The following is a 57,671-nucleotide window of genomic DNA, read 5'->3' as shown; positions in this document are numbered from 1 at the left end:
ACACTATCAAACGTGCGCGTGGCTGATAGGTGCGCGCTGCCATGAGCCACTTTGCCTATGCTTTGGTTATGGCTTGTTTCTGATGGCTTATTCTCTGTATGATGGGCTGACTCTGCTTTGGACGTCGCATCAACATCATCCTTTATACCCGCACTTATATCCGAATCATGCTCAGTATCAGTCCGAGTATCAGCATCTGCAGACGTTGCGCCTTGCTGCCCTCTGATATAGCTATTGACTGCGCCATGAATGTTTAGCGTACGTACCGCAGCGCTGGCATCGGCGGTGGCTGTATTGTCAACTGTGCTCTGTGTCACCTCAACGTCTGCGGCGCGGCGGTCGTCCTCATAGCTGCTACGATCATAATCGCGCTCAGAGCCTCGCTGATCGAGCTGTCTAAACTGCTCGCGATGTAGCTCTGAGATATCACGGCTGATAGCGTTGATTTGCTCTTTGGTCGGGCGCGCAAGATAACCATAAATCAGCCATAGCAATAGATGCAGGAGCAGCATGCCAATGACAAACGGCCACTGCATGGCGATAATCTCGCCCTTGCTGATATCTTTTAGCGTCAGCGCCACACTACCGATGACCGCATCGCCTTTGGTAGCGATTTGACGGATGGTATCGCCCTGCTGCATCGGTGCGTTGCCTACTGGTACCAAGATATCATCGTTGTTGTCTTTGATCAAAATACGCGTCACGTCCTGCTCACTGGTGTAGCGATTGGCGATGACACTGAGGCTGACACGGTCTTTGTTTTCTAGCGACAGCCTCGCTTCATCTATCAGTTGTGCGACCATCTGTTCGCCTTTTAACGCACGACTTTTGCTCAACTGCTGATCAGTACTGATGACCAATAGCAGTGTCTGCAAACAAAAACTAACCAGAAGAATAATGGCAAACAACCCTTGCCGCGGCGCTAAATACGTCATGATATGGTAAACTTTTTTGGATAAATGAAATTAAAAAACGAGACTGTCGCTCATTTTTTGGCTAATTTTAAAAAATCGTCGGTCTTGTTTAGTGTGCTTGCTATCATACTTACACACAGCTGTGCTTACATACCGCTATCGCTCTTATCATACAGACCAAGCGGGCGCGCTTATCATAGCTACTATAGCACCATAATAAGCCTTATAGCGTTAGCAGTTTTAGAAATTTATGTGGGCAACGCAGCCGTTTTTTGCAGACCATAATACTTTGCGCGCCATCTATAGGCGCTGACCTGTAAAACTGTTATTATTCCTAATCTTATATGAGCATACAAGGGACAATTGAGTCATGCCAAAAAATACCTCTTATTCGTTACCAAAAGACAGCAAAGCATGGCAACAAGCCGTGGATTCTGTTGCATCGCTACTACCCAACAATACGAATTTGCAAGATTTTGACGCATTGCAGTCCCTTCCTGTTTTTGCCCTTATCGTCGTCCTACCAACTCACGTATCAGCGCTGGACATTCATCAGTATGTACAGTCTTGGGTCGATGAGCAGCCCAACTGGCATTTGGTCACCGTAGCAGAAGACGCCGATGCCAGCTTTGTCAATATCACGGTGTCTGATACCGAGCCTACAGCAGGTGATGCGCAGCGCTTGCCATTTACCCCCGTGCAGGTCTATCGCTATTTGTTGGTGCCTGTGACCGACACCTTGATGCACCCTGCCAAAAAGACGGCAGCCGCCCACATCATCGACGATCAGCTTACCACCCGCTTACGTCACGACTTGACCAAAGCCTATAACAATACAAGCCGTACAGACAGCGGCGAGCAGCTAGATGTGGTCGATTGTCATATCCTGTCCATCGGTCATATGCTGCGCACGCATAAGCTTGCCTGCTTTGATATGGACTCGACGTTGATCGAACAAGAAGTCATCGTCGAGCTGGCCAAAACCGCTGGTATCGGCGAAAAAGTCGAAGCCATCACCGAGGCGGCTATGCGCGGAGAGATCGATTTTGATGAGTCTTTTGCCCAGCGCGTGGCGCTACTCAAAGGCATCTCAACCGATGTCCTCGATGATATCTGCCGCCGTTTGACCTTATCGACAGGCGCGCGCACCACGATCAGTGCACTCAAAGCACTGGGCTATCATACGGTGCTGGTATCAGGGGGCTTTACCTATTTTGCCAACTATATCGCCGAGCAGTTAGGTATCGATGAAGTACACGCCAACGCCTTAGATATCGATGAAGGTGAAGTGACCGGTCATGTGCAGCTGCCTATCGTCAATGGTGCCAAAAAAGCCGCCATCGCCGAGCAGACTGCCGAGCGCTTAGGTATTGATATGTCACAAGTAGTCTGTGTCGGTGACGGTGCTAATGACTTACCGATGATGGCCATTGCTGATTTGGGCGTCGCTTACCGCGCCAAACCCATCGTTCAAGCGCGTGCCGACGCTGCCATCAATGTCACAGGACTTGAGGGCGCGCTTTATGCTTTGGGTTATCCAGCGCTCGCCCCGACCAAGTAACGGCAAAACACACTATAGCCAGTCCCCTATAATACTGGCCGGCAAGATACTATGTACTACTGGGTACCACGTGCTACTGGTATTTATTTTGTGCAGCATCTATCGGCGTAGGCACAGCACGTAAGGAACATAAACACCAGTCGTGCTGTGCCTGTCCTAAAGTAGAGTAGCTATACGCTCAAAAAAGCTAGGTTGATACCTTGTCATCGACCTAGCTTTTATGTTTATCTCGTTGCATTTTTTCTTTATTAGCTTTGTTGCACTATTAGCTTTGTTTCACTCGATATTTTACCCCATCACGTATTTTTGTATAAAGGATGCACCCATGACGGCACCTCAATCACCGCGGCCAAGCAAGTCGTCAGCAGCGGATAACCAGCCAAAATCGCTAGCAGCCACTTATATCAAGGGCATGGCGATGGGTGCCGCTGATATTGTCCCTGGCGTCTCTGGCGGCACCATTGCTTTGATTGCCGGCATCTATGAGCGCCTGATCAATGCGCTTGGCAGTATTGGCCCCAGCTTGTGGCAGGTGTTTCGCGCAGAGGGCGGTTTACGAGGTTTGCTTGCGGTCTGGCGACAAGTCGATGCCACGTTTTTGTTGTTTTTGTTGCTGGGTATTGCCAGTAGTTTTGCCACGTTAGCAGGTATGATCAAGCACCTCTTAGACCATCAACCGCTACTGATTTGGTCGTTCTTTTTTGGTCTGGTCGTCGCCACGGTATTTTTATTACTGACAGAGATTAAACGCTGGAATATCGGCCGCATGCTACTGTTTTTGGTAGGGATTATCAGTGCTGTGGTGATTAGCAGCCTACCAATCATGACCACCACACCAAGCTTGCCTTATTTGTTTTTTGCCGGGGCAGTGGCTATTTGTGCGATGATATTGCCTGGGGTATCAGGGTCTTTTATTTTGCTGTTATTGGGTGCTTATGACGCTGTATTAGAAGCGGTCGATACCATGAACCTTAGCATTCTTTTGACCGTAATCGCTGGTATGGCAACAGGGCTGTTGTTATTCACGCGGGCGCTCAAATGGTTACTAGCGCACTATTACCAAGCCACGCTCGCCCTACTGACCGGCTTTATCGCCGGCTCCTTGGTCAAAGTATGGCCATGGAAGGTCGATGCGTTGGGGACGCTCGACAGCGACGCCATTTATAACGTCATGCCATGGCAGTATCCGGCAGGCGCGCAGTGGGCGACCACGATAGGGCTAATGCTGCTTGGCGCTGTATTGGTATCTTTGCTCTCGTGGTGGGGTAATCGCCATGCTTAAGGCCGTTTATCGGCTTTGTGATTGGTGCCTAGCATTCTAAAAAACCAAACGTCAACGGTTGTCGCAAAGTCGCCTCTACCCTCTTTAGCTTTACTCAGCAAGCTTTCATAATAGTCGCATTGTTATAAGAAATTCACCTTATCAATAGCGAGATGAATGATGTTAATGACTGTTTTTTCCTTTATCGGTATAGATAGCTTGAGTGGTACGGCACTGTTTGCGTATGGGCTACTGGCAGGTTTGGTGCTGGCGTTGGCGTTTTCATCACAGCGCTGGCTGCTATGGTATCTGTTTGGCGGTATGGCCTATTGGCTAGCAGTCGAGGCCATCCAAAGCCTATTGATCAGTCGCCCGGCCCTGCTAGCGCTATCAGAATGGCACAGCTATGTCATCGCCATGGGTATCAGCTGGTTGCCGCTGGCAGGCTGGGTGCTGTATCGAGCCATACGCTACGATGATGTCAGTCAGTCAGTACAGCAGCAGCGCGAATTGCAAGCCGCGCGCTATATAGAGCATACGCCAGTGTATGACGACGATTATCAGCCGCGTTTTCATTGATGATGGCTAATGTTACAAGATACTAAACGCTCTCTACTTAACTACTAAAGAATTGATGGTATTTGATGGTTTATACTCTAACTATATATTTGCCGAAAAAATTCATATAAAGTACGCTATATTTTTTGTCTTATTCTTTAGGAGTTTTATGATGTTTACGCTACCTGTATTAGATATCAAGTCTGACCCGTTAGATGTATTGCTGGCAGTGATTGGCTATCGCCTCTCTATGTTGGCCGATAGTGATAATGAAGACGTACAAAAGCTGCTTGCGGATCGTGATGTGACCATCGAGCTTGCCAGCACTGAGTCTGGTATTGCACGTTATTATCGCTTTGATAATGGTCAGTTTAGTCAGCAAAGTGGCCATGCAACAGAAGCCGATTTGACCATTACTTTTAAAGACTCGATGACGGGCGTAAAGCTGCTAACCAAAGGCGATTTGCCAAGCTTTATGACGGCGGTACAAGAAGGCAACTTAAGTATCGAGGGTGACTACAGCTTGATGATGTGGTTCAATAAACTTGCCAAGCACATCGTGCCCGCCATCCCAGAAGAATACAAACCTTATATTCAAAAGGCCAAGCCTTACGCTTATAAAGCGCAGCAGTTTGCCAATCATTGGATCGGCGTTGCCAAGCACAAACTGGGTAAGTAATCACCTATTTGCTAAAGTGTCCTTTATAGCTCTATAAAGGCTAGACTTATAAAGTCGTTGTCATTGGTGTTTTGATGGTATCGATTGCCGGTACGCTTTGGCAGCATTCTGACTTTCTAAAAAGGTTGCGGTATACTATATCGTAGCCTTTTTTATCATATAAAATCACAACCTACCCTCTTCATCGTATTATAAAAGGATTTACCTTATGGCAGGATTGCTTAATATCTCAGAGCCCAGCAGCCAGCAAAACGCGAAAAACAACGGCTTGGAGCCTGACTTTTTGACCGACATAAAGACCGAAGCGACGGCGCAGCCTACCTCTCATAGCAGCTATAGCCGTGATGATATCGCGCGGTTGTTTGATTTGCCATTGATGGACTTGCTGATGCAAGCACAGACTGTGCATCGTCAGCATTTTACAGCCAACGAAGTACAGATTAGTACCTTACTATCTATCAAAACTGGCAACTGCCCTGAAGATTGTGGCTACTGCTCACAATCAGGCCACCACCGCGACACCACCAAACTGCAGGCAGAAAAACGTATCGAAGTCGATAAGGTCATCGCCGCCGCCAGGCGCGCCAAAGCCACGGGTTCGTCGCGCTTTTGTATGGGTGCGGCTTGGAAACACCCAAGCGCCAAAGACATGCCGTATGTGGTCGAGCTGATCAAAGAAGTCAAAGCATTGGGGCTTGAGACCTGCATGACCCTAGGTATGCTAGATGACCAACAGGCCGCGCAGCTGGCTGATGCAGGGCTTGATTATTACAATCACAACCTAGATACCTCGCGGCGCTACTACGAGCAAGTGGTCAGCACCCGCAGTTATGACGAGCGCCTAGACACTCTCGCTCATGTTCGTAACTCTGGTATCAATGTCTGTAGCGGCAATATCGTGGGGATGGGCGAGAGCCGTGATGACCGTATCGACTGGGTACATGAGCTGCTAAAAATGCCCAAAGCGCCTGAATCTATTCCGGTCAATCTATTGGTGCCCATTCAAGGCACACCGATCGGTGATAAAGTCTTAGCAGAAGGCCAGCTCTCTGTGCTGGAGTGGATACGTACCATTGCGGTGACGCGTATCTGTTGTCCGACCAGCTACGTGCGCTTATCTGCTGGCCGCGAGAGCCTCTCTGATGCCGAGCAAGCTTTGGCCTTTATGGCAGGTGCCAACTCGTTTTTTTATGGTGACAAACTATTGACCACAGGTAACGCCAGTCAATCGAGTGACAATAGACTGATGCGTGAGCTCGGCCTCACTGCTCAGTTTGCCGCCCCTCGTGCGCCAAAGCAGGTGCCTGTGCTGGATGCGATGAGTGGTCATCAATCACAGGTCGTGTTAGCGCAGTAGTCCTTTGTATGCCATTGATTGATAGCTGCGTTGGTAGTCATGTTGGTAGTTGCGCTACTAATGAGCAATATGTGCTAAGCTTGCCGACATGATGGAGCCTACCCGACCAAACAGTAAGAGAGAGGATAATGGCAGATTATTTTAATTGGATCAAAGCGGCGCATATTATTTCTATGGTTTGCTGGTTTGCTGCGATATTTTATTTACCGCGCTTGTTCGTCTATCATGCGATGAGTGAGGACAGTATCAGCCACGAGCGTTTTGCTATCATGGAGCGCAAGCTGTATCGCGGCATCATGACGCCATCAATGATAGCGACATGGGTTTTTGGCTTATGGATGTTAGGACTGGGCTGGGAGGTGTACAAAACCCAAGGCTGGCTACATGCCAAGCTACTGCTGGTAGTACTGCTCTCAGCCTACCACGGTGCTTGCGGTTTTTATCGAAAAAAGCTGATCGATAATCCACATTACAAAACCCATAAGTTTTGGCGCTGGTTTAATGAGATACCTGTTTTTGCCTTGATATTTATCGTGATTTTGGTGGTAGTCAAACCGTTTTAAGGACTGCGACACGAGCTAGATTGATCAAACCAAAACGCCCGTCATCTCTTTAGATAACGGGCGTTTTTTGTAAAGCATGTAAGGTTGCTGTGCCTACGCCGCTTGCTGCTGTGCAAAACTCATCTTCGTCTCGCTGTAGTGTTTTTATCCTGAACCTATTTATCACGCTTAAACACTTGGGCGCATGATTTGATAGACATTGCTCAAATCATACACGCGGTAACGCGCAGGCTCTCGGCGGTTTTCGCCTGCATAGCTGAGAATCAGTGCTTGCTTGGCACGCTCATCGACCCAGCCGACAAACAAGCCGCTATGCTCGACGCCATTGTAGCCGTGATTGATATAATACAGCCAGTCACCTGCTTCTATTTGACTGCTATGAGCATAAGGCCCTTGGCGGTATGTGCCTTTGTGCACCGTATCGCGCGTCACCCCTGCTCGCTTAAACACCGCATCTAAATAATCCCAGCAGCCGCCTTGAATGATTGTACGCTCATTGAGCGCCATTTTACGCGCTGTACTAATGACTTCACGCGCCGCCATACTGCTTTGGCGTTCTGCGCTACTCAGTATCGGTAAATATTCACTATCGACATTGTCATAGCTACCAGACAAAAACGCTGGCAGCACAGATGGCGCTTGATAGGCGCGCTCAGGATAGCGATATGCTGTGCGCCTCACTGGTGCAGTAACTGCCGTGTCAGCGCGATAGCTATCGGCGCGCTGAATGCGAGAGCGCGTACTGATCTTAGCAGAAGGGACGGCTGAATATGATGGGGTATAACGGGCGCTCAGATCTGACTGCGCTGATTTTTGCGCGATAAGCGCACTCATACTATCGGCATGAGAGGATGTCATGCCACCTACAAGTAGCAATAACACGCTACATGACGCTGTAATCGGGAACGATACAGACAGTGACATAGACAATGACAAACGCGACATGACTGACTCCTTGTCAAAGGTACCATTGACAACAAAAAAGTAAAATACCAGTTTTCAGTCTTACTTATAAACCATTTGGGCATAAATCTGCAAGCACTATAGTTCAGTCACTATAAACACAATACCGTGTAACTGGTATGAGCGTATCGATTTTATTTCGAACTGACTATAGCACCGCTTAGAGAAAGGAAATAAGGCCTAAAAAAGGTAGATAGAAAAACTAAAAGGGAGGCGGGTTGTCATTCATCTTAATATTGACATGGCGTTTGCCAAATGTCTGGCCTTGTAATATCGCTTGGGCGGCTTTGGCCTCTTGTACACTCTCAAAGCCGCTGATCTGGCACTTACAGCTACCATCGACATCCGTAATCTGTAGCTGCTCACCCATCAGTGTGACATTATCACTAGTGATCAGGGTAATGTGTTGACGCTTGCTTTGATGGTCATGCACCAGCTCACCACTACGCACCCACAGCATACCGCTACTGATATTTTTGCTCAAAGCTTGTTTTTGCTGCTGGCGTTTTTTATTAAAAATAAAACTACCAACGATGAGCAAAGCCAGCGCACCAATAGCAAGGCGCTCAGGCAACAAACTCATGGCCATCGCGACCGCCACGGCACCCACGAGCAAGGCGGTGCCAAACCAAAACATACCATTGTCAGCCGCTGGCGCTTGATTTTGTAAGGTGATTTTGGCGCCGTCATCAGTCAGCTTGAGCATGTATCGTTACCTATTGCCGAGTATTTACTGCAAAATTAATGCGTTGTTAGAGGACGATAAGACCAAAAAAACGTCGCTTACCAGCCCAGCGCCGTCTGCTGCATGGTAATGAGCTCTGCAATGCCTTTTTCGGCCAGCGCTAGCATATCGTCTGCTTGGGCACGAGTAAACGGCTTTTCTTCGGCAGTGCCTTGTAGCTCAATGAACTCGCCTTTTTGGGTCATGACGACGTTTAGATCGGTATCACAGCTAGCGTCTTCTTCGTAGTTGAGGTCCAAATACGCTTTGCCATCTTTCATACCCACAGAGACCGCCGCCACTAGGCCAATCAATGGATCGGCTTTGAGCTTTTTGGTTTTTTGTAGGCTCTCTAACGCATCGATAAGCGCGATGGCCGCTCCTGTGATACTGGCGGTACGCGTACCACCATCAGCTTGGAGTACATCACAATCAAGATAAATGGTGCTTTCACCAAGCTTGCTAAGATCAATCATAGCACGCAAGCTACGACCGATGAGACGCTGAATCTCTTGCGTACGACCTGACTGCTTACCGCGCGCCGCTTCGCGTTGGTTACGGGTGTTGGTCGCGCGTGGCAACATACCGTATTCGGCCGTGATCCACCCTTTACCCTTACCCTTTAGCCAGCGCGGTACACCAGACTCAACACTAGCGGTACACAGGACTTTGGTATCGCCAAAGCTGACTAACACTGAGCCTTCAGCATGCTTGGTATAATGGCGCTCAAAGCTGATCGAGCGAAGTTGGTCAAGCTCACGATTGTCAATACGCATAAAAATTCCTAGTACTTGTTTTAAAGCAGTGTTGTAAAATAAGTGTTGTCAATAAAAGTTGCACGCGCAAAGCGGCATGAACCACAAACTCTCAGCCAGTCAATGTCTGAGCCGATGCCCGTATGACGATATCCTAACGTGGCAGCGGCGCAATAGCAAGATTCACTCCAGCCATTACGCCGCTGCAAAAAAGACGCTGGTGTTATTCTAGACCTTCCATCTTACGCAATTCTTTACGCAAAATCTTACCGACGTTTGACTTTGGTAATTCATCGACAAACTGTATATGACGCGGACGCTTATAGCCTGTCAGTTGTTTTTTACCAAAATCAAGCAACTCTTGCTCGGTGACCTCGCCTTTTTTGACCACAAACAGCTTAGGCTCTTCGCCGCGCTGCTCATTTGGCACACCAATAGCGCCGCACTCTACCACAGCTGGATGCTCGCTCATGGCTTCTTCGATTTCATTTGGATAGACATTAAACCCTGACACCAAAATCATGTCTTTTTTGCGATCAACGATTTTGATAAAGCCTTTTTCGTCCATGATACCGATGTCGCCTGTTTTTAGGTATCCATTGCTGGTAAAGGTCTTGGCGGTTTCTTTTGGACGGTTTTGATAGCCGATCATCACCTGTGGGCCTTTGACGCAAATCTCGCCGCGATCGCCTAATGCCACTTCGTTTTCGTCCTCATCGATGAGTATCACATCGGTGCTCGAAGCTGGAATACCAATCTTGCCAGTAAACTCAGAGATGGTCATTGGGTTAAAGGCCACCACAGGCGAGGTCTCAGACAGACCATAGCCTTCAACGATAGGCAATCCTGTGATTTTATGCCACTCTTTTGCCACGCTTGGCAACACCGACATCCCGCCGCCGATAGAGGCTTTTAGATTAGAAAAGTCCAAATCGGCAAAGCTTTCTTTGTGTACCAAACCATTAAACAAGGTATTGACCGCTGGGATAAACGAGGGCTTGTATTTGCCCATCTCTTTAATCAAACCATCCAAATCGCGTGGGTTTGGAATCAGCAGCCCTGCATAGCCTTGATACATGCCGTACATACCGCAGACCATAAAGGAGAAGACATGATACAGCGGTAGTGCTGTCAAGATGACATCATTGGCATCGACATCATCATCAAAGGCACTATTCATCAAGGCGCTGATCTGTAGCATATTGGCGACTAGGTTGCCGTGAGAGAGCATGGCACCCTTGGCCACGCCTGTGGTGCCGCCGGTATACTGGAGCAGCGCCACATCGCTGAGGTTCATATCTGGACGCTGGTACTTGCTGGCTGATACAGCGTTTAGCGCCTGTTTAAAGCTCACACTGTCTGGCAAGCTATAGGCTGGAATCATTTTTTTGACATGGCGAGCCACAAGATTGACCACCGCGCCTTTGAGCGTGCCCAGCATATCGCCGATTTTGCACAAGATCACATGCTCGACCTGACCTTTGTCTTCGGCATCTTGATAAGTCTTAGCAAAGTTTTCGACGATAAACAGCGCTTTGGCACCGCTATCATGCAGCTGATGCGATAGTTCGCGGCTGGTATAGAGGGGATTGACATTGACCAGCACCATCCCTGCGCGAATGATACCCAAGGCCACGACAGGATACTGCAAGATATTGGGCATCATCACCCCAACCTTATCACCCTTGACCAGTCCTAGTGACTGCAAGTAGCTGGCGATTTGGCGACTGTACAAATCCAATTGCTTAAAGCTAATAGAAGCACCCATGCAGATATAAGCAGGCTTTTGCCCATAACGCCTAAAATTACGCTCAAATACATCAAGTAAAGAGGTATTGTCCTCTGGCATATCGATAGTTGCTGCGATGCCATAACGCTCATAAGCACTCAACCACGGACTGTCGCTGTCTATCGTCGGCATATCGGGAAAGGCATTGTCTTGATATGCCTGCCTAGCGGTATGGCCCGTGGCAGCTTGATCCTCTGTCGTCTCTTTATTGATACTGTCGGTCATAATTTTCCCTAAATGTTGCCGTTAAAAACATAAAATAATCAAAAGCGCGTCATCATTTCTCGCCCTTTAGCGATGCATTGATTAAAAGCAATACATCGATTAAAAGCAGTGCATCGATTCAATGAAAGACATGCCCCAATAAAGCACCCTTATCTATCGCAGCAAATCTGTGGCTACAAAAGCTTATGAATAAAAAAACAAGGCAACACCATTGGGTTTATCATTCATAAGCTTTGCAAGTCACAAAGCCATACCACGTCATCGATAAGTGGCACCATGCCTTAGCCACACGCTAAGGTATACCTTACTGTCATTATGATGGTTTTGCCAAACCGCTCAAGCCAAACCAACAGATATATACAAAAATAGGTCGGTGGGCACTATAGCAGTTTTATGCAAAATTCTCTATCTATGGCGATGATGTTGTACAGACAAAAATAGCAGAAAAGACAAAAAATGATAAAGCAGCAATCAGCGGCCTTATCATTTTTGTGTACGATGACATCTCGAGCAAAACCCACTCAGACTATAAAGTCATAGCCCTAGTGAGTCATGAATAGCTGATCAGCTCGGCTTAAGCAAGAGCCTAACCGTGGTTTTTTTCTTCAAGCTCTCGCAAGTCTTTGCGTAAGATTTTACCCACGTTTGACTTTGGTAGCTCGTCGATAAACTCCACATAACGCGGACGCTTATAACCCGTTAGATTCTCTTTGCCATACGCGATGACTTCTTCTTCTGTCAAGCTGTCATCACTACGTACCACATAAATCTTTGGCACCTCGCCGCTTTTTTCATCATCGATACCGATGACACCGCACTCTAAGATTTTTGGATGGCCTGACATGACGTCTTCTACTTCGTTTGGATAAACGTTGAAGCCTGACACCAAGATCATGTCTTTTTTGCGATCGACAATCTTAAAGTAGCCTTCTTCATCCATCACACCGATGTCACCGGTACGGAAATAACCATCCGCCGTCATCACCTTGCTCGTGGCATCATCGCGTTTCCAGTATCCTTTCATCACCTGCGGCCCGCGCACACTAATCTCTCCGCGCTCACCAATCTCAACCTCATTACCCGCCTCATCCAAGATGGCCATATCCGTGGCTGGCATTGGCAGACCGATGTTGCCTGAGAACTCGCCTGTCCCTTGTGGGTTTGCTGAGGCAACGGGCGAGGTCTCTGATAGACCATAGCCCTGTACAATGATATTGCCCGTGATTTGCTGCCATTTTGCCGCTGTATCCTTTAGCACAGCCATACCGCCGCCCATCGACATCTCAAGCTTGCTATGATCGAGCGCTTTGAACACCTCACTATTGGCAAGCGCATTAAATAAGGTATTTACCGCTGGGAAAAACGCAGGTGGATAATCTTTGTAGGCTTTGATTAAGCTTGCGCCATCGCGTGGGTTGGGTACCAATAGTCCAATACAGCCGCGATAGAGGCCGTACATACCACAAACGGTAAATGAGAAAATATGATATAGCGGCAGTGCCGTCATAATCACTGGCTGCTCATTCATTTTTTCAAACTTATCAAAAGCATCGCCTAAGTACGTGTCACACTGAATCAAGTTGGCAACCAAATTGCCATGCGTGAGCATAGCGCCTTTGGCCACGCCTGTGGTGCCACCGGTATACTGTAGTACCGCGACATCATCCAAACCGATGTCATTGGGGCGCTGATAGCTGGCCGCCGAAAAGCGATTAAGCGCTTTTTTGAATTTGACGCTACCATTGATATGATAGGCTGGCACCATTTTTTTGACATGGCGCACCACCGTATTGACGATGAAGCCTTTCAGCGGGCTCATCAAGTCGCCCATCGATGTCACCAACACATGATCGACCATCTCCTTGCCGATATCTTCATAGGTTTTGGCAAAGTTTTCTAATAAAATCAGCGCCTTGGCATCAGAATCTTCTAATTGATGGGCAAGCTCTTTGGTGGTATAAAGTGGGTTGACGTTGACCAGCGTCAGACCTGCCCGCAGCACGCCCAAGACAGCAACGGGCAGCTGCAGGATGTTTGGCATCATTACCGCGACTTTATCGCCTTTTTTTAGGCCGAGGGACTGTAGATAGGCGGCGACCTGCTTACTATAACGGTCTAATTCTTCGTACGAGAGTTTGACATCCATACAGACAAACGCGGTTTTGCCAGCGTGATTGATGAAGTTTTGCTCAAGTATCTCGATCAACGAGGTGTCGGCGGGCGGCATATCGATATCGTACTGCATGCCAAGCTTTTCGTAAGTTTTGACCCATACTTTGTCGTTACGACGAATCAAGTTACCGTGATTTTCCATAATCTTTTCTCTCCTAGTAATAGTACGCTACCGTCCACTCATACAAATCACAGCGTGACAAACACACAAAGTCTCAAAGCACTGGCAGACCATGGTGATGGCTGTCAGGCATCGACCTTGCTGTATGGTGACAAGCAAACCCTATAGCGGTAAATAGCCCTTTGTTCATTAACATACACACTTTATAAAGACTACTCAATACAAAAGATTGCTACTTGCGTTCGCAAAGCTACTTGACGCTCATTAATACCATTATTATCAAACAGTTAAGTAATAAATGACTCGCCATTTCATAGATTTTCATTTTCCTATTTATTACTGGACAATTTTCTAATTTTATACCAAACAACCCTCACTGATGCGGTTATTGCTAAAGCGTGGCGAAAACGCTGGCTTTTATGGCAGGTGAAGCGAGTTGTATTATTTTACCTTGCTTGACTGCTTGACTGCTTGCCTGAATAGGCACGTCACACCTTGTCGTCTATTCTGAGTTATCTCTTTTTAATTTTGCTGATATCCTTTACGATAGCACTATCTTATTTTGGCGCTGATGCGCATTATTCATACCTATTAAAACTGATAAGTGAACCTTACTTTATGTCCGATGTTATTGACCATACCGCCCCTGCCGCCCCTTCTCATGAGCCGATGGACACCCGCTCGGTAGCGGAGTTCACCGAGCAGGCTTATCTCAACTACGCCATGTACGTCATCATGGATCGGGCGCTACCAAATATCGCCGATGGTCTAAAGCCCGTCCAGCGCCGTATCGTCTATGCTATGAGTGAGCTTGGCCTAAAATCCTCTGCTAAAGCCAAAAAGTCGGCTCGTACCGTTGGTGATGTACTCGGTAAGTACCACCCACATGGCGACAGTGCTTGTTATGAGGCCATGGTACTGATGGCGCAGCCGTTTAGCTATCGCTATCCGCTCATCACCGGTCAAGGCAACTGGGGCAGCCCTGATGATCCCAAATCCTTTGCCGCCATGCGCTATACCGAGGCCAAAATGTCTGCCTATGCCAACACCTTGCTGGCAGAGCTCGGCCAAGGCACGGTCGATTGGCAAGATAACTTTGATGGTACCTTACAAGAGCCTGTCACCTTGCCTGCGCGCTTGCCCAATATCTTGTTAAACGGCACGACAGGGATCGCCGTCGGTATGGCCACCGACATCCCGCCGCACAACCTAAATGAAGTGGTACGCGCCGCCATTCGCTTACTAAAAAATCCTGAACTATCAGTAAAGCAACTCACCCAGTCGATACCTGCGCCTGATTTGCCCACGCCAGCTGAGATCATCACCAGCAAAAAAGACTTGCAGGCGATGTACGAAAGCGGCCGCGGCAGCTACAAAATGCGCGCGACCTACCATATCGACCCCAAAGAAAAAAACCTCGTCATCATCGATGCGCTGCCCTATCAAGTCTCAGGCAACAAAGTGCAAGAACAAATCGCCAAACTCATGCTGGACAAAAAACTGCCATGGGTGACCGACATACATGACGAGTCTGACCACGAAAACGCCTGCCGTATCGTGCTTGAGCTGCGCTCTACCCGCGTCGATGTCGAGCGCGTGATGAGTCACCTGTTTGCCAGTACTGACCTTGAGAGTAATTATCGCGTCAATATGAATATGATTGGCCTAAACGGTAAACCGCAGGTCAAAAACCTCAAAGAAATCCTTGAAGAGTGGCTGATCTGTCGTCGCTCGGTGGTCACGCGGCGCTTGCAGTATCGCCTCGATAAAATCGATAAACGCTTACACATCTTGGCAGGGTTGCTGATCGCTTATCTACATATCGATGAGGTCATTCGTATCATCCGCGAGGAAGACGAGCCAAAGTCAGCATTGATGGAGGGTTATGATCTAACCGACATCCAAGCCAATGCCATCTTGGACATACGCTTGCGTCAGCTGGCAAGGCTCGAAGAGATTGAGCTGCGCCGCGAGCAAGATGCACTAGACGCTGAGCGCGCCACCATTCAAGAGTACTTGGACAATCCAGACAGCCTGACCAATCTGATGATTGAAGAGCTGAACGCCGATATGAAAGAACACGGCAACGAGCGCATGTCACCACTAGCAGAGCGCGAAGAAGCACAGGCGCTAAAAGAGTCGGATCTGGTACCAAGTGAGCCTATCACCGCGATACTCTCAAAAGCAGGCTGGATTCGCGCTGCGAAAGGTCATGACGTCGATGCCGCTGGCATGAGCTATCGCTCAGGAGACAGCTATCAAGCGCACGCACGCGGTAAGTCCAACGAGAGAATCTACGTACTCGATAGCACAGGGCGTAGCTATAGTGTCGACGCGCATAGCCTAGCCTCAGCGCGTGGTCAAGGCGATCCGCTGACCAGCGTACTCAAGCCGCCAGCAGGTGCCAGCTTTGAGCAGCTAATAACTGGTCGCGACGATCAGCGTATCATCCTCGCCAGCTCTAACGGCTATGGCTTTATCAACACGCTTGGTAACCTCGATAGCAATCAAAAAGCCGGTAAAAAAATCATCAATCTAGCGGCCGATAGTCGTCTGCTTCCTGTCGCTCGTATCGACGCGCCAGCAGAAGTGGCGACCCATGCTGATGGTGAAAACAGCAACGAAAACGTGGCACCTGACCATGTCGCTGTGGTGACCAATGCCGGATATCTACTGATATTTGCCCTCGATGATTTGCCCGAGCAAGCACGTGGTAAAGGTAATAAGCTGATTAAACTAAAAGACGGTGAAGAAGTGCTTGCTATCACGCCGCTAAGCTTGCAAGACAGCCTAGTCATCACCGCAGGCAAACGTCATGTGACGCTAAAGCCCAATGATTTGGCCAACTATACAGGCACTCGTGGTAATCGCGGCGGTCAGTTGCCAAGGGGCTTTCAGAATGTGAATTCGGTTACGGTTGGGTAATCATGGCGATACTTTGTGCTCTAGGCTCTAATAGGCACAGCCCTCCATACTGTTAATAAAAAGCCGTCTATATACAAGGTGAAGACGGCTTTTTTATGCACGCTAAAACAAATGGTCAGTATAGTGAAAAGACACTACTCGGCTAAAACTTGCTAAAGTTGCTATCTCCAAACACTGCTGTCAAGAAGCTTTCAATCTGAGTGCTTGTCATCAGGTAGGGGTTATAGTCAGAACCTGCTGAGAAGCTTTTTAGAGCATAATCTTCATCTTCAGCGTTTGAGGTGAGATGCTTGACTAAAAACCCATTCCATTGACGCGACTCTATTTCATAGATATTCACAATATTAGGGGAAATGACTGAATGTTTATCAAGTATTTTTTCTAAGGCTGTATTGATAGCAGGCCTTGTCCCCTGAAAGCTTTGCACAAAATAACCTTCGCTAATGACCAAAGCTGAAACTATATGATTATCTTCAAAATATCTTCGCCAATACTCAAGTGCACGAGTCAGCTCCACGCCCGAATCTAGGCCGATGTTTTTGGCGACGTATGTCATGTTAATAAGAATATGCTCGCCATTTCTCTTTTTACTTTCTGAGGTATCGTTTGTCGTCATCGGTATAAGAAACCTTATTCATTTGAAATGCTTATCTAAACTAAAACACACTTTATTATAATATATAATAAAATATTTTTTTAGGTTTTCACCGCCTTTTTTACTTGTTATGATTTTTTAGAGTTATAGATAGCATTTCATCTTTAGCCCTGCCGCAACCCCAAAATAGGAATAACCAAGTCTTCCTCATCACTCAGATGCTGCGAGAGTAAATTGGTTACGTCCACCAAGGTTTGATGCAATTGCTCTGCCAGCGCTTTATCCTCAACCTCAGTTCTCGCCAGCGTATCGTTTTGCAGCTGCAGCTTATCAAGTAGCGCATCCAAGCGCACATGGTCGCACCCCAATATCTCAAACCCTGCCTGTAGCTGCGGGTACATCCGAATAAATTCAGGGAAAAACCCCTCGTCCTCAACGCCATGATGCTGATGCAGTTTTAGGATATGCATATTGATACGCTTAAGCATCTGCGAGCGATATTTTGCCCAGTCGTACTCGCCAGTTTGATAACCCTCACTTATCTGTGTCAAGATACGCTGGCGTTTTCGTATGTTAGTATGTACCTTTAGCCAGCCCGATGTCTTATAGGCATAATCTGCGCCAAACCATTGATCGGGCGGCAGCTTGTTATACAGAAATAACCAGTCCGTCTCTAAGCGGCTATCGGGATGACGCGGTGATGGAGCAAACAAATCATCGTCTAATACTTGTGGGCTAGCCTTATTGTCGCTTGTGATAGAAAGAGTCATCAAGGTATCCTTAGGTCGTAGCCTTGGCTGATGGCTGGCGCTGATCATGCTCACTCAAACGTATCACCAAGCACTTATATATTTGCTATTTTATTAAAAATAACTGCACTTACAATAGATAATATTTAGATTTTATATAGGCCGTGCCCCACTCTGACCCATTAACTCAAAAGACTTACACGGTTGTTTTTTAAACATAAAGGATGCTCATGTTTATAGTAGATAAGGCTGCGACAGCCAGTATGCCTCACAAGCTGCCCATGCCAAAAGTGATATTTTTTGATATCGACGATACGCTAAGCCGCAACGGTATTATTGCAGCGCACAACAAGGCTACCCTTGAGGCGCTTGCCCAAACCGACATTAAACTGGTGATTTCTACAGGGCGCTCTAAAGCGATATTGCCTGCTGATATTTTGGCCTTGCTCGAGGCAGAGGTTTTAGACGCCATTATCTGTATGAACGGACAGTACAGCTTTGATAATCAAGGCTTAATCAGTCACTATCCGTTGTCTGCTAAGCAGGCGGACAAAATCGTGCAGTTATGCAAAACAAGCGAGCTCATTCATAAGTTTGACTCAGCGACTCATATCGCTTGGTCGGGGGAAAATGAGCGTCTGCGCGAATTCAATGCCAAAACCCCCAACTCCATCGTTGACCCCCTCTATTACCTATCAAACCCTGTTTATCAGTGCTCGGTGTTTTTTAATAATCAATTCGATAAAATGCAGGATATCGACTTTGCGCGGGACGATTTAAAGCTGGTGCATTGGCATCAAATTGGCGCGGATATTTTGCCAGCCAACGCCTCAAAAGCCCGTGGCATCCTAGACGTTTGTGACTATTACGGCGTAAATGCCAGTGAATGTATGGCGTTCGGCGATGGTATGAATGATTTGGAGATGTTTGATTTGGTCGGCTATGCGGTCGCGATGGGCGATGCCCAGCCTGCGCTGATCGAGCGCGCAGATTTTGTCACAGGTACCATTGAAGAACATGGTATTCAAAAGGTGCTTGAGCAATTTAAGGTGGCGTCATAAATAGAATAGTCTTAAGCAAAACCCTTCAAAACTCTTTTCTTTATCGCCCAAAAAAACCCTTGCCAGTCGCTGACAAGGGTTTTTATTTTGCGAATAACAACTACTGAGCAGGATAATAGGTCTCTGCGCCAGGGCCGACTGGCAGACCCAGCACAAACACCCAGACAGAAAACAATATCGTCCAACCGATCAGAAAAGCCATGGAGTACGGCAGCATCATCGCCATCAAGGTTCCCACCCCAGTGTCTTTTTTGTAGCGCATTGCTACTGCCAAGATAAGACCAAAATAGCTCATCATCGGCGTGATGATATTGGTGGTCGAGTCGCCAATACGGTAGGCCGCCTGAATCATCTCTGGTGCATAACCTGTAAGCATGAGCATCGGCACAAAGATCGGCGCAGTCACCGCCCACTGAGCAGACGCCGAACCGAGCATCAGATTGACCAGACCACAAATGATGATAAAGCCTACCAGCAGTAAAGGACCTGTCATACCAACATCACTTAAGAAGGTCGCGCCAGACACCGCCATCACCGAACCAAGGTTTGACCACTTAAAAAACGCGGTAAACTGCGCGGCAAAAAACACCAATACAATATAAATACTCAAGGAGCTCATGGCGTTACTCATGGCATCGACCACGTCTTGATTGCTCTTGATGCTACCGGTAATCTTACCGTAGATATAGCCTGGTAGGGCAAAGAATACAAAGATAAAGACCACGATGCCTTTCAAAAATGGTGAGCCTGACACCAGACCCGTCTCCGCATTACGCAAGATGCCATCTGCAGGCACTACTGTCCACGCCAGCAATAAGCAAAATATGAGCATACTGATACCTGCCCATAGTAGCCCCTTTTTCTCAATTGACGATACTTTTTCGATTTGCGTTTCTAGTACAGAGGCATCGTCAGCGTCGTTAGGATTGTATTTACCTAGGCTTGGCTCAACGATTTTTTCGGTGACAAAATAACCCAGGCCACTGATCAAAAAGGTACTGGCGATCATAAAGTACCAGTTGGCCTCTGCACCGACGGTGTAGGTAGGATCGATGATACGCGCCGCTTCTTGGGTAATCCCTGATAATAAAGGATCTACCGTACCAAGCAATAAGTTAGCACTATAGCCGCCTGACACCCCAGCAAACGCCGCAGCCAGACCGGCTAGCGGATGCCTACCAAGTGAGTGAAAGATAACTGCCGCCAGTGGTATCAATACCACATAACCAAGCTCGGCGGCGGTGTTTGACATGATGCCAGCGAACACAATGGTAAAGGTCACCATTTTTTTGGGCGCATTCATGACCAGACCACGCAGGGCAGCTGATATCATACCAGAGTGCTCAGCAATACCGACACCGAGCAAGGCCACCAGCACCGTACCAAGCGGCACAAAGCCGGTAAAGTTGGTGACTAAATTTTCAACAATGCGTGCCAAACCCTCGCCGTTCAATAGATTAACGACCTCGATCATGCCATCGGCACTACGTCCGCTGGTGCCCTCAGGGCGCGGATCTATCACCGACACCCCAAAATAAGACATCACAGCTGAGAGTACCAACAGCAGCACAGACATCCAAACAAACAAAATGACCGGATGCGGCAGTAGATTACCGAGCCACTCAACCCCTTGCAAAAATCGCTGCATACGAGAACTTTTCGCTGCGGTATCAAAGTTATTGTTTGGTGGACTGCCATTTGGTGAATTACTTCCTTGCATAGCCGCTGCTCCATTTAGGACTTAAATAAATTAATAGGTTTCAAACATATGAAAACATTGATAAAAGATAGCGATTGAAACATAGTTGGGAAACAGAAACAAATACTTTTTGCTCATAAAACCAAATGTTTGCAATTTTGGACAATCTATAAATGACAAGGAGCCTATATACAGTGCGTTCAATATAAAAACGCTACAGTGGGGCTGGGATAAACTTTACGCAGTCTTTGTCGGCGCAGGCACAGCACGCAAGGATAATTTATACCAGTAGCGCTATAACATTTTTAAATTGAATCTAGGGCGTGTTGAACATTCGACCATGGCACTGACAGCGACTATTTTTTAGGCGATTCGATGTTAAAAATAATAAGTTTAGTCATTCTAAGCGCTTATTTTTAACGATGAAGCGGCAAAAAAGAGTCCTGTCCCTGCGGGCTGATGCTAAAATTGCCCCATACTGCGTTACAAATCTCGCTAAGACATCTGCATTATCGTCGCTTTGTGCCTTGTCTGGAACAATTTTAGCGATCAGCAGTGCCTATTTGCGAATGTTCAACACGCCCTACTATATTCACCAGTACAATCATCAATACAAGTAAACCAAAAACAAAAAAGCGAGAGATTAGAATATCTCTAATCTCTCGCTTTTGCAGCGGTGCAGCAGTACTGTTATTAACGCGTGCGCGCTAGCAGACCATAAATCCAGCCGCCTATTTTATAAAGCCCAATCACCAGTAAAATCAGCACCAGCGCCGCCAGCACATAAGCCAACCAATTCGGCACGCTGCTCAGCCAACCAATGGTAAAGGCCATCCCCATGTAGGTTTCTACCGGCCAATTGACGATAGGCGTCGGTGAGCCTGAGTTAAACATCGCCATAAAAACGATGATACCAATGATGGCAGCAATCACGCCGGCACGGTTACGGTTATTCATGCTTTCTCCTAATCTTACACATATATTTGGTTTTTTAATGACTTGCTCAGTAACATATCCTGAAACGACAGCATCACCTTAATTGTTTTGTTGTACTTTTTATGGTGACGGTAGGCGCGGTCAAAATCTCTTTGTGCCGACCCTTTAAATCAGTAACACTAATGGTCATAATAGTATCAATCACCGTATGCAGCGTTTAGTGCTTTGTATACGCCCGTTTTTATGCCGTTTTATTGATTTGACTTTATTATTTAGGAGAGATATTTTGACACACGTATCATCATCCCAAGCGCCTGCCCGCTCTGTGGCCGGTATCGGTCGCCTATTGCCTACGGCCGTGACAAAGACTGCGCCAAAAGCCTTGCTTGCTATGGCAGTCGGCTTGGTACTTGCCAGCTGTAGTAGCTCTGACAATGCAGCAGCGGATGGCAGTGCTGGCGCAAGCAATGAGACGCTTAATCTGTATAACTGGTCAGAGTATATGCCTCAAGAGATTCTCGATGGTTTTGAAGAAGAGACCGGTATCGCCGTCAATTACACCACTTTTGACTCCAACGAAGCGATGTACGCCAAGCTCAAGCTACTCGATGACTCTAGCCAATACGACTTGGCGATTCCATCGACGTACTATGTCGAAAAAATGGCCAAAGAAGGATTGTTGCAAGAGCTCGATAAATCAAAATTAAGCAACTTTAACAACCTTGATACGTCGTTTACCAATACCAAGGTCGATCCAGACAATAAGTACTCGATTCCTTATATGTGGGGCAGTACAGGTCTTGCCATCAATGGTGATAGCGTCGACCCTGCGACCGTCAATAGTTGGAATGATCTGTGGGACCCGAAATACAAAGGTCAAGTGATGCTGACCAATGACGTGCGCGAAGTCTTTGGTATGGCACTACTAACCCTCGGCTACTCAGGCAACAGCAGCAATCCTGAGGAAATAAAAGCCGCTTATGACAAGCTCACCACATTAATGCCAAATGTCAAAACCTTTAACTCAGATGCCACGCGTATGCCCTATATCGAAGGGGAGACGACGCTTGGTATGACGTGGAATGGCGAAGCGGTCATGGCCAATGATGAAGGCTTGACCAGCTTGGTTTATAAATACCCATCTGAGGGTGCGATACTGTGGATGGATAACTTTGTCATTCCCAAAAATGCCAAGCAAGTGGATGCCGCGCATAAGTTTATCGACTACCTGCTTCGCCCCGAAAACGCCAAAATCATCAGCGAAGAGATTGGCTATGCGTCACCTAACATAGCCGCGCGTGAGCTGATGGATGAAAGCATTCGCAACAACCCAACGATTTATCCATCAAAAGAAGTACTGGCAAAAGCAGAATTCCAAGAAGATGTGGGCGATGAAGCCTTGCAAATGTATCAGCAATACTGGGATAAGCTAAAAACAGGCCGTTAATAGCCATGACGTAATTGCTTAATCCTAGTAGTTCAAAAATAAAAACGCTGATCTAAGATCAGCGTTTTTTATATTATAAATGTAGATCTGTCTCGCCGCCCTGTTCCTTTATACGGCGCTGCTCACGACGCTGATAGCCCAAACCAGACGCCGCAAACCACTGCGGTTTAGTCGTTTGTAACAAGTCGCTCAACTGTTGCAACTGGGTTTGCAAGGTTTGGGTCAACCAAAAGTATCCCTGCCACTCAAACGCTAAACGCTGTACGCTTGGATACTCTGAGACGGCAATACGCGTAATGGGACGAAACACTTCATCACTGGGACTACGTAGCACCGCAGCCATATGCTGCATCGCTTGCGTCAACTCATGCTGATAATGAACCAACAAAACATGGTTTTCCTCATCAATTTCAATATTTGCCAAGCGTGGCGCAGCACTTAATAACAAATCAATGGTGCCAATGATATTGCGATGGGTACGTTGAATGGTCTCCAGCGTCTCTTTTTCGATCCCTGACTCACTTGCGGTCGCAGCGATATGTGGACGCACGGCCAGTAGGCGCTTATTGATCTGTTGTAATGTGGTGACCAACGCTCTATCAACAGGTATTTCTTCAACTGAAAAAGCCACTGGATTTGATTTATGCGTCGTGTTGCCCGCCGCTCCGTCCGCTGCATCAATATGATGGCCAACGCTTGCATATAAGCTGCTACAAGCATCAAGATTGCTACTCAATAGAAATCGCCACATCAGCGTTGATTTTAGCGGCAAAATGAGTGTGACTGCGACCGCCACGCCTGTCCCTAGCAAGATATTGAGCGCACGGTAAATGCCGTCTTGACCAATACTACTATTGCCTAGATCGGAGACAATCATTAACATCGTAATACCCGTCAGCAGCCCTGTGTAGCCAAGCTTACGAACGGCCAGATAGCCAATAATGCCGCTTAATATACCGATAAGTGCATAATCGATCCATAGCCATGCCCCTGCATTTTGATTGAACCACAACACCCCTAATGCTGTGCCAATACCTAGTAGCGTGCCCAGCACACGCTCTTTGGCTTTGGTATAGATAGCGCCTTGATACTGTAACAATCCTAAAATAATAAAAACCGTAATGGTGGTCCACTCACTATGCGGCAGGTTTGTGACTTTATTGACTAATAGCGCCAGTATGACAGCCACTCCCAGACGACAAGCATGTAACACATCTGCACGTTGATAACGAATGTAAGGCTCGATGAATGGAGCAGTAACACGCTGGTAAAAAGTTGATTTCACGCAAGGCTACTCTTTTTAGTGAATAAACGAGTTTTAGTGAATAAATGAGGTAAACGATAAAGCATATAGGGTACGCACAAACATGCTAGCAGTCGAGCTTTTATTTACCAAGCATCACTCAAAAAAAACGCCTTTTGTCTGATAAAAGACAAAAGACGTTTACATCACAAACCACTAATAAATCGTGGAATCTAAATCGAGGTAATTATACTTCTAAAAAGTCTAAGATACCTTCCGCCGCTTCGCGACCTTCCCAAATAGCCGTGACAACTAAGTCCGAGCCGCGCACCATATCGCCACCTGCAAAGATTTTGGGATTGCTGGTTTGAAATTTAAATGTCTGCTGCTCGAGCGCTAGCACGCGGCCCGAGCTATCCATACTCACTTCCTGACTCTCAAACCAGTCGGCAGGGCTAGGACGAAAACCAAAGGCCATAATCACCGCATCACACTCAATGATCTCTTCTGAATTTGGAATCGGCTCAGGACGACGACGGCCACGATTGTCTGGCGCGCCCAGTTGTGTGGTGACGACCTTGACGCCATTGACCTTACCATTTAGGCCGATGATTTCGGTCGGCTGACGGTTGAACAAAAACTGCACTCCTTCCTCGCGCGCATTAACCACCTCGCGGCGTGAGCCTGGCATGTTTTCTTCATCACGGCGATAGGCACAAACGACTTGCTCAGCGCCTTGGCGAATGCTGGTACGATTGCAGTCCATCGCCGTATCGCCACCGCCCAGTACCACGACTCTTTTGCCTTTAAAGTCGATGTACTCTTCAGCATCTTTTTCCCAATCATTGCAGCGATTGACGTTGGCAATCAGATAATCTAGAGCGTCATAAACGCCGTCGAGCTCTTCGCCTACAAAGCCACCGCGCATATAGGTATAAGTGCCCATTCCCATAAACACCGCGTCGTACTCGCTCAACAGCTCATCGATAGTGACGTCTGTACCGATTTCGGTCTCGAGGCGAAACTCAATACCCATGCCTTCAAAAATCACGCGGCGATTGCGCATGACGTCTTTTTCCATCTTAAACTCTGGGATACCAAAGGTCAGTAGGCCGCCAATCTCAGGACGCTTGTCAAAAACCACAGGCTTGACGCCATTTCTTACCAAGATATCAGCGCAGCCCAGACCTGCCGGCCCAGCCCCAATGATGGCAACTTTTTTGTCTGTCCAAACCACATCCGACATATCAGGTCGCCAGCCTAAGGCAAAAGCGGTATCGTTGATATATTTTTCGACATTACCGATGGTCACCGCGCCAAAACCATCGTTTAGCGTACAAGCGCCTTCGCACAAGCGGTCTTGAGGGCAAACGCGGCCGCATACTTCAGGCAAAGTATTGGTACGATGACACAGCTCTGCTGCTTGAAAGATTTGGCCTTCGGTGGCCAGCTTTAGCCAATTAGGGATGTAATTGTGAACTGGGCATTTCCACTCACAATAAGGGTTGCCGCACTCAAGACAACGATGGGCTTGCTGCGCTACCGCCTCGCTCTCAAACGGCTTATAAATCTCAACAAACTCTGTCGAGCGGGTGGCAATGTCTTTTTTGGCAGGATCAAACCGTGGTACATCTAAAAACTGAAAACTATTTTCTAAGCGTTTTGCCATGATAACTGTCTCTTCTCTAGGTGGCTTTTATCGTGGGTGGGGGGCCGCTGCGACACACTGTCAGTCCATCTGACATATGTCACTGCGGGCACCGACCTGCGAAAAAACCAATGTATTAAAACGTCTCTTATACCCTATACCCGACTACTGTGGATCAGCCATGGTGGTCTTTAGGAGACTGGCAATATTCGCCGCTTTGGGCTTGACCAAGTAAAATTTGCGCACATAGTGCTCAAAGTCAGCCAATATCGTCTGGCCCCAAGCGCTGCCTGTTTTATCTACGTGGTTTTCTATCACTTGCTGCAAATAAATGCGGTGCTCTTCGGTTTGCTCGCTGGAGATACGGTTTAAATCAATCAGCTCGTGATTGCAGCGATCAAAAAAGTCGCCATCCATGTCGAGCACGTAAGCAAAGCCACCGGTCATCCCTGCACCAAAATTCAGCCCTGTCCGTCCAAGGATGGTCACCACGCCGCCGGTCATATATTCACAGCAGTGATCGCCTGTGCCCTCTATCACCGCGTGCGCCCCTGAGTTACGTACGCCAAAGCGCTCGCCTGCGGTGCCTGCCGCATATAACTTACCGCCTGTCGCACCATAAAGGCAAGTATTACCGATAATGGCGGTCTCTTGGGTACTAAAACTGGCACCCTTTGGCGGATAGATAACGATCTCGCCACCAGCCATACCTTTACCGACATAGTCATTGGCATCGCCTTCTAGCTCGATATTTAGGCCGCCTGCATTCCACACACCCAAGCTCTGCCCTGCTGTGCCCGTTAGATGCAGCTTGATTGGCATATCACTCATACCAAGATTGCCCCAGACTTGAGCGATCTCACCGGAGATACGCGCGCCGATTGAGCGATCGCAGTTGCCGATTGCATAGCTATAATCGCCGCCTGTACCTTGACGAATATTAAGGAGCATATCACTGACCATCTGCTCAGCGAGCAAGCCCTTATCAAATGGCTCATTACGCTCTACCTGACACGTTTGCGCGTTGCCAACGCTGGCTGGATGACTAAACAAGAGTGGCGTTAAGTCGAGGTGACGCTGCTTTGCAGTATTGCCTTCTAACACCTCGAGCAAGTCAGTACGTCCGACCAGCTCTTCCATACTACGTACGCCAAGGGCGGCAAGCCATTCACGTGTTTCCGTCGCCACAAACTTAAAGAAGTTAATGAGCATCTCCGCTTCACCGATGAAGTGCTCGTCACGCAACTTGGCTTTTTGGGTAGCAACGCCTGTCGGGCAGTTGTTTAGATGGCAGATACGCAAGTATTTACAGCCCACCGCAATCATCGGCGTGGTACCAAAACCAAAGCTTTCTGCACCAAGGATAGCGGCTTTTACCACATCAAGGCCTGTCTTGAGTCCGCCGTCCGTTTGTACCCGCACTTTATGGCGCAGGCCATTGACGCGTAGCGACTGATGCGTCTCTGCCAAGCCCAGCTCCCACGGCGAGCCTGCATGATGGATAGAAGACAGTGGTGACGCTGCCGTACCGCCATCATAGCCTGAGATGGTGATTAAGTCGGCATAGGCCTTGGCCACGCCTGTCGCGATGGTGCCAACGCCTGGACGTGAGACCAGCTTCACCGAGACCAAGGCATCGGGATTGACTTGTTTTAAGTCAAAAATCAGCTGCGCCAAGTCTTCGATAGAATAAATATCATGATGCGGCGGCGGTGAGATGAGTGTCACCCCTGGTACAGAGTAACGCAGGCGCGCGATCAGCGCATTGACCTTACCACCTGGCAGCTGTCCACCCTCCCCTGGTTTTGCACCCTGAGCGACCTTGATCTGCATGACTTCTGCTGAGCGCAAGTACGCAGGCGTGACACCAAAACGACCAGAAGCCACTTGTTTGATTTTTGAATTGCGCAGCGTGCCATAGCGTACTGGATCTTCGCCGCCCTCTCCTGAGTTTGAGCGGCCACCGATGGTATTCATCGCCATGGCGATCGCTTCATGTGCTTCTGGTGATAAAGCGCCAAGCGACATGCCCGCCGAATCAAAGCGTGTCAAGATAGCCGAGATGTCTTCGACCTCATTCACGTCAATTGAGTTATCTGTATTTAGTTGCAACAAATCCCGCAAGGTTGCTACAGGGCGACTATTAACCAAGTCGGCATAATGACGATAATTGTCATAATCGCCTGTCCGCACAGCGGTGTGCAGGCTGTTAATCACATCAGGATTAAAGGCGTGATACTCTTTGTTAAAGACAAACTTGAGCAAACCACCTTGATCAAGGGGCGCACGGCGCTTAAAGGCGTTGGCCGCGAGTATGGCCTGATCTGCTGCCAGATCGGCAAAGGTGGCGCCTTTGATACGGCTTTGCACACCTTTAAAGCATAGGTTTACCACTTCTTCTGAGAGACCAACCGCTTCAAATAGTTGTGCACCGCGATAAGAGACGATGGTTGAGATACCCATTTTTGATAAGATTTTTAGCAAACCTTTATCCAAGCCTTTACGGAAATTGACCCGCGCCTGAATCGGATCACCAAGCAGCTCACCACTTGCCACCAAGTCATCGATGACATCATAAGCCAAATATGGATAGACGCAGGTGGCGCCAAAGCCGATTAATACCGCCACCTGATGCGAGTCACGCGCCAGCCCCGTCTCGATGATGAGATTGGCATCGGCGCGGATACCTTGGGCGATCAGATAATGATGCACTGCCCCTGTCACCATGATGGCATTGGCAGGGACTTTGTCGGCGACGATGTTTTTGTCAGACAATACAATCAGCGTATGGCCGGCGCGAATACTGCTTGCCACTTGCTCACAAATAGCAGTGATGGCTTCTGACAGCTCAAGGGTACGATCATAATTTAAATCAATACGCGCCATCTGAAACGCTGGGTCGTCTAAGCGCTCAAGCTGCTGCATTTTGCTGGCTGACAATACCGGTGAGGATAAAATAATACGGTGTGCATCGCGCGCAGATGGTGCAAACACATTGGTTTCAGCGCCGAGACACGTCTGTAGTGACATCACGATTGACTCACGTAATGGGTCAATCGGTGGGTTGGTCACCTGCGCGAACTGCTGACGAAAAAAATCGCCGACATGACGAATTTGCTGCGACAGCACTGCCATTGGTGTGTCGTCGCCCATCGAGCCCACTGGCTCTTGACCATTTTCGGCATTAGGACGGATGATTTCGGTGCGCTCTTCATTGGTGATGTGATACATCTTTTGTAGGGCCTTGAGTGTCTCGCCGCGGCAGGCCTGCGCCGCCAGCTGCTCTTCTAGGCGCTCATCATCACGGATACGGGTCGCTTCTTCGCGCAGCCATTTGCGATACGGGTGCGCTTTTTTTAGTAAGGTCGCTATGGCTTTGGTATCTAAAATCTGGCCAGTCATGGTATCGATGACCAGCATTTGACCCGGACCGACGCGGCCTTTTGCCAGTACATCTTTTGGTGCATAATCCCAAACACCCACCTCAGAGGCGACCGTAATGTAGCCATTCTTCGTCGTCACCCAGCGCGATGGGCGCAAGCCATTGCGATCAAGCATGCACACCGCATAGCGCCCGTCTTGAATCACCAGACCCGCTGGCCCATCCCATGCCTCCATATGCTGCGAATAAAACTCATAAAACGCGCGCAAATCCATGTCCATGCTATCGACATTTTGCCAAGCAGGTGGCACAAGTATCGACATAGCATGAAACAGGCTCATGCCACCAGACATCAGCACCTCAAGCATATTATCCAAACTCGAAGAATCCGAGCCTGTACGATTGACCAGTGGCGTCAGTTCATTTAGGTTGGGCAGTTTGTCCGATTTGAGTTTTGGGGTGCGTGCCTCCGACCAGTTACGGTTGCCCGTGATGGTATTTAGCTCACCATTGTGCGCCAGATAGCGAAACGGCTGCGCAAGCGGCCAGCGCGGTAAGGTATTGGTAGAAAAACGCTGGTGGAATACCACAATATGTGAGGCCAGGCGCTCATCTTGCAGATCCAAAAAGAACGCTGGCAAGTCAGACGGCATCACCAACCCTTTATAGATAATCGTCTGAGCGCTTAACGAGCACACATAAAACAACTCATCGTCTGCCAAACGTTGCTCGGCTTTTTTGCGCGCGACAAACAGCTTACGATTAAAATCATCTGCTGATAAATCATCAGGCGCATTGACAAACACTTGCTTAAAATCAGGCAATGTCTCACGGCCTATGTCACCGACAATCGTCAAATCAAGTGGCACATTACGCCAGCCCGCCACATCCAAACCTTGTGCAGTAATCTCTTCAGAGAGTATTTGCTGGCTGTGTTTTGCTTTAGCAGCGTCGAGATTGACAAAGACCATGCCCACCGCAAAGTTATCAGTAATATCAAACTGCAGCTCGGCGGCAATTTTTTGAAAAAACTTGGTCGGCGTTGCCAACAATAGACCACAGCCGTCGCCCGTCTTACCATCAGCAGCAACACCGCCACGGTGCGTCATACAGCTTAAGCTATGAATGGCTGTTTTTACCAAATCATGGCTGGCTTCACCCTCAATGTGAGCGATCAAACCAAAACCACAGTTATCAGAGAAATCATCTGGCGTGGCCAAATGCGTATGGGAGGAAATCATTGACATGGCTAGTCCTTTTAAGTGAACGGGTCGCTTATCATCCAATGCGGAGCATAAACGGCTATCCGTAGGCAGAACGGGCTAATAATTAATATTCGTATATCCGAATTAATAATTGATGTGATGTTCTTATTCATCATACTCTGAGAATCAGGTTAGCACCTTGACCCTCCTAGTCATTAATGATGTCTGAACAGATAATTAATGTATGAATAGACAGTAAGTAATAGATCTTGGCAATCAGATAAAAATCGTTTTATCTGCCAGTTACTCAGTTCTCAATCACATGCTATTGTTAACTGGAGTATCGCTTGTCACCGTATATTACCGAACGCTATGATTATATTGGCTAGGTAGTGTAACGGTGCGATGATTTATATTGAATATTTGACGCTCTGTATTTAAGCGCTTTATTCACTCTAACAAGAGCGACCGTAAGGAAGGTTGCGCCATTTATTAGCGTATAAATGCAAATAAAAATGGCGGCGCTTGGGACAACAAACAGTAGCAAAGCGTCTTGTAAATTTGATGCAAGCACTCACCGAATGCTCAATAAATAGTTATTTACGATAACTATACAGAACGTCGCCCACCGTTATATTAGTTAATGATTGGCAAAAAATCTAGTCTTTTCTATCGATTCATCACCCATATTTTGTAAGAGAACGTATTACTAATGGTTATACAACGACGAAAAACAGCAGATAAAAACGCATATAAAGGCAGGTTTCAGCCATCATTTAAGCCATGGTTCATGCAACTAAGATAGCAGAACATCAAAGCAAAAGCGGTCACTGGAGAACATAACAACTGTCACTTGATACACAAAACACCTGCCAAAAAAAACCCACCAGCATCTTTGCTAATGGGCTTTATTACTATCGCTACGGCTATGACTCTGATCAAATCATCAGACGCAACTTAATTGCTTTTTTCTTCAATCAGCTCTTTAATACTGTCGCCGTTATTTTTGGTCGCATTGTCATTTTTGGCAGCGTTGTTGTTTTTAGCTACACCTTGGTTAGTGCTTTTATTGTCCGTGCCGGTATTGCTATTTTTATTGGGATTACTGTTTTTATTGCTGGCGTTATTGACACCGCTATTTGCCGCGCTGTTTGCGCCCGCATTTGCCCCACTGCTACTACTTGGCGGCTTCGGCGTTGGCACGACTGGTGGCTTTTTATTGCTACTATCACCGCCTGCCGCTACCGATTTTTGATTGTCCGCAGGTTTGTTGCTCGACTCTTCGTTGCCTGCGGTCACAGACGACTGCTCTTCACCGCCTATGATACGCTCCTCAGTGACAGATAAGGTCTCAGAGGTGTCGATAGACTGGCGAATACTGGTCTCACTGCTACTCGGTGCGCGCCGTGTTTCATCGACGTCGCTACTGTCATCGGCAGGTTGGCGCACTGGTACTTCGCGCTTGGTCGGGCGCAAATCAACCGCGCGCGTTCGCCTATTGCTCAAATCTTTTATGGGATCGGGGCGCTCATAATTATCAATGATACCGATATAGCGATTGATTTCTTCTGGCAACACGCGGACATCAGCCGGTAATTTAAAGTCCACCAGTTTTGAGGCGCCAACCGCTTCTTGCGGACTGCTCATCAGCCCATAAGTTAGCATATAACGCGCTTGGTTTTCGTCATCTAAATAGCGAAAATACGCAAACTTTTTGCGATCATCACGGCTTTCTAGATAGCTGACGATGACGTCGTTTTCGGCGACATTCATCACCTGCACTGTCCATTTGCCCTTGTTTGCTAGCAAATAGCGCTTGTCTTTGAACTCATCAGGATAGCTGCGCAAATCGCGAATGGTCGCATCAAAGCTGAGCGGCTGCACATCCGTATCCAGCTCATGTAAGGATTCTATGGTGAGCGGCTGCTCAAGCTCAGCACTAAGCGGCTGCGGCGTGGTTATCGGTGCGTTTTCGATTTTGGCACCCATCGCTGGGGTCTGACTAAACATCCAAACCAAAGCGGTAACCACGCCAAGTAGCAACGTCGCTACCAGCCAAATCAATGCTTGGCGGCGATATGCTTGGCTTGCGCTACGCGTCGTCGATCTTGGTGCTGCCATGAGAGTATCCTTGGTGAAAATAGGGTTAAGAATGCAACATAAAGACTCGTTGAAATAAATACCAGCTCACGTTAGGCGCTAAACGCACATTGTCTTCACCAAACGCTTATGATTGTAAAATCAGTATCTTACGTACTGTGTGCGGCCAGCACGTCGGTTAATAGCGTGGCATCAAAGTCATTGGTCAATACCGCCTCACCCAGTGATTTTAACAAAATCAGGCGGATTTGTCCGTGTTTCACTTTTTTATCATGGCCCATCAGATCAAGCGCAGTGTCCACCGCGATCGCAGGCGGATAGATGGGCAGGTTTGCCAAGGTCAACACATGCTTAACACGCGCCACCTCCTCATTACTTAGCCAGCCCATTTTTTGTGAAAGCTCGGCAGCCTGTACCATACCTGCCGCCACAGCCTCGCCGTGTAGCCAGTTGCCGTAGCCTTGATGTGTCTCGATCACATGACCAAAAGTATGGCCAAAGTTAAGCAAGGCACGCACACCTGACTCGCGCTCGTCTTGGGCCACGATATCGGCTTTATATTGACAGCAGCGTTTTACCGCTTCCCCAAGCACGGCCAAATCCAGCGCCATCATGGCAGGCAGATTGCTCTCCAGCCACTGCAAAAAACCGACATCCATGATAAGAGCATACTTGATGACCTCTGCCAGCCCTGCTGAGAGCTCACGAGCGGGCAAGGTTTTGAGTGTACTCATATCAGCCAATACCATTTGCGGTTGCCAAAAAGCGCCAATCATGTTTTTGCCTTGTGCATGATTGATGCCTGTTTTGCCGCCGACACTAGAGTCTACTTGTGACAGCAATGTCGTTGGTATCTGGATAAAATTCACGCCGCGCATAAAACTTGCCGCCGCAAAGCCTGTCATATCGCCGATGACGCCGCCACCTAGGGCGATGAGCGTCACGTCACGGTTGAAATGGGCATCCATCAGTGCATCATAAATCTGATTGATACTGTCTTGGTTTTTATACTGCTCACCATCTGGCAGCACACAGACTCTCACAGCAAAGTGCGCGGCCAGCGCTTGTTCAAATGCAGATAGGTATAAAGGCGCAACCGTCTCATTGGTGACGATTAAAACCTGACGGCCCGTGATATAAGGCGCCACTTGCTGCGCCATACTGCCATTTTTGCCCGCGTCTTCGGTGATAATAATGGGATAATCATGGCTTTGTGTCTGAACGGTTAAACCCTCAAAAAACTGTGGCGTGGCCATGAAGTACTCCTTAAATAGTGGTCATAAGCGATGAGCAGCTGACTGTCCGTCATCTATACAGTATCTATACAGTTAGCTTCGGTTATTGGGGGCGGTAATGGCAGACATATCAAACGATGCCAGCTGCTGCAAAAGTTGATTGACCATATAACGCGGATAAGTATGGCCAGTTGGCATGATGATATGCGCCACTTGACGATATAGCGGATCACGGATGCTGTAGAGATCCTGCAATATCTGCTTGGGGTTGGGCTGCTGTAGCAATGGTCGCGACTTGTCTTTTGCCGTACGCGCCATTTGCACATCAACGGGGGCATTGAGATACACGACGATGCCACGCTGGTGCAAAAATGCGCGATTTTCGGCAGACATGACCGCACCGCCACCAGTTGCCAATACAATTTGCGGTTTTTGGGTCAACTCATCGATGGCGCGTGTCTCACGCTCGCGAAAGCCTGCTTCACCTTCTTTGGCAAAGATCCACGCAATATCGGCACCTGTTTGCGACTCGATATACCAGTCACTATCCAAAAACTCACGTCCTAGCTGCTTAGCCAGCAGTTTACCGATTGTCGTTTTCCCTGCTCCCATCGGCCCCACTAAAAACACCGACGGCAATTCCTCCACCATAGTACTTACTCAGCTAAATTAGCTATGATACAACGTCATTGATATTCTGGCTAGTAACGAGCCGCGATAATTGTCCGCAAAACCTCATCCATCTTTCGGCTGACTCATAAAAAAAGCAAGCACTCAGGCTCGCTTTTTTAAAGTAGGTCAACCTGTGATTAATTCAAGCGGCTGGTACCATCATTGATGAGTTTTGGTGTGACAAAGATTAATAGCTCTTCTTTGGCATTACTACGTACATCTTTGCGGAAGGCGCGGCCAATATACGGCAAATCCCCTAAGAAAGGCACTTTATCCACACCGTTACTGGTACGGTTTTTGAACACGCCACCTAAGACCACGGTCTGGCCATCTTCGATGATAACGTTGGTTGAGATTGAGTCTTCAGCGATGGCGACCTGATTGTTGATGATGGTCGGTGTGCCATTGGTGATGAGGAGCTGTAGGCCAATTTTACCATCAGGGGTGATGTTTGGCGTGGCCTCCAAGCTCAGCGCCGCTTCTTTAAAGCTGGTGGTGGTCGCGCCACTGGCTGAGGCTTCTTGATACGGAATCTGAGTCCCAGATGACACCTTTGCGGTTTGTTTATCCGCGGTCAAAATCTTTGGCGTCGAGATGACTTCACCGCGATTGTCCGCTTGCAGCGCTGATAGCTCAAGGTCGAGCATCACATCTGACATACTGAGCAAACCAAAGGCAATACTACCCGCTGGATTATCCACCCCTAAATCAACGTTTAAGTTATCAGGACTGCTGATGTCATATGAAGGATAAGAAACCGTTTGTCCATTGACAGTCGTGGTCTCTATATCAAAATCTTTAAGATCTGCTAGTGTCTGGTTGCTACCACCAACCAACAAGCTACGATTATTGGCTGCACCATTTGATAAGATTCCCCAGCGAACCCCAATCTCTTTACTAAAGCTGTCAGTGGCACTAACGATACGCGCTTCAATCATCACCTGACGCACCGGAATATCGATTTTGCTGATCAGTTTATGAATGTTTTCAATGCTGTCTGCCACATCTTTGACAATCAAGGTATTGGTACGCTCATCCACAGTGACGGTGCCGCGATTTGACAACAAAGAGTTATTGTCGTCGGCACGGTTTGAGCTACCACCAGAAGAGCCGCTGCCTTGAGAAATCAATGTCAGAACATCTTGCGCTTTAGCATAGCTTAAGCGGATGTACTCTGTACGTAACGGTGCAAAAGATTCAACCGCTTGCTGCGCTTCAAGCTCACGTGCTTCTTGCTCTGCAAGCTCTGTCGCCGGCGCGACCAAAATCACATTGCCATTTTCACGTTTGCCCAGATTTTTACTCTTTAAAATAATATCAAGCGCTTGATCCCAAGGCACGTTGATCAGGCGCAACGTGATTTTACCTGCAACCGAATCACTTGCCACGATATTCATCTCGGTAAACTGCGCCAAAATATCTAAGACGCTGCGGATCTCGACATCTTGGAATTCCATAGACAGTGGCTCACCGCTATAGACCCTTTCTTCGAGCGTCGGCTCACGCAGTAGCTCAGGCTTACTGATGCTGATATTTAGCTGATTGCCTGACTGGTACGCTTGATACTCATAGTCGTCGTTCATATTGATGGTGATGACACCATTTTGACCTTGGTTTTTGGTATCAATACTACTAACCAGACCGCTATTGATATTTAGACGGCGCAGTAAATTTCTAGGCACCGTACTGCCTGTCAAACGGACGACCAGCTTATTGCCTTGACGTTGTACATCCACTGGAATGGCTTCATTGGCCAAAGCGATACTGATATTACCACCACCATCGTTACCTGCAGCAAAATTGACGGCGGTTAGGCCTTCATAGCTATATTGTTTACTCACTTGTGAGGCGGCAAGCTGTGGATCCAATAGCGGATTGACCCGAACCACCATCGTATCTGCGGGCACTTGGTTTTTGACCACCGTAGTGTTGGTGCTATTGACCGCCGCAACAGGAACGCTACTGGTTTCTACAATGGGGGTGACAACTGCTGTGGTTGTCATGCCACTACTGTTATTCAGCACATCTTGCACAGGATCATTGGTGATTACTTGATTAACGACGGGCTGATTAACCACGGGGCGGCTAGGGTCAGTGATGGTTAGCAGCAAATCATTACCATCGACCGCTGTGGTATAGTTGCCTGCTTGCTTGAGACCCACAATGAGACGCGTGGTGCTGTCGCTGCTTAGTGTCGTGACATCATTGACCATACCGATGTTGTATTCGTTAAATCGGCTAGCCAGCCCATTTTGCACTTGTTCAAAATCTAGTACCAAACGGCTTGGATCATCTAGCTGATAGGCTGCAGGCAATGCTGGCGCACCGGCAAAGCTCAAGCGCATTTGCGTCACAGCTGGCGCAGTTTGTACCACAGAGACGTTATTGATACGCTGGGCAGCTTGGGCATGGTTACTCACTGCTACCATACTGACTGCCAATGCTGAAACGGCAAAAGCAGAAGATACGCGGTTACTCATCGTCATTACCTTGTTGTTGCGTACTGTCATTATTTATTCCTCAAAAAATCTGCCGACTTAGCTTATAGGAGAGACCAGCGACTGGGGTTTTTCGATAAAACCTGCGCGGCTGTCTGGCACAATTTCAATCAAGTTAATCTGGGTCGGCGTGATTTCAACAATACGGCCGTCATTCAATCCAAGATAATCACCTACTTTCACACTCGCAACTGAGCCATCAGGACGTTGTACCAACGCATATCGCTGACCTTCAGGCGAAATAACGACACCGCGAAAGACCAGCTGTGATAGCTCGTACTGCTCAAGCGGCCCTTTGACTCTGGTAATATCAGGGCGTACACCATCGATAGGCGTCGTCGGCCCTTGTACATTGACCAAACTTGGGGGCAAAAACGGACTGCGCTGCGTGCTTGCGCTGTATACAAAATCTTCTACCAGCTCCGCCTTAGGTGGGGGCTCAATCGGCTGCGCTGGCTGGTTGCGTATGTCATTCATCGACTGCTGTGCCATCCCTATGCGATCGCTACAGCCCGTCATCGACAACACAACCATACTTAACGCCAGTAACGTGGGCAGTTTATTTATCATCATTGACTGTCTCCTGCAGCAGCGGCATCACCTTCAGGATTTGCTTCTTTTGAACGATAGGTTTTGGTTTGTAGTACCAGATTTAACTCTGGCAATACATCCAAGCTCGGCTGCGGGTTACTCACCTCAAAATCATGCATCGTGATGATACGAGGTAGAGCAGCCAGTCCACTGATAAAGCTGCCAAACTGATGATACTCACCCAATGCGGCAATACGTATCGGCTGCTCAATAAAAAACTCGTTTTCAATTTCAGGCTCAACCGAGATATCCTGAAAACGAATATTACTGCCCACACCAGTCATGTTGATGCCCTCTACCAGCTCTGACACCCGTGTGTCTTTTGGTAGTTGATCAAGTAACGAGTTAAACTCAGCTTCCATCTGCACCACTTGCGCTTTATACGCTTCTAAGTGACGGGCGCGCGATTCTTTTTCACGATAACTATCGAGCAAGGTTTGCTGCTGGCTTTCAGCAGCATTGATCTCATCGATCTTGCTACTAATCGGTAGCGCCCATGACAATGCGGCGATAAAAACAATGATAAGCCCTATCACCGTTACCTTGACGGGTAATGGCCAGCTACCATAGTTTTCGGAGTCTAACGACTCAAAACTGCGACGAAACTCTTGTAAGTCAAACTGCTTTTTTGGCTTTAGGTCTGCTTTTTTGATTTTGATTAGGCTTTTTTTGCGGCTCAGTTTCATAACGCACCTCCAAGCCCAGTACCCTCTTCAGGTGTGGCCGTCTCTGACTGCACCTTTGTGGTTACCACAAACTGTACATAGCTGTCTTCTGGATAAACAGGGCGCGTCTGCTCACCTGTATTGATGGTGTTATTTAGCGCAGGCGCTGCCTGATAAGCACTGATGTTTTGTTGAATATTGCTGACAGCAGAGTTACCCATCCATTTACTACTATCGAGATTACGAATCAGATTGGACACCACATTTGGGTTATCTGCCAGGCCGGTCAAGGTGATGACATCCCCTTCGCGCTTGAGATTATTGAGATAAAGTGCCGACGGCATTGCTTTAGCCAAATCGTCCCATAGACGTACAGGAACAGGGCGGCGACCTTGTAAGTCTTGAATCACTTGCATGCGTGAGATAATATCTTCACGGCGCTGCTCTAAGCCATCGATTTCGCTCAACACGGTGTCTAAGCGCGCGTTTTCTTGTTCAATCAAAGCATTGGCATCGAGCTGCTCTTCAAGCTCATTGTTAAAATAGCTCCACGTAGCAAATGCGGCCAACAACGTTAGTAGTGTCACAGCTACCACAAGCGTGATAAACTCTTTATTGCGGCGTTCGCGCTCTTCGGCGCGCCAGGGTAAGAGGTTAATACGAGCCATTAGTCAAAGCTCCTTAACGCAAGACCACATGCGGCCATGAGGCTTGGGGCATCGATCGCCAGTTGCTCATTATCGATATGTGGCGCGATGGTCATATTGGTAAATGGATTGGCGATACTGACTGTCACACCCAGTTTTTGTTGCGCCATTCCAGCCAGACCGGGAATCGAGCTACTGCCCCCCGCGAGGACCACGTGATCGATATTGCTGTATTGGCTCGAAGAAAAATAGAACTGCAAAGAGCGAGTGATTTGCTGAATGGTGTTTTCGATAAACGGCGTCAATACCTCAGGATAGTAATCGTCAGGCAAGGTGCGCTCACGCTTACTCAGCGCCGCTTCCTCAGACGATAAGCCATAGCGATTTTGTATTGCCTCTGTAAGCTGAGCACCGCCAAATAGCTGTTCGCGGCTATAGATAAATTCGCCATTTTTGGCGACATATAAGGTGGTTTGATTGTGACCAATATCTACCAAGGCGACTAATTCTGGTAGCCCTGGTAAATTATCTACCATCAAACCAAAAGCACGCTCAATGGCGTGCGACTCAATATCCATGACCTTGGTTTGCATGCCGCCGAAGGTTAAGGCATCGACGCGTTGGTCGACATTCTCCGAGCGTGAGGCCGCCAGTAGCACCTGCACCATATCGTCACTGACCAGAGAAGGGCCTAAGACTTCGAAGTCCAGGTTGACGTCTTCAAGAGGATAAGGCACGTATTGATCGGCATCGAGACGTATCTGCGCTTCACGCTCGACATCGCTGAGTGCCATGTCCATATCGATGATCTTGGTAATCACTGCTGACCCTGATACGGCTGTCGCTGCATAGGCATTAGCCACTTGACAGCGTCTGGCCAAACTGGCAATCGTATCGCCAACGGCTTCAGTATCCACGATGAGTTTATCGACGACTACGCCTTCCGGTAGTCTTTCAATGCCATAAGATTTTAAGTGGAACATGCCTTGTTGGCGCTGTATGTCAACCAACTTTACTGAGGTGGCACAGATATCCACTCCAATCAAATGTCGACTTTTGGGAGTAAATAGCCTCACAAACTCTATACCTTATATTAAGTGTACAATCTGATAGTTATTTGTAATAATTAAATACAATACTTTACTTAATAGATAGATTCAAGCATTTAAATTATATATTAAGGCTAACTTACACATTTATTATGACCTCCCTATTTCGTTCAAGGTATAATGCACTACCTGTTGCAAATCATTAATTAATAAGTCTTATTATGGCCAAAAAAAATGCTACTGCTCACATTATTCACTTTTTGGTAGGGCTATTTATCGCTTGTTTAGCCTTGGCGGTTGTCCTAGCAATGGCAGTTCCTATTGGCTTTTATGGCATGGCCATGTATTTATCGCCTACCCTGCCAAGTACGCAAGAGATAAAAACCGCGACGCTAGAAATGCCATTGCAGATATATAGTAGTGATGACAAACTCATCGGCCAATATGGCAATCGTTTATCATTACCGATCACTTTTGAGGAAATCCCTGAAGATCTGACTCATGCTTTTTTGGCCGCAGAAGATGCGTCTTTTTTCCAGCACAGTGGTATCAGCATTAAAGGTTTAGGTCGCGCGGTCACCGAAGTGGTGACCGATGATGATAGTCAAACAGGTGGCTCAACCATCACCATGCAGGTGGCTAAAAACTACTTTTTGAGCCCAGAGCGTACCTTAAATCGTAAACTAACTGAGCTGTTTTTAGCTCGTAAAATAGAAGACGAGCTCAGTAAAAACGACATTTTGACCCTTTATGTCAATAAGATTTATTTGGGTGAAGGCGCTTACGGCATCCGTGCGGCCGCCAAAAAATACTATAGTAAGTCACTAGACAACCTCACCATTGCAGAGATGGCAATGCTGGCAGGTCTGCCAAAAGCCCCTTCTAAGTACAATCCTGTCGCCAATCCTGAGCGCGCCCTGACCCGCCGCAACTGGATCATTGGCCGTATGCATGAGCTGGGTTATATCAGTCAAGCGCAGCATGATGAAGCAGTCAACTCCCCCATCGGCATCAAGCTCTATCAAGAAAAACTCGATGTTAATATGCCTTATTTGGCAGAAATGGCACGCTCTACCTTAGTAAATCGCTATGGCGAGCAGGTCATGCATGGCGGCTGGCGCGTACGTCTGACCGTCGATAGTAAAGCGCAAACCGATGCAGAGGCCGCCGTACTCAAAGGTCTCATCGCTTATGAGCATCGCCATGGCTGGCGCGGCGCTGAAGCGAATGATGAGCCATTAGAGAACTTCCGTCGGTATAGCAACCTATCACCTGCCAAAGTGACAAAAGTAAATGCTCGTAGTTTTGAGGCCACTATCCCCTCGGGTGAGACGGTGACGGTTAACTGGTCTGGGATGAGCTGGGCGCGCAAATACATCTCTGCCGATCGTATCGGTTATTATCCAAGTAATGCCAGTCAAGTCGTCAGTAAAAACGATATTGTGCGCCTGATTCCGACAGCGAGCAACCGCTGGCAGCTGGCTCAAATTCCTGACATACAAGGCAGCCTGGTTTCATTAAACCCAGAAACAGGTGCGCTCAATGCTTTGGTCGGTGGTTTTGATTTTAATCACAGCAAGTTTAACCGAGCGCTGCAAGGCTGGCGGCAACCTGGCTCTACCATCAAGCCTCTAGTCTATACCGCAGCCCTAGAAAAGGGCTACCGCCCTGATAGTATCGTCTCAGACCGCCCTATCCAAGTTGGAGACTGGAAACCCAAAAACTCTGACGGGCGTTTTTTAGGAGACATCACCTTACGTCGCGGTTTGTATCTATCGCGCAACCTTGTCTCTATTCGTCTGTTACAGGCCGTCGGTATCTCTGATACTCGTACATTATTAGACGAGTTCGGTCTCGATAAAGAAAAGCTGCCAACTACCCTATCGTTGGCATTGGGTACAGGGCAAGCGACACCACTACAGATGGCCACCGCTTATGCAACCTTTGCCAATGGCGGTCACCGCATACAGCCTTATTTTATTGAGCAAATTTATAACTACAATAACAAGCTGCTTTTTCAGGCCAACCCGCAGCAAGCCTGCGCCTCATGTTTTAATGAGCAACTAGAACGCGTCAACAAAAAGCTGCTAGAAGACTATGATAGCGCGCTCGAACAAGCGGCAACTGTAGATGCAGCAGCAGACGCAAAAGACCGTGATACCGAAGCAGATACACAGAGCGATCAAAGCCGTATCTATGATGCCAGTCCGCAATCAGATCGTCTAAAAGCGCCTGCGGTACAATATGTAATGGCCAAACAAGCACCACGTATCTTAAAGCCTAGAGTGGCCTTTGAGATGGCAGACATATTACGTGATGTTGTACAGCATGGCACGGCAAGAAGAGCAAAAGCACTGGGACGTGATGATATCGGTGGTAAAACTGGTACCACCAACGAAGCAAAAGACGCTTGGTTTGCAGGGTTTCATCCCAGTAACGCAACCGTCGTCTGGATGGGCTTTGACCAACCATCGACCATGGGTCGGCGCGAATACGGCGGCGTGGCAGCGCTACCAGTATGGATTGACTTTATGAAAGCCCAGCTCAAAGACACCCCTCATCAATGGGTCTCTATCAATAATCGCTCAAAATCCAAAAAACAAAAACAAAAAATTATAGAAATGACGGATGATGGTATCGTTACTAGCGATGAAGACGACAATACGCCTACCGACACTGTATCAGAAAAACCTGTCAAAACCAGCACCCAGCAGCGCAAGCCGCCAGCACCTGAGCCGGTCGAAGACGAGGGTTCAGCACCAACGACGCGTCATGATAGCGTACCGCAAAATCCGCTATCGGTAACCCCAGTGGAGCGTATGCCAGCCATGCCTGAGTAGCCCTAGTATGGTTAATTCACTTTAAAGCCGATACAGTGCAGCTGGTATGAGTTTTGTGCAGCATCTGTCAGCGTAAACACAGCAAGTAAGAAAAATGTATACCAGTTACATGTTAATTTGAGACTATCGGCTTTATTTTGAACTGACTATACGTTATATAGAAAGCATGTTTGACCATGATCAAACACGCTTTTTTCTTGATGCTGTCATGTAAGGTAGGGCCAAAAAGCCGTTAAACAACAGTATGAATTAGGGTGGTTAAAACTCAACCATACCCGCACGCAGCTGCTCTATCAGCTCTAAGAGCTGCTGACGCCACTCGCGGATGGTGGCTTCATCTGGCAGCCACTGATTCGATAACGTCACAACGTTGACAATAAGATCAGTTGCTTTTGCCGTATCTCTACTCGCACTTAGCGTCTCATCAATCACTGTATCTGGCGGTACCGCATACAAGCTACGCTGATACGCGCGCTCTATGTTGGCCACAAAGCCCTGCTGCTGTAACTGTTGTAAACGCTGGACTTCAGGCGATACCTGCGTGCGCGCACTTAGTGCTTGCTCGATGTCGCACAATGTCGGCGCTGTCATGTTTAAACCATAAAAATGTCCAAGCTCCTGAGTAAAAGCCAACAACGCACCATATAAATGAAAAATAGCGGTTTCACAATGAGCCTGATATAGCTGCTTATCACTAATACTGTCCGCCGCTTGGCAGGCAAGACGACAAAAATACAGCTTTTGATTGGTGCGGTCTGCTTGATACTTGGCAACACGGGTTTTACCAGCCATTGGCGATTTATCCTTCTATAAGATATTAAGTGAGGGCTTATTCCTCAGTGTACTATTTTTTTGGATAACAGTACCACGTCTTTCTGACTTTTGTACGTGCACAAAAAAGCCAGCAACATAGGCTGGCTTTTTTGACAGTGATAAGACATCAAAGACAATTAATTGTCTTGATTTAGCTCTTGCGCAAAGGCTTCATCAAAGCTTGCAAAGTCTTTACTATCGGTGCTGGCCGTCATATCGAAAGCTGCGTTTAGATCTGACTCTTGCAGTTTTTGCTCTGCTTTTTCTTTACGGGCTTTGTGATAAGCAAGCCCTGTACCAGCAGGAATCAAGCGACCAACGACCACGTTTTCTTTTAGACCACGTAGCTCATCAACTTTACCTGTTACCGCAGCAGCAGTTAGGACACGAGTAGTCTCCTGGAACGACGCCGCTGAGATAAAGCTTTCTGTTGCCAGACTTGCTTTGGTGATACCAAGCAATTGACGCTCATACTGAACTGGGAACTTACCTTCGGCTTCCAGTTTAGCATTCAAGGCTATGACATCAGCGTACTCGACCTGATCGCCTTTAAAGTGGTTTGAATCACCGCCATCAGTCACTTCAACTTTGCGCAGCATCTGACGAATAATAACTTCGATGTGCTTATCGTTGATTTTTACACCTTGCAGACGATAGACGTCCTGTACTTCGTTGACGATATAATCAGCAAGGGCGGTTTGACCTTTTAGACGTAGGATATCGTGCGGGTTTTGCGGACCATCAGCGATGATCTCACCACGAGCAACGGTCTCGTTTTCGAAAACGTTGATCTGACGCCATTTCGGGATTAGCTCTTCATGCGTCTCACCATCTTCATTGGTGATGATAAAGCGGTTTTTCCCTTTGGTTTCTTTACCAAAGCTGACCACACCTGTCATCTCTGCCATGATGGCATGATCTTTTGGACGACGTGCTTCAAACAAATCAGCCACACGTGGTAGACCACCGGTAATATCCTTGGTACCTGATGACGCTTGTGGTACACGGCCTAATACCGAGCCAGCGGCTACTTTCTCACCGTCGCTGACGCGGATGATGGTTTCCGCTGGCAAGAAATAAACCACTTCTTTGCCTTCATCCGTATTCAAGATGATAGCAGGACGCAAATCCTTAGCCGAGCTTGAACGGTCACGAGTCGCTAAAATCTCAAACGAGCTCATACCCGTTGCATCATCGACTTTGACCGTCGCTGTCGAACCATCAATGATATCGCTAAAGCGTGCCGTACCGGCAAACTCTGTGATAATTGGGTGTGTGTGTGGATCCCATTTAGCGATGGTCTGGCCACCTTCGACTTGCTCTTCGTTTTTCACCAGAACGCTTGAACCATAAGGCACTTTATAGCGCTCACGCTCACGACCAAGCTCATCGGTCAACGCAAGCTCTGCTGAACGCGAGACGATAACCAAGTGGCCATCAGTGTGTTCAACCGTTTTCATGTTTTCAAAATGCACTTGACCTGCATTACGTGCTGAGATGCTGTTGTCCACAGATGCTGAGCTTGCCGCCCCGCCCACGTGGAAGGTACGCATGGTCAACTGGGTACCAGGCTCACCAATTGACTGGGCTGCCATGACACCGACTGACTCACCGATATTGACTTTATGACCACGAGCCAGATCACGACCATAACACTGTGAACACACGCCATGCTCAACTTCACAGGTGATCACTGAGCGTACCCAGATGTCATCAATGGCGTTGTTGTCTAGTACATTTACCCAATGCTCATCGATCAACGTACCCGCTGGAATCAAGACTTTTGACGGATCGTCATTGTACGTCACATCACGCGCGGTCACACGGCCAAGGACAAGCTCACCGAGTTTTTCGATGATCTCACCACCTTGGATGTGCGGCTTCATGAGCAAGCCTTCTTCGGTACCACAGTCTTCGCTGGTCACAACCAAATCTTGCGCCACATCGACCAAGCGACGCGTTAGGTAACCTGAGTTAGCCGTTTTTAGGGCAGTATCAGCAAGACCTTTACGCGCACCGTGCGTCGAAATAAAGTACTGTAGTACGGTCAAACCTTCGCGGAAGTTGGCTTTAATCGGTGTCTCAATGATTGAGCCATCTGGTTTTGCCATCAAACCACGCATACCAGCAAGCTGACGAATCTGCGCGGCACTACCACGAGCACCAGAGTCTGACATGATAAAGATAGAGTTAAATGATTTTTGCTCGTCTTCTTCGCCTTGGGCGTTGATGACTTTATCGGTTGCCAAGTTATCCATCATCGCTTTAGCGACTTTATCGTTGGTACGCGACCAGATATCGACGACTTTGTTATAACGCTCACCTGCAGTCACAAAACCTTGCTCAAACTGATCTTCAATTTCGCGAACTTCAGCTTCGGCGGTTTCGATGATTTGTTTTTTCAGCGGCGGAATCACCATATCATCAATACCGATTGACACGCCTGATAATGTCGCTTGAGCAAAACCAAGATACATCAATTGGTCAGCAAACATGACACTTTCTTTGACGCCGACTTTACGGTAGCAAGAGTTGATCAAACGCGAGATGTTCTTTTTGGTCATCTCTTGGTTGCACTCATCAAACGACATGCCTTGTGGCATGATGTTCCAGATAAGCAAACGACCAGCCACCGTTTCTTTTAGAGTGACTTCTTTGCTTTCGTTGCCCTCTGCATCGACGTGCGTTTCTGTCACACGCACTTTGATTTTTGCGTTGACATGCAAGTCGTTTGAACCAATGGCACGCAAAGCTTCGTTGACGGTTGAAAATATCATGCCTTCGCCTTTGGCATTGATCGACGAGCGGCTAATGTAATACAGACCAAGCACAACGTCCTGTGAGGGTACGATGATTGGATCACCGTTGGCAGGCGATAGGATGTTGTTGGTTGACATCATCAATGCGCGCGATTCGAGCTGGGCTTCTAGCGTCAATGGCACGTGTACGGCCATTTGGTCACCATCGAAGTCAGCGTTAAACGCGGTACAAACCAGCGGATGCAATTGGATCGCTTTACCTTCAATAAGTACCGGCTCAAATGCCTGTAAGCCCAAACGGTGAAGCGTTGGCGCACGGTTTAGTAGGACTGGATGCTCACGGATAACCATGGCCAGCATATCCCATACTTGCGGCTCTTCACGCTCTACCATCTTTTTGGCGGCTTTAATCGTTGTGGCAAGGCCATGCGATAGTAGCTTGTTGTAAGTAAATGGCTTGAACAACTCAAGTGCCATTTTCTTTGGCAGGCCACACTGATGCAGACGCAGGGTCGGACCAACAACGATGACCGAACGACCAGAATAGTCAACACGTTTACCAAGTAAGTTTTGACGGAAACGGCCTTGCTTACCTTTGATCATATCTGCCAAAGATTTCAATGGACGCTTGTTACTACCAGTAATTGCACGACCACGGCGACCGTTATCAAGCAAGGCATCGACTGATTCTTGTAGCATACGTTTTTCGTTACGTACGATGATATCAGGCGCACTTAGCTCGAGCAGACGCTTTAGACGGTTGTTACGGTTGATAACGCGGCGATACAGATCGTTTAGATCTGATGTCGCAAAACGGCCGCCTTCTAGTGGTACCAACGGGCGCAAGTCTGGTGGCAATACTGGTAAGATATTCATTACCATCCACTCAGGCTTGTTGTTCGAGTCACGGAACGCTTCTAATAGTTTTAGGCGCTTAGACATCTTTTTGAGCTTGGTTTCAGAGCCTGTTTGCGGGATCGCTTCGCGCAGCTCATCAATCTCGATATCGATATCGATCTCTTTGAGCAGGTCTTGTACCGCTTCTGCACCCATTTTGGCGGTAAATTCGTCACCGAACTCTTCTAGGGCTTTGTAGTAGTCTTCATCATCGAGCAGTTGGTACTTCTCTAAAGAAGTCAGGCCAGGCTCAGTGACGATATAGCTCTCAAAGTATAGAACGCGTTCGATATCGCGTAGGGTCATATCGAGAAGTAGACCAATGCGGCTTGGCAGAGACTTTAGGAACCAAATATGCGCAACAGGGCTTGCAAGGTCAATGTGACCCATACGATCACGGCGAACTTTGGCAGTGGTGACTTCTACGCCACACTTCTCACAGATAACGCCTTGGAACTTACGGCGTTTATACTTGCCGCACAAACATTCAAAGTCTTTGACTGGGCCAAAAATTTTGGCACAAAACAGACCATCACGCTCAGGCTTAAATGTACGGTAGTTGATTGTTTCTGGTTTTTTAACTTCACCATGTGACCACGACTTAACCACATCAGGGGCGGCTAAGGTAATTTGAATACTATCAAACTCTTGATTACCGCTAGCGGTAGGGCTTTGCATGATATCGAGTAAATCTTTCAAGTTGCTTCTCCGTTATCTTTATAATCATCTAGCAGCATATTGTCGACGCCAAGTTAGATGAATGAAGGCAATGAATCGGGTTGAGACAAATTACCAAAAGCAGTCGCCATAAGCGTACTACTTTTGGTTGACAACTAAGTTAAACAGCAATCTTTCTGCTTTGGGTTTAGTTGCTTTGTTTTAACTCAATATTGATACCCAGTGATTTGATTTCTTTGGTCAGTACGTTGAATGACTCAGGCATACCTGGATCCATGTACTGCTCACCATCGACGATGTTTTTGTACATACGGGTACGGCCTTCGACGTCATCTGATTTCACCGTCAGCATCTCTTGCAACGTGTAGGTTGCGCCGTATGCTTCTAGTGCCCATACTTCCATCTCACCGAATCTCTGACCACCGAACTGTGCTTTACCGCCTAGTGGCTGCTGGGTGACCAGTGAGTAAGAACCCGTTGAACGCGCGTGCATCTTGTCATCGACCAAGTGGTTAAGCTTGAGCATATACATGTAACCCACGGTCACTTTACGGTCAAACTTCTGACCAGTACGGCCATCATACAAGGTTTGCTGACCATCACGATCCATACCAGCAAGCTCTAGCAAGTCTTTGACTTGATACTCGTGAGCACCATCAAATACTGCTGTACCCATCGGCACGCCATCACGTAGATTGTCTGCTAATGCCAAGATATCATCATCAGACAAGCTGTCTAGATCGACTGACTCACCACCGACTTGGTTGTAAATCTTATCTAAAAACTCACGTAACTCTTTGATTGCCGCTTGCGCTTTTAGCATACCGTCAATCTTTTCACCCAAGCCCTTAGCCGCCATACCCAAATGCGTCTCAAGCACCTGACCGATATTCATACGCGATGGTACACCTAGCGGGTTCAATACGATGTCAACGGTATTGCCATGCTCATCATACGGCATGTCTTCGACTGGCATGATGCGTGATACCACACCTTTGTTACCATGACGACCGGCCATTTTATCCCCTGGCTGGATACGACGTTTCACTGCCAGATAGACCTTAACGATTTTTTGGACGCCATGCTGCAAGTCATCACCAGCCGTTAATTTGCGTTTTTTCTCTGCAAATTTCACATCGATGTCTTTTTGCTTATCGACCAAGTAATCAGCGATCTGCGTGAGACGCTCAGAGATCTCTTCTTCGACTGGCTGGATATCAAGCAGCGTCTCAAGACTCATCTCTTTCATGTCAGCCAACGCCATGACTGTGCCGGCTTTTAGACCAGCGCCGCCACTGACTTTTTGACCATCAAGCAAGGTGCCGATACGGCCGCGAGCCGCTTCTTCAAAGATACGTAGCTCTTCTTTTAAATCTTTACGATAGCTATCGAGCTGCGACTTCTCGATTGCTTTGGCACGCGCGTCTTTTTCGACGCCATCACGGGTAAAGACCTGCACGTCGATGACCGTACCTTTGCTTGATGTTGGCACTCGCAATGAGGTGTCTTTTACATCAGCAGCTTTTTCACCAAAGATAGCCCGTAGCAATTTCTCTTCTGGCGTGAGCTGCGTCTCACCTTTTGGTGTGACTTTACCAACCAAGATGTCGCCTGCGTCTACTTCAGCACCGATATAAACGATACCTGCCTCATCAAGGTTTGAGAGCGCCGCTTCACCCACGTTTGGAATATCAGCAGTGATTTCCTCTGTTCCAAGCTTGGTATCACGCGCCACACAAGTTAACTCTTGAATATGAATGGTGGTAAAGCGATCTTCTTTGACGACTTTTTCAGAAAGCAAAATCGAGTCTTCGAAGTTATAACCATTCCACGGCATAAAGGCGATACGAATGTTTTGACCAAGCGCCAATTCACCCAAATCGGTTGATGGGCCATCAGCTAGAATATCCCCTGACGCGATTTCGTCGCCTTGGTTGACAATGATGCGCTGGTTGATACAAGTATTTTGGTTTGAGCGCGTGTATTTGATCAAGTTATAGATATCGATACCCGCTTCGCCTGCGACCATCTCCTCTTCGTTGACACGCACGACGATACGCGAGGCATCGACGTCTTCGATCACACCGCCACGCTTGGCGATCACACATACGCCAGAGTCACGCGCGACGTGACGCTCCATACCCGTACCCACTAACGGCTTATCCGCACGTAGCGTCGGAACCGCCTGACGCTGCATGTTTGAACCCATCAATGCACGGTTAGCATCATCATGCTCTAGGAATGGAATCAAACCTGCGGCGACCGATACTACCTGACTTGGTGACACATCCATATGCGTCACTTTTTCTGGTGGCATACGGACAAATTCACCATAGCTACGCACGCTGACCATCTCATCGCTTAGCTCACCATTTTCACTCACTGGCGAATCTGCTTGAGCAATGACCGTACCAACTTCTTCGATGGCTGATAGGTATTCGATTTGGTCAGTTACTTTGCCATCAACCACACGGCGATAAGGCGTTTCTAAGAAACCAAAGCTGTTAGTTTTGGCAAAGGTCGCTAGTGAGTTAATCAGACCAATATTTGGACCTTCAGGCGTCTCAATCGGACAGACACGGCCATAATGGGTGTCATGAACGTCACGTACCTCAAAGCCTGCACGCTCACGGGTCAGACCACCTGGGCCAAGCGCGGATACACGGCGCTTATGCGTGACTTCAGACAATGGGTTGTTTTGGTCCATAAACTGTGACAACTGACTTGAGCCAAAGAACTCTTTGACAGCAGCTGCTACTGGTTTTGAGTTGATCAAATCTTGTGGTGACAAGTTGTCTGATTCTGCTGAGCTTAAACGCTCTTTGACCGCACGCTCTACGCGCACAAGGCCCACGCGGAACTGGTTCTCTGCCATCTCGCCCACTGAACGAATACGGCGGTTACCTAAGTGGTCGATATCATCGACTTCACCGCGACCGTTACGAATCTCAATCAGCTCTTTTAACACATTGATGATGTCATCATTGGTCAACACACTACGCGCACGCTGGATATCAGCGTCGTCAGTGTCCTCAAACTCAAGACCTAGGCGACGGTTAAACTTCATACGACCGACGTTTGACAAGTCATAACGATCGGCGTTAAAGAACATGCTCTCAAACAGCTTTTCAGCGGTCTCAACCGTTGGTGGCTCACCTGGGCGCATGACTTTGTAGATCTCAATCAATGCTTCTTCACGGCTAGAAGTGGTATCAGCACGTAGCGTATCGGCGATATAACTGCCTTGATCGATATCGTTGGTGAACAAAATGCTAAACTCTTTGAGTGCATCACTGGCTTCGAACGCACTGAGCTTGACCAACAATTCATGATCGATGAGCGTATTGGCATGAGCAATCACGTCACCATTGACTACGATATCTTCAGCCAAGATGCGCTCGTATAGATATTCATCAGGCACAGCAATTTTCGTCATACCCGCTTGCTCTAACTGACGGATACGGCGAGCATTGATACGTTTGCCCTGCTCGACGATGACATCACCATCAGGTGACACGATATCGAACTGCGCCATCTCGCCGCGCAGACGATCAGCGACCAGATCAATCTCAAACTGCTCTTCACCCTTATAGACTTTTACTTTATCAAAGAACAAATCTAAGATTTCAGAGGTCGTCAAACCAAGCGCACGTAAGATAATAGACGCAAGTAACTTACGACGACGGTCAATACGAGCAAAAACTAAGTCTTTGGCATCAAACTCAAAGTCGAGCCATGAGCCGCGATAAGGGATGATACGAGCGTTGTAAAGCACCTTACCACTTGAGTGCGACTTACCTTTATCATGATCAAAGAACACACCAGGCGAGCGGTGCAACTGTGATACGATGACACGCTCAGTACCGTTGATAATAAAGGTACCGTTATCAGTCATCAGTGGCATCTCGCCCATATAGACGCTTTGCTCACGGATGTCTTTGATCGCCGCTTTACTGTCTTTGTCTTTGCTGTCTTTGTCCTTGATAATCAAACGGATCTTGACACGTATCGGTGCTGCAAACGTTGAGCCACGTAAGATACACTCACGCTCATCAAACTCAGGCTCGCCTAAGTAATATTCAACGAATTGTAGCTCTGCATTACCAGAATGACTCTCAATCGGAAAAATAGATGAAAAGGCAGCTTGCAGACCAGTATTCTCACGAGCTTTCGGCTTTTTGTGCTCTTGCAAAAATTGCTCATAAGAATCTACTTGAATAGACAGTAAATAGGGAATGTCCATTACAGTGGGCAATTCAGCAAAACTTTTGCGAATACGCTTTTTTTCAGTATAAGAATATGCCATCGAGAGTCCTTACAGTAAACGTGGAAACAAATTAAAAGCGTGGCATGCGTGCATAAATACTATGCAAACATAGCAACGTAAACGTTAATATAAAACAGGTGTTCGTGTTCAGTTTATATCTTTTGTTAATGACTACTTTACTACCAGTGCGGGCTTAGCGCCCTTATCAAGTTTTGTCATCAGCATCTAGGTCTTTTACCTAGACCATCCAGCCAAAACCCCATCAGCTGTCACTCATCAAAACCAATATCGTCGCTGATATCTACCGTCTACGAGCCTACATACTGACAGTACAACCATGCAAAATAAATAACCTAAGATAAACAGCTTATTAGAACTAATAATATTGGGGATAACTATAACTTTTAGAATCAGTGTAAACTATAGCGTTAATGGAAAAGCATGCAGACACAGAAAAACGCCAAACATCTCAAGACGTTTAGCTCATATCACTGATTTTAAAAACTGGCATGTGTGCTTGCATGTATATCGTCTGTCCTTTTGATGGGTATCCACCGTGATGTTGCATACGTATGTTGGCAGACACAAAAGGTCAAGCTACGAATTATAGTAAAAAAAAGCTGGCAATGCAAGGCATTACCAGCTTTTTTTTCGTACAGCGTTAAACTTATTTTAGTTCAACAGTTGCACCAGCTTCTTCAAGTTTCTTTTTCAACTCTTCAGCTTCGTCTTTAGACGCGCCTTCTTTGATTGGTGCTGGAGCACTTTCAACCAAATCTTTTGCTTCTTTTAGGCCAAGACCAGTTGCTTCACGTACGGCTTTGATAACGCCAACTTTCTTGTCGCCGAAGCTAGCAAGAACAACGTCAAACTCGTCTTTTTCTTCAGCAGCAGCAGCGCCACCAGCGGCAGCAGCAGGTGCAGCAGCAGCAACAGCAGCAGTTACGCCGAATTTTTCTTCCATATCGCTGATTAGCTCAACGATGTCCATTACTGACATTTCAGCGATTGCGTTTAACACATCTTCTTTAGATAGTGCCATGAGAACTCTCCGTTATCTGATAAAAATTAATTGATCTTAATATCGCTTTGGTCGTTTGCCAAATATGCAAATAGTGTTGGCAATACAGTACAACCAGCGATGTCAAAGTTACGTTAAAACAAGCAATTAAGCAGCTTCTTTTGCGTCTTTGATTGCCGCTACAGTGCGAACGAACTTGCCAGGAACAGCGTTCATAGTCTGGACAAGCTTGGTCACTGGTGCGTTCATAGTTGCCATCAAGATAGAGATTGCTTCGTCGCGAGTTGGTAGCTTCGATACGCGCTCTAGCTCTTCTGGACCATAAACTTCACCACCGACTGACACTATTTTGGTCTCTAATGCTTTGTTTTCTTTGCTAAAGTCGAAAACGACTCTGGCAGCAGAACCCAAATCTTCCATAGAGAAAGCCAAAAGTAGTGGACCAGTCATACGGTCTGACATGCTCTCAAAATTAGTGCCTTCAAATGCGCGTTTTGCTAGGGTGTTTTTCACCACTTTTAAAACGACGCCTTTTTCACGAGCTTGTTCGCGCAGCTTAGTAAGCTGTGCAACACCAAGACCGTGATATTCGGCAGCTATTGCTGAGTAAGCATTAGCAGCAACTTCAGACACTTCAGCCACAACTTGTTGTTTTTGTTCTAGCGTTAATGCCATAAGTTGACTCCTTTAATCTTATCAATCCGCTCATCTTTTAGTTAAAAACGATCAGCTAAGATTGACTTGATACGACACGTTATTCATAACTTCTAAAAATAGAGTTTATTCATAACGACTGATTACGGCACCGTTATCAGACTGACATCGAGTGATAGATTGGTATAAATACCGGTTTATCGGCTCTTATCAACAACTGGGTGGGTCACCGTCTGCGTAGGACAACTAAGATTTTCATCTGTCGTCGATTAACAAAAGCAGCTTACCGTCATCACTAGCTATCAAAAGACCACTTAATAATGACGTAAAACCGCTCTCTACCTACGGTCTTAGACAGCATAGCGTTTGCTACGCTGACCTAATTCTTTAAAACAATATGGACTCTTTATTCAAAATCGTTGAATATCGAGTAATTTTTATACAAAAAACTATTTAGCCACGCGATAAGGAACAGGATCGATAGTGATGCCTGGGCCCATGGTGCTAGATAAGGTGATTTTCTTAATGAATGTACCTTTAGACGTCGCAGGCTTAGCGCGCTTTAGATCTGAGATCAATGCTTGAACGTTTTGGGCAACTTGTTCAGTCGTGAAACCAACTTGACCGATAGTTGTGTGAATGATACCCGCTTTGTCAACACGATACTGTGCTTGACCAGCTTTGGTATTGGCCACAGCTTCCGCAACGTTTGGCGTTACTGTACCAACTTTTGGGTTAGGCATTAGGCCACGTGGACCTAGGATAGTACCTAGTTGACCCACCACACGCATCGCATCTGGAGCTGCGATAACAACGTCAAAGTCCATGTTACCGGCTTTAATGTCTTCTGCTAGGTCTTCAAACCCTACAACGTCTGCACCAGCTTCTTTGGCGGCTTCAGCAGCAGCGCCTTGAGCGAATACGGCAACGCGTTTGGTTTTACCAGTACCCGCAGGCAGGTTGGTAGCACCGCGAACGACTTGGTCAGATTTACGTGGGTCAACGCCCAAGTTTACTGCGATGTCGATAGACTCTTTGAACTTCAAAGGTGGCAAATCGTTTAGGATTTGAACCGCTTCTTCAAGAGTGTATAGCTTTTCGTTTTCAATGCGATCAGCGATTAGCTTTTGACGCTTAGTAAGTTTACTCATTTACACACCCTCCACGGTAATACCCATTGAACGAGCGGTACCAGCGATGGTACGAACAGCAGCGTCAAGATCAGCAGCAGTCAAATCTGCGTCTTTAGTTTTCACGATTTCTTCTAGTTGTGCACGATCAACTTTACCGACTTTTGCGGTGTTTGGCGTACCAGAACCTTTCGTGATACCAGCAGCTTTACGTAGTAAAAACGCAGCTGGTGGCGACTTCATGATAAAGGTAAAAGACTTATCGTTATATACCGTGATTTCTGTAGGAATCGGCAGACCTGGCTCTTGGTTAGAGGTCGCTGCGTTAAACTCTTTACAGAACGCCATGATGTTCACGCCTTTTTGACCCAAAGCTGGACCAATCGGTGGTGAAGGGTTTGCTTTACCTGCAGGCACTTGCAGTTTGATGTAACCATCAATCTTCTTAGCCATGATATTCTCCTAAATGGGTGATAGCGCCAAATCAACATGGTAGAAACCTTGTCGAAAAACAGCTCCCCGGTTAATGAACTTTATAGGTTTAGTCTAATTTTTCAACTTTACTAAACTCAAGCTCGACCTGAGTCGGCCTATTAAATACGTTTACGGTCAGATGTAGTTTAGACTTTTCATAATCCACTTTTTCTACCAACCCTTTAAAGTCAGTAAATGGACCATCGATGACCAACAATTCTTCGCCTGGCTCAAAGAGCGTCTTAGGACGTGGGTCAGCTTCAGTCTGATTCAGACGGTTCAAAATACGATCCGCTTCTGCCTGCGTGATAGGTGCTGGCATCTCTGGCGTACCGCCAATAAAGCCCATAATACGTGGACAGTCTTTGACGATGTGCCACGTGTTGTCATTCATTTCCATCTGGATCAATACATATCCTGGAAAGAATTTACGCTCACTCTTACGCTTTTTGCCGTCTTTCATTTCGACGACTTCTTCTGTCGGCACCAACACATCACCGAACGAATCAGCAAACTCACTGCGGTTGATACGATCAGTTAATGAACGCTGTACTTGCTTTTCATATCCTGAAAATGCTTGGACAATATACCAACGCATATCACGCTCCTGATCATTATAAATAAGTCGTTATCCGTCCATTTTGGTCTTGCCCACTAATACGTGTGACTAGCCAATAAAGATACCAACGAACCAATTAAAGAAGTTATCCAACAACCAAATAAAGAACCCAACAATCGCAATCACGACAAGCACTTGCCATGTGTATTGAAAGGTTTCGTCTTTACTCGGCCAGGTCACTCGGCGTAGCTCAACCGCAGCGTCTTTTAGTAAAATTTTAAAAGCGCGACCCTGATGGGTTAAGGCCAAACACACCAAAGCAACCACAACCAAAGCAACAATGATACCAATACGCACCCAGACATCGTTGGCTGGCTGCCAATAACCGGGTAAATACTGATTGACCAATGTTGCTGCAATTAATACTACTGCGGCTACAAGCCACAAAATCAAATCTTTGATTGAGCCTGTCTTAGCAACCTCGACCGCAGTGGTCTTATTGCCTGCTGAGACGTGCTTACCTTTAGTCAGCATCGAGCTCGCCGTCGCCTTGGCATCAGATAACTTATTCTCGAGGTTATCTTGATTATTGCTCATAAAGAACTCGCTTCGGAGATGGTGAGGTACAACAAAGATGTGATAAGAAGATGGCAGGCGATGTAGGACTCGAACCTACAACCCTCGGTTTTGGAGACCGATGCTCTACCAATTGAGCCAATCGCCTATGGGTGTAAAGGACAGCATTATACAATATTTAGCATAGAATGCAAGCCCTTAGCGGTAAAATTATCATTTTTACCGAGCTTTGCTCTTAGTCATTTTGCGGCTATATCAGTCTTACTTAAGTAAATAAATAAGTAAAAATCGATGTCCCAACTGACTTATTAAAAGCAGCGTTAATATAGCAAGCTCTCATAAAAAACACAATAGACTAAAAACAAAAAGAACGGTATTTTCACTTACTGCAGTTATTGATAGTTATAGCTTTAAAAAACATACTTTATGAAGTACCACCTTCCCTGCCCCTTTCCAATAAACCCCATAACCCTCTATAAGCGCCCAAAAAAAAGCCACCCTATAAAGGATGGCTTTTCACTACTCAATACTCGGTGTCAACTTGCGCTGAGATCAGTATCGCTTAGTCTTTTACGTTAGCTACCACACCAGCACCTACAGTACGGCCACCTTCACGGATAGCAAAACGTAGGCCTTTGTCCATAGCGATTGGGTGGATAAGCTCTACGCTCATCTCAACGTTATCACCAGGCATGACCATTTCTGTACCGTCTTGTAATTGGATTGCGCCAGTTACGTCAGTGGTACGGAAGTAGAACTGTGGACGATAGCCGTTTAGGAACGGAGTATGACGACCACCTTCTTCTTTTGATAGTACGTATACTTCGGCGTCGAAGTTGGTGTGCGGGGTGATTGAACCTGGCTTGGCTAGTACTTGGCCACGTTGTACGTCTTCACGCTTGGTACCACGTAGTAGCACACCACAGTTCTCACCAGCACGGCCTTCGTCTAGCAGTTTACGGAACATCTCAACACCTGTACAGGTGGTTTTTTGGGTGTCTTTGATACCGACGA

41 protein-coding genes and 1 tRNA gene (1 of these 42 running past the window's edge) are annotated in these 57,671 nt (G+C 47.3%); 10 read left to right on the top strand and 32 right to left on the bottom strand.

Translation table 11 applies throughout. The annotated features are described in order from the left end of the window. Nucleotides 1–935, bottom strand: the 5' portion of a protein-coding gene (locus tag JFC05_RS00210; protein ID WP_198335277.1) for a hypothetical protein. The gene continues 592 nt to the left of window position 1, outside the view; only the first 935 of its 1,527 coding nucleotides appear in the window; the start codon lies at nucleotides 933–935; the stop codon falls past the left edge of the window. A 349-nt stretch (nucleotides 936–1,284) separates the two neighbouring features. Between JFC05_RS00210 and serB the strand changes: the two genes are divergently transcribed. The 6 genes from serB to hemJ all read left to right on the top strand — a co-directional run bounded on the left by serB (nucleotide 1,285) and on the right by hemJ (nucleotide 6,893). Continuing rightward, nucleotides 1,285–2,475, top strand: coding sequence for a phosphoserine phosphatase SerB (gene serB / locus JFC05_RS00205; RefSeq protein WP_198335276.1), 1,191 nt, complete (start codon nucleotides 1,285–1,287; stop codon nucleotides 2,473–2,475). Nucleotides 2,476–2,800: 325 nt separating this feature from the next. Next, nucleotides 2,801–3,757, top strand: coding sequence for a DUF368 domain-containing protein (locus JFC05_RS00200; RefSeq protein ID WP_198335275.1), 957 nt, complete (start codon nucleotides 2,801–2,803; stop codon nucleotides 3,755–3,757). A 165-nt stretch (nucleotides 3,758–3,922) separates the two neighbouring features. Then, a complete protein-coding gene (gene aciT, locus JFC05_RS00195) occupies nucleotides 3,923–4,315 on the top strand; it encodes an AciT family ciprofloxacin tolerance protein (RefSeq protein ID WP_227697329.1) in 393 nt (130 codons plus the stop codon). Nucleotides 4,316–4,463: 148 nt separating this feature from the next. Next, nucleotides 4,464–4,973 carry an SCP2 sterol-binding domain-containing protein gene (locus JFC05_RS00190; protein ID WP_227697328.1) on the top strand — a complete coding sequence of 170 codons (510 nt, stop codon included), beginning with the start codon at nucleotides 4,464–4,466 and terminating at the stop codon, nucleotides 4,971–4,973. A gap of 208 nt (nucleotides 4,974–5,181) precedes the next feature. Then, complete coding sequence (gene bioB / locus JFC05_RS00185; RefSeq protein ID WP_192995299.1) at nucleotides 5,182–6,330, top strand: biotin synthase BioB; 1,149 nt, start codon at nucleotides 5,182–5,184, stop codon at nucleotides 6,328–6,330. Between the two features lie 128 nt (nucleotides 6,331–6,458). Further along, nucleotides 6,459–6,893 (top strand): protoporphyrinogen oxidase HemJ, encoded by a 435-nt coding sequence (gene hemJ / locus JFC05_RS00180; RefSeq protein WP_075100347.1) that lies wholly within the window; start codon nucleotides 6,459–6,461, stop codon nucleotides 6,891–6,893. A gap of 168 nt (nucleotides 6,894–7,061) precedes the next feature. On the opposite strand, the gene JFC05_RS00175 is transcribed toward hemJ, so the two are convergent. The 5 genes from JFC05_RS00175 to JFC05_RS00155 form a co-directional block, all read right to left on the bottom strand. Beyond that, on the bottom strand, nucleotides 7,062–7,838 hold the full coding sequence (locus tag JFC05_RS00175) for a hypothetical protein (RefSeq protein ID WP_198335274.1): 777 nt from the start codon (nucleotides 7,836–7,838) through the stop codon (nucleotides 7,062–7,064). A 220-nt stretch (nucleotides 7,839–8,058) separates the two neighbouring features. Beyond that, nucleotides 8,059–8,562, bottom strand: a complete 504-nt coding sequence (locus JFC05_RS00170; RefSeq protein ID WP_198335273.1) for a hypothetical protein — start codon at nucleotides 8,560–8,562, stop codon at nucleotides 8,059–8,061. A gap of 77 nt (nucleotides 8,563–8,639) precedes the next feature. After that, a complete protein-coding gene (gene rph, locus JFC05_RS00165; RefSeq protein ID WP_198335272.1) occupies nucleotides 8,640–9,356 on the bottom strand; it encodes a ribonuclease PH in 717 nt (238 codons plus the stop codon). A gap of 202 nt (nucleotides 9,357–9,558) precedes the next feature. Then, nucleotides 9,559–11,349, bottom strand: coding sequence for an AMP-binding protein (locus JFC05_RS00160; protein ID WP_198335271.1), 1,791 nt, complete (start codon nucleotides 11,347–11,349; stop codon nucleotides 9,559–9,561). A 586-nt stretch (nucleotides 11,350–11,935) separates the two neighbouring features. Beyond that, nucleotides 11,936–13,663: an AMP-binding protein gene (locus tag JFC05_RS00155; RefSeq protein ID WP_198335270.1), complete on the bottom strand. Its 1,728-nt coding sequence runs from the start codon at nucleotides 13,661–13,663 to the stop codon at nucleotides 11,936–11,938. A 597-nt stretch (nucleotides 13,664–14,260) separates the two neighbouring features. Here JFC05_RS00155 and parC point away from each other — a divergent pair. Next, entirely contained in the window at nucleotides 14,261–16,567 is a 2,307-nt protein-coding gene (parC, locus tag JFC05_RS00150) for a DNA topoisomerase IV subunit A (protein WP_198335269.1), read from the top strand. Nucleotides 16,568–16,709: 142 nt separating this feature from the next. Here parC and JFC05_RS00145 read toward each other — a convergent pair whose 3' ends face one another. Continuing rightward, nucleotides 16,710–17,183, bottom strand: a complete 474-nt coding sequence (locus tag JFC05_RS00145) for a BLUF domain-containing protein (RefSeq protein ID WP_198335268.1) — start codon at nucleotides 17,181–17,183, stop codon at nucleotides 16,710–16,712. Between the two features lie 143 nt (nucleotides 17,184–17,326). Continuing rightward, nucleotides 17,327–17,932, bottom strand: a complete 606-nt coding sequence (locus tag JFC05_RS00140; protein ID WP_198335267.1) for a hemerythrin domain-containing protein — start codon at nucleotides 17,930–17,932, stop codon at nucleotides 17,327–17,329. A gap of 209 nt (nucleotides 17,933–18,141) precedes the next feature. On the opposite strand from JFC05_RS00140, the gene JFC05_RS00135 reads away from it, so the two are divergent. Further along, nucleotides 18,142–18,972, top strand: coding sequence for a Cof-type HAD-IIB family hydrolase (locus JFC05_RS00135; protein WP_227697327.1), 831 nt, complete (start codon nucleotides 18,142–18,144; stop codon nucleotides 18,970–18,972). Between the two features lie 100 nt (nucleotides 18,973–19,072). On the opposite strand, the gene JFC05_RS00130 is transcribed toward JFC05_RS00135, so the two are convergent. After that, nucleotides 19,073–20,692 (bottom strand): AbgT family transporter, encoded by a 1,620-nt coding sequence (locus JFC05_RS00130; RefSeq protein ID WP_276511241.1) that lies wholly within the window; start codon nucleotides 20,690–20,692, stop codon nucleotides 19,073–19,075. A gap of 672 nt (nucleotides 20,693–21,364) precedes the next feature. Further along, nucleotides 21,365–21,628 (bottom strand): hypothetical protein, encoded by a 264-nt coding sequence (locus JFC05_RS00125; protein ID WP_075100341.1) that lies wholly within the window; start codon nucleotides 21,626–21,628, stop codon nucleotides 21,365–21,367. Between the two features lie 265 nt (nucleotides 21,629–21,893). Between JFC05_RS00125 and JFC05_RS00120 the strand changes: the two genes are divergently transcribed. Beyond that, complete coding sequence (locus JFC05_RS00120; protein WP_227697326.1) at nucleotides 21,894–23,054, top strand: ABC transporter substrate-binding protein; 1,161 nt, start codon at nucleotides 21,894–21,896, stop codon at nucleotides 23,052–23,054. 73 nt (nucleotides 23,055–23,127) lie between these two features. Here the strand turns inward: JFC05_RS00120 and JFC05_RS00115 are convergent, their stop codons facing one another. The 11 genes from JFC05_RS00115 to JFC05_RS00065 form a co-directional block, all read right to left on the bottom strand. Then, on the bottom strand, nucleotides 23,128–24,339 hold the full coding sequence (locus JFC05_RS00115; RefSeq protein WP_198335266.1) for an FUSC family protein: 1,212 nt from the start codon (nucleotides 24,337–24,339) through the stop codon (nucleotides 23,128–23,130). Between the two features lie 205 nt (nucleotides 24,340–24,544). After that, complete coding sequence (locus JFC05_RS00110) at nucleotides 24,545–25,966, bottom strand: FAD-dependent oxidoreductase (RefSeq protein WP_198335265.1); 1,422 nt, start codon at nucleotides 25,964–25,966, stop codon at nucleotides 24,545–24,547. Between the two features lie 144 nt (nucleotides 25,967–26,110). Then, nucleotides 26,111–30,574, bottom strand: coding sequence for a glutamate synthase large subunit (gltB, locus tag JFC05_RS00105; protein WP_198335264.1), 4,464 nt, complete (start codon nucleotides 30,572–30,574; stop codon nucleotides 26,111–26,113). A 915-nt stretch (nucleotides 30,575–31,489) separates the two neighbouring features. Further along, nucleotides 31,490–32,653, bottom strand: coding sequence for a hypothetical protein (locus JFC05_RS00100; RefSeq protein ID WP_198335263.1), 1,164 nt, complete (start codon nucleotides 32,651–32,653; stop codon nucleotides 31,490–31,492). Between the two features lie 128 nt (nucleotides 32,654–32,781). Beyond that, nucleotides 32,782–33,888: a 3-dehydroquinate synthase gene (gene aroB, locus JFC05_RS00095; RefSeq protein ID WP_105244178.1), complete on the bottom strand. Its 1,107-nt coding sequence runs from the start codon at nucleotides 33,886–33,888 to the stop codon at nucleotides 32,782–32,784. Between the two features lie 72 nt (nucleotides 33,889–33,960). Beyond that, the gene (gene aroK, locus JFC05_RS00090; RefSeq protein WP_192995283.1) at nucleotides 33,961–34,518 is read right to left on the bottom strand and encodes a shikimate kinase AroK; all 558 of its coding nucleotides are present in this window, start codon (nucleotides 34,516–34,518) and stop codon (nucleotides 33,961–33,963) included. A gap of 158 nt (nucleotides 34,519–34,676) precedes the next feature. Beyond that, a complete protein-coding gene (locus tag JFC05_RS00085; protein WP_198335262.1) occupies nucleotides 34,677–37,049 on the bottom strand; it encodes a type IV pilus secretin PilQ in 2,373 nt (790 codons plus the stop codon). A 27-nt stretch (nucleotides 37,050–37,076) separates the two neighbouring features. Continuing rightward, nucleotides 37,077–37,610, bottom strand: coding sequence for a pilus assembly protein PilP (locus JFC05_RS00080; RefSeq protein WP_075100334.1), 534 nt, complete (start codon nucleotides 37,608–37,610; stop codon nucleotides 37,077–37,079). Beyond that, the gene (locus JFC05_RS00075) at nucleotides 37,607–38,314 is read right to left on the bottom strand and encodes a type IV pilus inner membrane component PilO (protein ID WP_198335261.1); all 708 of its coding nucleotides are present in this window, start codon (nucleotides 38,312–38,314) and stop codon (nucleotides 37,607–37,609) included. Before JFC05_RS00075 ends, JFC05_RS00080 begins: the two co-directional genes overlap by 4 nt. Next, the gene (locus JFC05_RS00070) at nucleotides 38,311–38,961 is read right to left on the bottom strand and encodes a PilN domain-containing protein (protein ID WP_198335260.1); all 651 of its coding nucleotides are present in this window, start codon (nucleotides 38,959–38,961) and stop codon (nucleotides 38,311–38,313) included. Before JFC05_RS00070 ends, JFC05_RS00075 begins: the two co-directional genes overlap by 4 nt. Then, nucleotides 38,961–40,016: a pilus assembly protein PilM gene (locus JFC05_RS00065; protein WP_198335259.1), complete on the bottom strand. Its 1,056-nt coding sequence runs from the start codon at nucleotides 40,014–40,016 to the stop codon at nucleotides 38,961–38,963. The genes JFC05_RS00070 and JFC05_RS00065 overlap by 1 nt, the downstream gene beginning before the upstream one ends. Before the next feature lie 194 nt (nucleotides 40,017–40,210). Between JFC05_RS00065 and JFC05_RS00060 the strand changes: the two genes are divergently transcribed. Then, a complete protein-coding gene (locus JFC05_RS00060) occupies nucleotides 40,211–42,829 on the top strand; it encodes a penicillin-binding protein 1A (RefSeq protein WP_198335258.1) in 2,619 nt (872 codons plus the stop codon). Nucleotides 42,830–43,087: 258 nt separating this feature from the next. Here the strand turns inward: JFC05_RS00060 and JFC05_RS00055 are convergent, their stop codons facing one another. The 11 genes from JFC05_RS00055 to JFC05_RS00005 all read right to left on the bottom strand — a co-directional run. Continuing rightward, nucleotides 43,088–43,621, bottom strand: coding sequence for a DUF6586 family protein (locus tag JFC05_RS00055; protein ID WP_198335257.1), 534 nt, complete (start codon nucleotides 43,619–43,621; stop codon nucleotides 43,088–43,090). Nucleotides 43,622–43,779: 158 nt separating this feature from the next. After that, nucleotides 43,780–47,997, bottom strand: coding sequence for a DNA-directed RNA polymerase subunit beta' (rpoC, locus tag JFC05_RS00050; RefSeq protein ID WP_198335256.1), 4,218 nt, complete (start codon nucleotides 47,995–47,997; stop codon nucleotides 43,780–43,782). Nucleotides 47,998–48,163: 166 nt separating this feature from the next. Beyond that, nucleotides 48,164–52,282: a DNA-directed RNA polymerase subunit beta gene (gene rpoB / locus JFC05_RS00045; RefSeq protein ID WP_198335255.1), complete on the bottom strand. Its 4,119-nt coding sequence runs from the start codon at nucleotides 52,280–52,282 to the stop codon at nucleotides 48,164–48,166. 628 nt (nucleotides 52,283–52,910) lie between these two features. Next, nucleotides 52,911–53,285, bottom strand: a complete 375-nt coding sequence (gene rplL, locus JFC05_RS00040; protein ID WP_105244189.1) for a 50S ribosomal protein L7/L12 — start codon at nucleotides 53,283–53,285, stop codon at nucleotides 52,911–52,913. A gap of 126 nt (nucleotides 53,286–53,411) precedes the next feature. Continuing rightward, a complete protein-coding gene (rplJ, locus tag JFC05_RS00035; RefSeq protein ID WP_198335254.1) occupies nucleotides 53,412–53,939 on the bottom strand; it encodes a 50S ribosomal protein L10 in 528 nt (175 codons plus the stop codon). Between the two features lie 428 nt (nucleotides 53,940–54,367). Next, on the bottom strand, nucleotides 54,368–55,069 hold the full coding sequence (gene rplA / locus JFC05_RS00030; protein WP_105244191.1) for a 50S ribosomal protein L1: 702 nt from the start codon (nucleotides 55,067–55,069) through the stop codon (nucleotides 54,368–54,370). Beyond that, on the bottom strand, nucleotides 55,070–55,501 hold the full coding sequence (gene rplK / locus JFC05_RS00025; protein WP_105244192.1) for a 50S ribosomal protein L11: 432 nt from the start codon (nucleotides 55,499–55,501) through the stop codon (nucleotides 55,070–55,072). 88 nt (nucleotides 55,502–55,589) lie between these two features. Then, nucleotides 55,590–56,120, bottom strand: coding sequence for a transcription termination/antitermination protein NusG (gene nusG, locus JFC05_RS00020; RefSeq protein ID WP_075100322.1), 531 nt, complete (start codon nucleotides 56,118–56,120; stop codon nucleotides 55,590–55,592). 69 nt (nucleotides 56,121–56,189) lie between these two features. Further along, nucleotides 56,190–56,678, bottom strand: coding sequence for a preprotein translocase subunit SecE (secE, locus tag JFC05_RS00015; protein ID WP_100750084.1), 489 nt, complete (start codon nucleotides 56,676–56,678; stop codon nucleotides 56,190–56,192). Nucleotides 56,679–56,729: 51 nt separating this feature from the next. Then, nucleotides 56,730–56,805 (bottom strand) — tRNA-Trp (locus JFC05_RS00010). A 414-nt stretch (nucleotides 56,806–57,219) separates the two neighbouring features. Further along, nucleotides 57,220–57,671, bottom strand: a 452-nt coding sequence (locus tag JFC05_RS00005) for an EF-Tu C-terminal domain-related protein (RefSeq protein ID WP_265091103.1), incomplete at its 5' end; no start/stop codon positions are given.

Source organism: Psychrobacter celer, assembly GCF_016107555.1.
GTDB lineage: Bacteria > Pseudomonadota > Gammaproteobacteria > Pseudomonadales > Moraxellaceae > Psychrobacter > Psychrobacter celer.
The sequence above is the reverse complement of the archived record's forward strand: the minus strand, read 5'-3'. Positions and strand labels throughout refer to the sequence as shown.

Excerpts from the sequence above, each read along its gene's own strand:
- JFC05_RS00110 (WP_198335265.1), bottom strand. The coding sequence starts at position 25,966 with ATGGCAAAACGCTTAGAAAATAGTTTTCAGTTTTTAGATGTACCACGG.
- rpoB (WP_198335255.1), bottom strand. The coding sequence starts at position 52,282 with ATGGCATATTCTTATACTGAAAAAAAGCGTATTCGCAAAAGTTTTGCT.
- aroK (WP_192995283.1), bottom strand. The coding sequence starts at position 34,518 with ATGGTGGAGGAATTGCCGTCGGTGTTTTTAGTGGGGCCGATGGGAGCA.
- JFC05_RS00175 (WP_198335274.1), bottom strand. The coding sequence starts at position 7,838 with ATGTCGCGTTTGTCATTGTCTATGTCACTGTCTGTATCGTTCCCGATT.
- nusG (WP_075100322.1), bottom strand. The coding sequence starts at position 56,120 with ATGCGTTGGTATATTGTCCAAGCATTTTCAGGATATGAAAAGCAAGTA.
- JFC05_RS00190 (WP_227697328.1), top strand. The coding sequence starts at position 4,464 with ATGATGTTTACGCTACCTGTATTAGATATCAAGTCTGACCCGTTAGAT.
- bioB (WP_192995299.1), top strand. The coding sequence starts at position 5,182 with ATGGCAGGATTGCTTAATATCTCAGAGCCCAGCAGCCAGCAAAACGCG.
- rplL (WP_105244189.1), bottom strand. The coding sequence starts at position 53,285 with ATGGCACTATCTAAAGAAGATGTGTTAAACGCAATCGCTGAAATGTCA.
- JFC05_RS00130 (WP_276511241.1), bottom strand. The coding sequence starts at position 20,692 with ATGCAAGGAAGTAATTCACCAAATGGCAGTCCACCAAACAATAACTTT.
- JFC05_RS00160 (WP_198335271.1), bottom strand. The coding sequence starts at position 11,349 with ATGACCGACAGTATCAATAAAGAGACGACAGAGGATCAAGCTGCCACG.
- rplJ (WP_198335254.1), bottom strand. The coding sequence starts at position 53,939 with ATGGCATTAACGCTAGAACAAAAACAACAAGTTGTGGCTGAAGTGTCT.
- rph (WP_198335272.1), bottom strand. The coding sequence starts at position 9,356 with ATGCGTATTGACAATCGTGAGCTTGACCAACTTCGCTCGATCAGCTTT.
- JFC05_RS00055 (WP_198335257.1), bottom strand. The coding sequence starts at position 43,621 with ATGGCTGGTAAAACCCGTGTTGCCAAGTATCAAGCAGACCGCACCAAT.
- aciT (WP_227697329.1), top strand. The coding sequence starts at position 3,923 with ATGACTGTTTTTTCCTTTATCGGTATAGATAGCTTGAGTGGTACGGCA.
- JFC05_RS00100 (WP_198335263.1), bottom strand. The coding sequence starts at position 32,653 with ATGGCAGCACCAAGATCGACGACGCGTAGCGCAAGCCAAGCATATCGC.
- JFC05_RS00200 (WP_198335275.1), top strand. The coding sequence starts at position 2,801 with ATGACGGCACCTCAATCACCGCGGCCAAGCAAGTCGTCAGCAGCGGAT.
- parC (WP_198335269.1), top strand. The coding sequence starts at position 14,261 with ATGTCCGATGTTATTGACCATACCGCCCCTGCCGCCCCTTCTCATGAG.
- JFC05_RS00145 (WP_198335268.1), bottom strand. The coding sequence starts at position 17,183 with ATGACGACAAACGATACCTCAGAAAGTAAAAAGAGAAATGGCGAGCAT.
- JFC05_RS00060 (WP_198335258.1), top strand. The coding sequence starts at position 40,211 with ATGGCCAAAAAAAATGCTACTGCTCACATTATTCACTTTTTGGTAGGG.
- JFC05_RS00075 (WP_198335261.1), bottom strand. The coding sequence starts at position 38,314 with ATGAAACTGAGCCGCAAAAAAAGCCTAATCAAAATCAAAAAAGCAGAC.
- secE (WP_100750084.1), bottom strand. The coding sequence starts at position 56,678 with ATGAGCAATAATCAAGATAACCTCGAGAATAAGTTATCTGATGCCAAG.
- JFC05_RS00155 (WP_198335270.1), bottom strand. The coding sequence starts at position 13,663 with ATGGAAAATCACGGTAACTTGATTCGTCGTAACGACAAAGTATGGGTC.
- JFC05_RS00070 (WP_198335260.1), bottom strand. The coding sequence starts at position 38,961 with ATGGCTCGTATTAACCTCTTACCCTGGCGCGCCGAAGAGCGCGAACGC.
- hemJ (WP_075100347.1), top strand. The coding sequence starts at position 6,459 with ATGGCAGATTATTTTAATTGGATCAAAGCGGCGCATATTATTTCTATG.
- JFC05_RS00085 (WP_198335262.1), bottom strand. The coding sequence starts at position 37,049 with ATGACAGTACGCAACAACAAGGTAATGACGATGAGTAACCGCGTATCT.
- rplK (WP_105244192.1), bottom strand. The coding sequence starts at position 55,501 with ATGGCTAAGAAGATTGATGGTTACATCAAACTGCAAGTGCCTGCAGGT.
- JFC05_RS00135 (WP_227697327.1), top strand. The coding sequence starts at position 18,142 with ATGTTTATAGTAGATAAGGCTGCGACAGCCAGTATGCCTCACAAGCTG.
- serB (WP_198335276.1), top strand. The coding sequence starts at position 1,285 with ATGCCAAAAAATACCTCTTATTCGTTACCAAAAGACAGCAAAGCATGG.
- aroB (WP_105244178.1), bottom strand. The coding sequence starts at position 33,888 with ATGGCCACGCCACAGTTTTTTGAGGGTTTAACCGTTCAGACACAAAGC.
- gltB (WP_198335264.1), bottom strand. The coding sequence starts at position 30,574 with ATGTCAATGATTTCCTCCCATACGCATTTGGCCACGCCAGATGATTTC.
- JFC05_RS00080 (WP_075100334.1), bottom strand. The coding sequence starts at position 37,610 with ATGATGATAAATAAACTGCCCACGTTACTGGCGTTAAGTATGGTTGTG.
- rplA (WP_105244191.1), bottom strand. The coding sequence starts at position 55,069 with ATGAGTAAACTTACTAAGCGTCAAAAGCTAATCGCTGATCGCATTGAA.
- JFC05_RS00140 (WP_198335267.1), bottom strand. The coding sequence starts at position 17,932 with ATGACTCTTTCTATCACAAGCGACAATAAGGCTAGCCCACAAGTATTA.
- JFC05_RS00125 (WP_075100341.1), bottom strand. The coding sequence starts at position 21,628 with ATGAATAACCGTAACCGTGCCGGCGTGATTGCTGCCATCATTGGTATC.
- JFC05_RS00170 (WP_198335273.1), bottom strand. The coding sequence starts at position 8,562 with ATGCTCAAGCTGACTGATGACGGCGCCAAAATCACCTTACAAAATCAA.